The 56,567-nt window shown below is 56.8% G+C and carries 56 protein-coding genes and 4 tRNA genes (1 of these 60 running past the window's edge); 28 read left to right on the top strand and 32 right to left on the bottom strand.

Translation table 11 applies throughout. The annotated features are described in order from the left end of the window. The 3 genes in view from amiB to nnr are tightly spaced (at most 16 nt apart) and all read right to left on the bottom strand, a layout consistent with a single transcriptional unit that may run on beyond the window. On the bottom strand, window positions 1-1,105 hold the 5' portion of the coding sequence (gene amiB, locus HII27_RS20520) for an N-acetylmuramoyl-L-alanine amidase AmiB (protein ID WP_185669310.1). It extends 281 nt beyond the left edge of the window; only the first 1,105 of its 1,386 coding nucleotides appear in the window; it begins with the start codon at window positions 1,103-1,105; the stop codon falls past the left edge of the window. Between the two features lie 16 nt (window positions 1,106-1,121). Continuing rightward, window positions 1,122-1,583, bottom strand: coding sequence for a tRNA (adenosine(37)-N6)-threonylcarbamoyltransferase complex ATPase subunit type 1 TsaE (gene tsaE / locus HII27_RS20515; RefSeq protein WP_123651147.1), 462 nt, complete (start codon window positions 1,581-1,583; stop codon window positions 1,122-1,124). Beyond that, window positions 1,576-3,102 carry a bifunctional ADP-dependent NAD(P)H-hydrate dehydratase/NAD(P)H-hydrate epimerase gene (gene nnr / locus HII27_RS20510; protein ID WP_185669309.1) on the bottom strand — a complete coding sequence of 509 codons (1,527 nt, stop codon included), beginning with the start codon at window positions 3,100-3,102 and terminating at the stop codon, window positions 1,576-1,578. The genes tsaE and nnr overlap by 8 nt, the downstream gene beginning before the upstream one ends. Here nnr and queG point away from each other — a divergent pair. Then, window positions 3,101-4,240 carry a tRNA epoxyqueuosine(34) reductase QueG gene (gene queG / locus HII27_RS20505; RefSeq protein ID WP_185669308.1) on the top strand — a complete coding sequence of 380 codons (1,140 nt, stop codon included), beginning with the start codon at window positions 3,101-3,103 and terminating at the stop codon, window positions 4,238-4,240. The two genes, nnr and queG, sit on opposite strands and share 2 nt — an antisense overlap. 269 nt (window positions 4,241-4,509) lie before the next feature. Here the strand turns inward: queG and HII27_RS20500 are convergent. The 4 genes from HII27_RS20500 to orn all read right to left on the bottom strand — a co-directional run bounded on the left by HII27_RS20500 (window position 4,510) and on the right by orn (window position 5,530). Next, a tRNA-Gly gene (locus tag HII27_RS20500) sits at window positions 4,510-4,585 on the bottom strand. 33 nt (window positions 4,586-4,618) lie between these two features. Then, window positions 4,619-4,694, bottom strand: a tRNA-Gly gene (locus HII27_RS20495). 34 nt (window positions 4,695-4,728) lie between these two features. Next, a tRNA-Gly gene (locus tag HII27_RS20490) sits at window positions 4,729-4,804 on the bottom strand. A gap of 180 nt (window positions 4,805-4,984) precedes the next feature. Further along, entirely contained in the window at window positions 4,985-5,530 is a 546-nt protein-coding gene (gene orn, locus HII27_RS20485; RefSeq protein WP_185669307.1) for an oligoribonuclease, read from the bottom strand. Window positions 5,531-5,637: 107 nt separating this feature from the next. Here orn and rsgA point away from each other — a divergent pair, with 107 nt between their 5' ends. The 3 genes from rsgA to mscM all read left to right on the top strand — a co-directional run bounded on the left by rsgA (window position 5,638) and on the right by mscM (window position 11,192). Next, window positions 5,638-6,693, top strand: coding sequence for a small ribosomal subunit biogenesis GTPase RsgA (rsgA, locus tag HII27_RS20480; RefSeq protein WP_185669306.1), 1,056 nt, complete (start codon window positions 5,638-5,640; stop codon window positions 6,691-6,693). A 120-nt stretch (window positions 6,694-6,813) separates the two neighbouring features. After that, window positions 6,814-7,854, top strand: coding sequence for an archaetidylserine decarboxylase (gene asd / locus HII27_RS20475; RefSeq protein ID WP_223883258.1), 1,041 nt, complete (start codon window positions 6,814-6,816; stop codon window positions 7,852-7,854). Between the two features lie 20 nt (window positions 7,855-7,874). Further along, the gene (gene mscM / locus HII27_RS20470; protein WP_185669305.1) at window positions 7,875-11,192 is read left to right on the top strand and encodes a miniconductance mechanosensitive channel MscM; all 3,318 of its coding nucleotides are present in this window, start codon (window positions 7,875-7,877) and stop codon (window positions 11,190-11,192) included. A gap of 84 nt (window positions 11,193-11,276) precedes the next feature. Here mscM and yjeM read toward each other — a convergent pair whose 3' ends face one another. Both yjeM and epmA read right to left on the bottom strand, forming a co-directional pair. Continuing rightward, a complete protein-coding gene (yjeM, locus tag HII27_RS20465; protein WP_185669304.1) occupies window positions 11,277-12,779 on the bottom strand; it encodes a glutamate/gamma-aminobutyrate family transporter YjeM in 1,503 nt (500 codons plus the stop codon). A 214-nt stretch (window positions 12,780-12,993) separates the two neighbouring features. Next, complete coding sequence (gene epmA, locus HII27_RS20460; protein WP_185669303.1) at window positions 12,994-13,971, bottom strand: elongation factor P--(R)-beta-lysine ligase; 978 nt, start codon at window positions 13,969-13,971, stop codon at window positions 12,994-12,996. A 310-nt stretch (window positions 13,972-14,281) separates the two neighbouring features. Between epmA and frdA the strand changes: the two genes are divergently transcribed. Genes frdA through frdD form a run of 4 tightly spaced genes read left to right on the top strand, consistent with a single transcriptional unit; the run spans window position 14,282 to window position 17,575 of the window. Continuing rightward, window positions 14,282-16,072: a fumarate reductase (quinol) flavoprotein subunit gene (gene frdA, locus HII27_RS20455; RefSeq protein WP_185669302.1), complete on the top strand. Its 1,791-nt coding sequence runs from the start codon at window positions 14,282-14,284 to the stop codon at window positions 16,070-16,072. Further along, a complete protein-coding gene (locus tag HII27_RS20450) occupies window positions 16,065-16,799 on the top strand; it encodes a succinate dehydrogenase/fumarate reductase iron-sulfur subunit (protein WP_115074771.1) in 735 nt (244 codons plus the stop codon). The genes frdA and HII27_RS20450 overlap by 8 nt, the downstream gene beginning before the upstream one ends. Window positions 16,800-16,809: 10 nt before the next feature. Further along, on the top strand, window positions 16,810-17,205 hold the full coding sequence (frdC, locus tag HII27_RS20445; RefSeq protein WP_185669325.1) for a fumarate reductase subunit FrdC: 396 nt from the start codon (window positions 16,810-16,812) through the stop codon (window positions 17,203-17,205). A gap of 10 nt (window positions 17,206-17,215) precedes the next feature. After that, entirely contained in the window at window positions 17,216-17,575 is a 360-nt protein-coding gene (gene frdD / locus HII27_RS20440; protein WP_035894225.1) for a fumarate reductase subunit FrdD, read from the top strand. A gap of 70 nt (window positions 17,576-17,645) precedes the next feature. On the opposite strand, the gene sugE is transcribed toward frdD, so the two are convergent. From sugE to efp, 3 genes are all read right to left on the bottom strand, one after another. Next, the gene (gene sugE / locus HII27_RS20435) at window positions 17,646-17,963 is read right to left on the bottom strand and encodes a quaternary ammonium compound efflux SMR transporter SugE (protein ID WP_185669301.1); all 318 of its coding nucleotides are present in this window, start codon (window positions 17,961-17,963) and stop codon (window positions 17,646-17,648) included. 140 nt (window positions 17,964-18,103) lie between these two features. Next, on the bottom strand, window positions 18,104-18,250 hold the full coding sequence (gene ecnB / locus HII27_RS20430; RefSeq protein WP_185669300.1) for a lipoprotein toxin entericidin B: 147 nt from the start codon (window positions 18,248-18,250) through the stop codon (window positions 18,104-18,106). Between the two features lie 182 nt (window positions 18,251-18,432). Beyond that, window positions 18,433-18,999, bottom strand: coding sequence for an elongation factor P (gene efp / locus HII27_RS20425; RefSeq protein ID WP_185669299.1), 567 nt, complete (start codon window positions 18,997-18,999; stop codon window positions 18,433-18,435). A gap of 40 nt (window positions 19,000-19,039) precedes the next feature. Here efp and epmB point away from each other — a divergent pair, with 40 nt between their 5' ends. Both epmB and yjeJ read left to right on the top strand, forming a co-directional pair. Beyond that, window positions 19,040-20,068 (top strand): EF-P beta-lysylation protein EpmB, encoded by a 1,029-nt coding sequence (epmB, locus tag HII27_RS20420; protein WP_185669298.1) that lies wholly within the window; start codon window positions 19,040-19,042, stop codon window positions 20,066-20,068. Window positions 20,069-20,218: 150 nt separating this feature from the next. Then, the gene (yjeJ, locus tag HII27_RS20415; RefSeq protein WP_185669297.1) at window positions 20,219-21,082 is read left to right on the top strand and encodes a YjeJ family protein; all 864 of its coding nucleotides are present in this window, start codon (window positions 20,219-20,221) and stop codon (window positions 21,080-21,082) included. 43 nt (window positions 21,083-21,125) lie between these two features. On the opposite strand, the gene HII27_RS20410 is transcribed toward yjeJ, so the two are convergent. After that, entirely contained in the window at window positions 21,126-21,479 is a 354-nt protein-coding gene (locus tag HII27_RS20410) for a DUF4156 domain-containing protein (protein ID WP_185669296.1), read from the bottom strand. A gap of 236 nt (window positions 21,480-21,715) precedes the next feature. Here HII27_RS20410 and HII27_RS20405 point away from each other — a divergent pair, with 236 nt between their 5' ends. From HII27_RS20405 to iadA, 3 genes are read left to right on the top strand one after another with little or no spacing between them, the layout of a single operon-like run. Continuing rightward, the gene (locus HII27_RS20405) at window positions 21,716-22,378 is read left to right on the top strand and encodes a nucleoside recognition domain-containing protein (protein ID WP_185669295.1); all 663 of its coding nucleotides are present in this window, start codon (window positions 21,716-21,718) and stop codon (window positions 22,376-22,378) included. Further along, a complete protein-coding gene (locus HII27_RS20400) occupies window positions 22,375-22,836 on the top strand; it encodes a YjiG family protein (protein WP_185669294.1) in 462 nt (153 codons plus the stop codon). Before HII27_RS20405 ends, HII27_RS20400 begins: the two co-directional genes overlap by 4 nt. A 9-nt stretch (window positions 22,837-22,845) precedes the next feature. Beyond that, window positions 22,846-24,012 carry a beta-aspartyl-peptidase gene (gene iadA / locus HII27_RS20395; protein WP_185669324.1) on the top strand — a complete coding sequence of 389 codons (1,167 nt, stop codon included), beginning with the start codon at window positions 22,846-22,848 and terminating at the stop codon, window positions 24,010-24,012. A 76-nt stretch (window positions 24,013-24,088) separates the two neighbouring features. Here iadA and groL read toward each other — a convergent pair whose 3' ends face one another. Next, window positions 24,089-25,735, bottom strand: coding sequence for a chaperonin GroEL (groL, locus tag HII27_RS20390; protein WP_185669293.1), 1,647 nt, complete (start codon window positions 25,733-25,735; stop codon window positions 24,089-24,091). Between the two features lie 33 nt (window positions 25,736-25,768). Next, a complete protein-coding gene (locus HII27_RS20385) occupies window positions 25,769-26,062 on the bottom strand; it encodes a co-chaperone GroES (RefSeq protein WP_003855929.1) in 294 nt (97 codons plus the stop codon). A gap of 254 nt (window positions 26,063-26,316) precedes the next feature. On the opposite strand from HII27_RS20385, the gene yjeH reads away from it, so the two are divergent. Beyond that, on the top strand, window positions 26,317-27,552 hold the full coding sequence (gene yjeH, locus HII27_RS20380; protein WP_185669292.1) for an L-methionine/branched-chain amino acid transporter: 1,236 nt from the start codon (window positions 26,317-26,319) through the stop codon (window positions 27,550-27,552). Between the two features lie 139 nt (window positions 27,553-27,691). On the opposite strand, the gene HII27_RS20375 is transcribed toward yjeH, so the two are convergent. Further along, window positions 27,692-28,168: an FxsA family protein gene (locus tag HII27_RS20375; protein ID WP_185669291.1), complete on the bottom strand. Its 477-nt coding sequence runs from the start codon at window positions 28,166-28,168 to the stop codon at window positions 27,692-27,694. Window positions 28,169-28,505: 337 nt separating this feature from the next. Here HII27_RS20375 and aspA point away from each other — a divergent pair, with 337 nt between their 5' ends. The 5 genes from aspA to HII27_RS20350 all read left to right on the top strand — a co-directional run bounded on the left by aspA (window position 28,506) and on the right by HII27_RS20350 (window position 34,080). Continuing rightward, window positions 28,506-29,942, top strand: coding sequence for an aspartate ammonia-lyase (gene aspA / locus HII27_RS20370; protein WP_185669290.1), 1,437 nt, complete (start codon window positions 28,506-28,508; stop codon window positions 29,940-29,942). A gap of 111 nt (window positions 29,943-30,053) precedes the next feature. After that, window positions 30,054-31,355 carry an anaerobic C4-dicarboxylate transporter gene (locus HII27_RS20365; protein ID WP_185669289.1) on the top strand — a complete coding sequence of 434 codons (1,302 nt, stop codon included), beginning with the start codon at window positions 30,054-30,056 and terminating at the stop codon, window positions 31,353-31,355. 113 nt (window positions 31,356-31,468) lie between these two features. Beyond that, on the top strand, window positions 31,469-31,792 hold the full coding sequence (gene cutA / locus HII27_RS20360) for a divalent cation tolerance protein CutA (RefSeq protein WP_185669288.1): 324 nt from the start codon (window positions 31,469-31,471) through the stop codon (window positions 31,790-31,792). Next, window positions 31,768-33,462: a protein-disulfide reductase DsbD gene (locus HII27_RS20355; protein WP_185669287.1), complete on the top strand. Its 1,695-nt coding sequence runs from the start codon at window positions 31,768-31,770 to the stop codon at window positions 33,460-33,462. Before cutA ends, HII27_RS20355 begins: the two co-directional genes overlap by 25 nt. 42 nt (window positions 33,463-33,504) lie before the next feature. Next, entirely contained in the window at window positions 33,505-34,080 is a 576-nt protein-coding gene (locus tag HII27_RS20350; RefSeq protein WP_185669286.1) for a transcriptional regulator, read from the top strand. Here HII27_RS20350 and HII27_RS20345 read toward each other — a convergent pair. Continuing rightward, window positions 34,077-34,667 carry a LysE family translocator gene (locus HII27_RS20345; protein ID WP_185669285.1) on the bottom strand — a complete coding sequence of 197 codons (591 nt, stop codon included), beginning with the start codon at window positions 34,665-34,667 and terminating at the stop codon, window positions 34,077-34,079. The genes HII27_RS20350 and HII27_RS20345 overlap by 4 nt on opposite strands. Before the next feature lie 36 nt (window positions 34,668-34,703). Then, window positions 34,704-35,552, bottom strand: coding sequence for an AraC family transcriptional regulator (locus HII27_RS20340; protein ID WP_185669284.1), 849 nt, complete (start codon window positions 35,550-35,552; stop codon window positions 34,704-34,706). 169 nt (window positions 35,553-35,721) lie between these two features. On the opposite strand from HII27_RS20340, the gene HII27_RS20335 reads away from it, so the two are divergent. Continuing rightward, window positions 35,722-35,797 (top strand) — tRNA-Phe (locus HII27_RS20335). A 49-nt stretch (window positions 35,798-35,846) separates the two neighbouring features. Here the strand turns inward: HII27_RS20335 and HII27_RS20330 are convergent. Next, window positions 35,847-36,146, bottom strand: a complete 300-nt coding sequence (locus HII27_RS20330; protein ID WP_185669283.1) for a SymE family type I addiction module toxin — start codon at window positions 36,144-36,146, stop codon at window positions 35,847-35,849. Between the two features lie 51 nt (window positions 36,147-36,197). After that, a complete protein-coding gene (locus tag HII27_RS20325) occupies window positions 36,198-36,332 on the bottom strand; it encodes an ash family protein (protein WP_223883257.1) in 135 nt (44 codons plus the stop codon). A 234-nt stretch (window positions 36,333-36,566) separates the two neighbouring features. On the opposite strand from HII27_RS20325, the gene HII27_RS20320 reads away from it, so the two are divergent. Further along, a complete protein-coding gene (locus tag HII27_RS20320) occupies window positions 36,567-37,070 on the top strand; it encodes a DUF523 domain-containing protein (protein WP_185669282.1) in 504 nt (167 codons plus the stop codon). 123 nt (window positions 37,071-37,193) lie between these two features. On the opposite strand, the gene HII27_RS20315 is transcribed toward HII27_RS20320, so the two are convergent. From HII27_RS20315 to HII27_RS20270, 10 genes are all read right to left on the bottom strand, one after another. Further along, the gene (locus tag HII27_RS20315; RefSeq protein WP_185669281.1) at window positions 37,194-37,823 is read right to left on the bottom strand and encodes an NrsF family protein; all 630 of its coding nucleotides are present in this window, start codon (window positions 37,821-37,823) and stop codon (window positions 37,194-37,196) included. Beyond that, a complete protein-coding gene (locus tag HII27_RS20310) occupies window positions 37,810-38,367 on the bottom strand; it encodes a sigma-70 family RNA polymerase sigma factor (protein ID WP_185669280.1) in 558 nt (185 codons plus the stop codon). Before HII27_RS20310 ends, HII27_RS20315 begins: the two co-directional genes overlap by 14 nt. Before the next feature lie 20 nt (window positions 38,368-38,387). Then, window positions 38,388-39,620 carry a protein-disulfide reductase DsbD family protein gene (locus tag HII27_RS20305; protein ID WP_185669279.1) on the bottom strand — a complete coding sequence of 411 codons (1,233 nt, stop codon included), beginning with the start codon at window positions 39,618-39,620 and terminating at the stop codon, window positions 38,388-38,390. Between the two features lie 20 nt (window positions 39,621-39,640). Then, on the bottom strand, window positions 39,641-40,192 hold the full coding sequence (locus HII27_RS20300) for a peroxiredoxin (protein ID WP_223883256.1): 552 nt from the start codon (window positions 40,190-40,192) through the stop codon (window positions 39,641-39,643). Window positions 40,193-40,352: 160 nt separating this feature from the next. Beyond that, complete coding sequence (locus tag HII27_RS20295) at window positions 40,353-41,732, bottom strand: amidohydrolase family protein (protein WP_185669277.1); 1,380 nt, start codon at window positions 41,730-41,732, stop codon at window positions 40,353-40,355. A gap of 12 nt (window positions 41,733-41,744) precedes the next feature. Continuing rightward, the gene (locus tag HII27_RS20290) at window positions 41,745-42,692 is read right to left on the bottom strand and encodes a carbamate kinase family protein (protein ID WP_185669276.1); all 948 of its coding nucleotides are present in this window, start codon (window positions 42,690-42,692) and stop codon (window positions 41,745-41,747) included. Window positions 42,693-42,818: 126 nt separating this feature from the next. After that, on the bottom strand, window positions 42,819-44,237 hold the full coding sequence (locus HII27_RS20285; RefSeq protein WP_185669275.1) for a YlbE family protein: 1,419 nt from the start codon (window positions 44,235-44,237) through the stop codon (window positions 42,819-42,821). Next, window positions 44,237-45,784: an acyl-CoA synthetase FdrA gene (gene fdrA / locus HII27_RS20280; RefSeq protein WP_185669274.1), complete on the bottom strand. Its 1,548-nt coding sequence runs from the start codon at window positions 45,782-45,784 to the stop codon at window positions 44,237-44,239. The genes HII27_RS20285 and fdrA overlap by 1 nt, the downstream gene beginning before the upstream one ends. Then, window positions 45,762-46,637, bottom strand: coding sequence for a DUF2877 domain-containing protein (locus HII27_RS20275; protein WP_185669273.1), 876 nt, complete (start codon window positions 46,635-46,637; stop codon window positions 45,762-45,764). Before HII27_RS20275 ends, fdrA begins: the two co-directional genes overlap by 23 nt. Window positions 46,638-46,676: 39 nt before the next feature. Continuing rightward, entirely contained in the window at window positions 46,677-47,282 is a 606-nt protein-coding gene (locus tag HII27_RS20270) for an ankyrin repeat domain-containing protein (protein WP_185669272.1), read from the bottom strand. Between the two features lie 248 nt (window positions 47,283-47,530). Between HII27_RS20270 and HII27_RS20265 the strand changes: the two genes are divergently transcribed. Both HII27_RS20265 and HII27_RS20260 read left to right on the top strand, forming a co-directional pair. After that, on the top strand, window positions 47,531-48,025 hold the full coding sequence (locus HII27_RS20265) for a DUF1097 domain-containing protein (RefSeq protein WP_185669271.1): 495 nt from the start codon (window positions 47,531-47,533) through the stop codon (window positions 48,023-48,025). A gap of 106 nt (window positions 48,026-48,131) precedes the next feature. Further along, window positions 48,132-49,064 (top strand): LysR substrate-binding domain-containing protein, encoded by a 933-nt coding sequence (locus HII27_RS20260; RefSeq protein WP_185669270.1) that lies wholly within the window; start codon window positions 48,132-48,134, stop codon window positions 49,062-49,064. Between the two features lie 24 nt (window positions 49,065-49,088). On the opposite strand, the gene HII27_RS20255 is transcribed toward HII27_RS20260, so the two are convergent. Next, the gene (locus HII27_RS20255) at window positions 49,089-50,507 is read right to left on the bottom strand and encodes a UDP-N-acetylmuramoyl-tripeptide--D-alanyl-D-alanine ligase (protein ID WP_185669269.1); all 1,419 of its coding nucleotides are present in this window, start codon (window positions 50,505-50,507) and stop codon (window positions 49,089-49,091) included. A 176-nt stretch (window positions 50,508-50,683) separates the two neighbouring features. On the opposite strand from HII27_RS20255, the gene HII27_RS20250 reads away from it, so the two are divergent. From HII27_RS20250 to HII27_RS20235, 4 genes are read left to right on the top strand one after another with little or no spacing between them, the layout of a single operon-like run. Continuing rightward, a complete protein-coding gene (locus HII27_RS20250) occupies window positions 50,684-52,348 on the top strand; it encodes a Mur ligase (protein WP_185669268.1) in 1,665 nt (554 codons plus the stop codon). Between the two features lie 25 nt (window positions 52,349-52,373). Then, window positions 52,374-53,060: a cysteine protease LapG gene (gene lapG / locus HII27_RS20245; RefSeq protein ID WP_185669267.1), complete on the top strand. Its 687-nt coding sequence runs from the start codon at window positions 52,374-52,376 to the stop codon at window positions 53,058-53,060. 9 nt (window positions 53,061-53,069) lie between these two features. Further along, entirely contained in the window at window positions 53,070-55,010 is a 1,941-nt protein-coding gene (lapD, locus tag HII27_RS20240) for a cyclic di-GMP receptor LapD (protein WP_185669266.1), read from the top strand. Window positions 55,011-55,027: 17 nt separating this feature from the next. Beyond that, window positions 55,028-55,369, top strand: coding sequence for a tryptophan synthase subunit beta (locus HII27_RS20235; protein ID WP_185669265.1), 342 nt, complete (start codon window positions 55,028-55,030; stop codon window positions 55,367-55,369). A 281-nt stretch (window positions 55,370-55,650) separates the two neighbouring features. Here the strand turns inward: HII27_RS20235 and HII27_RS27370 are convergent, their stop codons facing one another. Continuing rightward, window positions 55,651-55,893: a hypothetical protein gene (locus tag HII27_RS27370; protein WP_263407172.1), complete on the bottom strand. Its 243-nt coding sequence runs from the start codon at window positions 55,891-55,893 to the stop codon at window positions 55,651-55,653. Here HII27_RS27370 and HII27_RS27550 point away from each other — a divergent pair. Further along, on the top strand, window positions 55,777-56,567 hold a 791-nt coding region (locus HII27_RS27550; protein ID WP_396401768.1), incomplete at its 3' end, for a retention module-containing protein. The two genes, HII27_RS27370 and HII27_RS27550, sit on opposite strands and share 117 nt — an antisense overlap.

The following is a 56,567-nucleotide window of genomic DNA, read 5'->3' as shown; positions in this document are numbered from 1 at the left end:
GCTGGCTAATCACGTTGGTCGCGACATCATACCCTACGCGCTGCGAATGGCCGAACTGCAGATCCAGCACCGCCTGGCTCAGGTACGGATCTGCCTGGCTGTTGGCCAGCACGTCACCCGCGCCGCCCAGCAGCTCGGACTGCTTCTCATGCTGTTCGAGCCAGCCCGCCATTTCGCTGTTCGCACGACGGTTAGAGAGCACCCACACGGACGCACCGGTCGCATCGCGGTTCGGCGCAGCATCGGCGTGAATCGACACCAGGAAAGAGGCGTTCTGCTTACGCGCCACGTCGGAACGGCCCATCACCGAAATAAAGTAGTCGCCGTCACGGGTCAGTACGCCCTTAAACATTGGGTCATCGTTTAGCAGCCCACGCAGCTTACGCGCAATGGCAATGGTGACGTTTTTCTCACGCGTACCGCCGGGGCCAATCGCGCCAGGATCCTGGCCGCCGTGACCGGCATCAATGGCAATAATCACTTTATCCCCCGAGACGCTGCGCGCACGGGAAGACGGACGCGGAGTTGGCGTCACGGTGCTGGCAATCGCCGGCTGGCGTTCGCCGCTGAAGCTGCCGCTATCGTTGCCGCTGTTCGTACTGCTGCTGCCATTACGGCTGCCGCTGAACGGGTTACGCCCTGGCTGTACCGGCGCAGGCGTCACAACTGGGGTTTCCACTCGCTTCGCTACAACTGGCGGTGGAGGCGGCGGCGGTGGAACGTCGGCGTTAATGGTGAACACCACGACGTAGTTCGCCCCGTTCTGCTGCTTCACCGCTCGGGTTTTGCCGTTCTCGGTCAGATCGACCACCAGTCGTAAAGTCTGATCGTCTTTCGGCGTACCTGAACGAATAGCTTTCACCAGGTTGTTGCCGCTAAAGCGCAGCGGCAGCCCCTGAATCACGCCGGTTTGTTTGATATCCAGCACGACGCTACGTTTGTCGTCCTGGCTAAAGTTGTACTCTGGATCGCCCATAAAGCTGAACGTGATCCGCGCCTGCGTTTCACTGTTCGCCACCTGAATATCGGATAAACTCGCCGCCATTGCCGGTACACCGACCAGCATCAGCGCGGCCATCAACCACCCTTTTGCGCGAAAAATCATCCTGGGATCCCTTAAATTAACCGGCAAACCGCGCCAGCAGAGACTCACCTAATGAGGAGACCGCGCTGATGCGCGCCTCACGCCCTTGCGCCTGGTAATCTAAGTGTATTTCGATATCCGGCTCGGGCAGAACACCTGCGCCCTGTTGCGGCCATTCCACCAGGCAGATGGCATCGTTAGCAAAGTAATCGCGGATCCCCATAAATTCGAGCTCCTCGGGATCGGCAAGGCGGTACAGATCAAAGTGATAAACCATCAGGTCGGCGAGCTGATATGGCTCAACCAGGGTATAGGTGGGGCTTTTGACGTTGCCGTTATGACCTAACGCCTGCAGGAATCCACGGCTAAAGGTGGTTTTCCCAGCACCCAGATCGCCGTACAGATAGATGACGGTTGCGCCGACGCAGGCTTTCGCCACTCGGTTGCCAAGGTCCAGGGTTGCCTGCTCGTCAGATAAAGGAATCACTCGATTAGTCATGGTTTACGTCAATCACATCCGGGTTAACAACACGCCGTAGCGTGGAAAAGAGGTCTGTCGCGAGCATACCGCGGGTACCATAGTGCGCCGCCAGTTCATCGGCGGCAGCACCGTGGGCGATACACCCTGCGCACGCTGCATCATACGGCGATAATGCCTGCCCCAGCAATGCGCCGATGATGCCCGAAAGCACATCGCCCATTCCGCCGCTGGCCATACCGGCATTTCCCGCATCAATAATTCCGATCGCGCCCTGCTCATCTGCCACGACCGTACCGGCGCCTTTCAGCACCACCGCGCCGCCGTACCGTTTTACCAGACGCTGCGCGGAAAGTAAGCGATCGTTCTCGATGTCGGCCACCCGACAGCTGAGCAGCCGTGCGGCTTCGCCGGGGTGCGGCGTGATCACGCGATTGTGACGTTTATCCGGATTGATTGCCAGCAGGTTCAGCGCATCGGCATCCCAGAGGGTGGGTTTAAGGAAATTGTCGATTTTCCGCAGCGCCTGCTTGCCCCATTCGGCCTGCCCCAAACCGGGGCCAATCACCACCACATCCGCCCACTCCAGCGCTTCATCGAGCGTCTGCGGCGTCAGTTCGTGCACCATCAGTTCAGGCCTGGCGGTAATAATCGGCGCGACGTTTTCAGCGCGGGTCAGCACCCGCACCAGCCCCGCACCGGCTCGTAGTGCCGCCTCACCGGTCATGCGAATCGCCCCGGCGGTACCGTGGTCGCCGCCAATCACCACCAGGCGGCCGTGATCGCCTTTGTGTGAGGTAGGACGACGCGGCGTGAACCACTGCCCTAGCTGCGAAGCATCAAACCGATGAATGTTGGTGTGCTGGGTTGCCAGCCAGGCGTCGAGACCCAGCGCATCGTGATACAGATGCCCGACAACGTCACGCGCCTTGCCGGTCAACAGACCTGGCTTCAGGGCGATAAAGGTGATGGTGTGAGCGGCCTGGATAACCGCGCCGGGCGTCGTGCCGGTTTGGGCGTTCAGCCCGGAGGGAATATCCAGCGCGATAATCGGTGCCGGGAAGGCGTTAGCCCGCTCAATCAGGTTCGCGACGTTCTCGCGCGGCGCGCTTTGTAGTCCGGTGCCGAGCAGGCCGTCAATAATCAGATCGGCATCCTGCGGCCAATCGGCATCCGCTGGGTAAATCTCGCCGCCCACCGCACGCCACGCCTCACGAGCCGCGTGTGCCTCTTCCGGCAGCGACTTATCGCTGGCTATCGCCAACAGCGTCACCTGAATACCGGCAGCCTGCGCCAGACGCGCGACCTCGTAGCCATCACCGCCGTTATTGCCATGACCACAGAGGACAATCCAGCGGCGGCTAGCAGGATACGCGCCACGCGCGAGGTTAAACGCCGCTTCGCCCGCGCGCTGCATTAAGGTGTAAAGGGAGAGGCCGAGGCTCTGTGCCGCCGTTTTTTCAGCGCGACGCAGGTCATCCGCAGGCCAAATGGAGTGTGGTATACTGTGGGGGTTACTCGTCAATGTATGGTCCGTCATGTCACAGCCCCTCGATCTCAATCAATTAGCGCAACAAATCAAACAATGGGGCACCGAACTGGGTTTTCAGCAAGTCGGCATCACCGATACCGATCTCAGCGCCTCCGAGCCCAAACTGCAGGCATGGCTGGATAAACAATATCACGGCGAGATGGAATGGATGGCGCGCCACGGTATGATGCGCGCGCGTCCGCACGAACTACAGCCCGGTACGCTCCGGGTGATTAGCGTTCGCATGAACTATCTTCCCGCCAATGCGGCCTTTGCCAGCACGATGAAAAATCCCGATCTAGGTTACGTCAGCCGTTATGCCCTGGGGCGTGATTATCATAAGCTGTTGCGTAACCGCCTTAAAAAGCTCGGTGAAATGATTCAGGAACAGTGCGTCTCGCTGAATTTTAGACCGTTTGTCGACTCTGCGCCTATTCTTGAGCGTCCGCTAGCGGAAAAAGCCGGAATTGGCTGGACGGGTAAGCACTCGCTTATCCTCAACCGCGACGCCGGATCGTTCTTTTTCCTCGGCGAACTGCTGGTTGATATTCCTCTGCCCATCGATCAACCGGTGGCCGAAGAGTGCGGGCGCTGCGTGGCCTGCATGACCATCTGCCCCACCGGCGCAATCGTCGAGCCCTACACCGTCGATGCTCGCCGCTGTATCTCTTACCTGACCATCGAGCTCGAAGGCGCCATCCCGGAAGAATTTCGTCCACTATTGGGTAATCGTATTTACGGTTGCGATGACTGCCAGCTCATCTGCCCGTGGAACCGCTTCTCACAGCTGACTGATGAAGCCGACTTTAGTCCGCGCAAAGCGCTACATGCGCCAGAGCTTATCGAGCTGTTTGCCTGGACCGAAGCCCATTTCCTGAAGGTAACGGAAGGTTCGGCCATTCGCCGTATCGGCCACCTGCGCTGGCTGCGCAATATCGCCGTTGCGCTGGGGAACGCCCCGTGGAGCGATGCTACGCTAAACGCGCTGGAGAGCCGCCGAGGTGAGCACCCACTACTCGATGAACACATTAAATGGGCGGTAGCGCAGCAAATTGCGCGTCGAAATGAGAACGTGGTTGAGGTGCAACTGCCGAAGAAACAGCGTCTGGTGAGAGTGGTGGAAAAAGGGCTACCGCGCGATGCGTGATATATTCACAGCCTGTGAGTAAAAATAAAAAGACATTGCGTTTCAACACGCCAAAGTTCGTCAAGCGATCTCGCTAACATTTTGAAATGATATATCTCGTTATAATTCAATAAGTTAATAAAAACTGTAAAAATCCAGAAAACATTAGCGCGCGAAGAACGTGATAACAGCCTGTGGATAACTCTGTTTACAAGAGTATTTCAGAAACGAAAAAAACAACCTCAATGGCTTAACGCATTGTGGAAGTATTTTTGTTTTGGAAGAAAATTTGGAGCGGGAAACGAGACTCGAACTCGCGACCCCGACCTTGGCAAGGTCGTGCTCTACCAACTGAGCTATTCCCGCTTGGGTGTGTCTACTGCGACTACTTTCAAATTTTGGAGCGGGAAACGAGACTCGAACTCGCGACCCCGACCTTGGCAAGGTCGTGCTCTACCAACTGAGCTATTCCCGCTTGGGTGTGTCTACTGCGACTGCTTTCAAATTTTTGGAGCGGGAAACGAGACTCGAACTCGCGACCCCGACCTTGGCAAGGTCGTGCTCTACCAACTGAGCTATTCCCGCAAAATCTGGCAATTTTTGTTGCTGTCGTAATTCGCATTTCTGCTTCGTTACGGGAGGCGCATTATACGAGAATTCTTTCCCCCTGCAACCCCCCTTGAAGCGTTTTTTTTAAAAAATCGTTCAAGTGCTGGATAAATCGGCAAGTTGACTATTTTAGCGCCAATTCATCCCTTTAGCACGTTAAAGCTGAATAAAATGTTCGCGGTAGTAGGCCAGTTCCGCCACCGACTCACGAATGTCGTCCATCGCCTGGTGAGTGCCCTGCTTTTTAAAGCCCGGCAGAATTTCCGGCTTCCAGCGACGCGCCAGCTCTTTCAGGGTGCTGACATCCAGATAGCGATAGTGGAAGTAGGATTCCAGCTCCGGCATGTATTTAAACAGGAAGCGACGATCCTGGCCGATACTGTTGCCGCAAATTGGTGATTTGCCTTCAGGCACCCATTGCTTTAAGAATTCCAGCGTCGCCAGCTCCGCTTCACGGTCACCCATGGTGCTCGCCTTCACGCGTTCCACCAGACCGCTGCCGGTGTGGGTACGCACGTTCCAGTCATCCATCAGCGCCAGCTGGGCGTCAGATTGGTGAACGGCAATGGTCGGCCCTTCCGCCAGAATATTCAGCTGTGCATCGGTCACCAGCGTGGCGATTTCAATAATGCGATCGCGCTCGGGATCCAGACCTGTCATCTCCAGATCGATCCAAATGAGGTTGTTTTCATCTGCACTCATGCTATTTTCCACCCTTCTTGTCTAACCTGCCGCTGCGGGTTAACTAGTATTAATTAGCGTGTATCATAGAGGTTTTGCCCGATATGGGCGACCAGGAGTCAGCACGATTGAGTAAAAATAAACTCTCCAAAGGTCAGCAGCGCCGCGTTAAGGCGAACCACCAGCGCCGCCTCACAACTGCCGCGGAGAAGCCAGATTACGACGACAACCTGTTTGGCGAAGCCGCCGAAGGGGTAGTCATCAGCCGCTTTGGCATGCATGCCGACGTGGAATCCGCCGACGGTGAAACCCACCGCTGCAACATCCGCCGCACCATCCGTTCACTGGTCACCGGTGACCGCGTCGTATGGCGTCCGGGTAAAACCGCTGCCGAAGGGGTGAACGTTAAAGGTATCGTTGAAGCGGTGCACGAGCGCACCTCGGTACTGACGCGCCCTGACTTTTACGACGGCGTGAAGCCCATTGCCGCCAACATCGATCAGATAGTCATTGTTTCTGCCATTTTGCCCGAGCTGTCGCTGAATATTATCGACCGTTATCTCGTCGCCTGCGAAACATTGAGCGTTGAGCCGCTGCTGGTACTGAACAAAATCGACCTGCTGGACGATGAAGGCATGGCGTTCGTCAACGAGCAGATGGATATCTACCGCAACATTGGCTACACCGTTCTGATGGCCTCCAGCCACACCCAGGACGGCTTAAAGCCGCTGGAAGCCGCGCTGACCAACCGCATCAGCATCTTTGCCGGGCAGTCTGGCGTCGGGAAATCCAGCCTGTTGAACGCCCTGTTGGGGCTTAACGACGACCGTATTCTGACCAACGACGTTTCCGATGTCTCTGGTCTCGGCCAGCACACCACCACCGCTGCGCGTCTGTACCACTTCCCGCACGGCGGCGATGTGATCGACTCACCGGGGGTGCGTGAATTTGGCCTGTGGCACCTTGAGCCGGAACAAATTACCAATGGTTTTGTCGAATTCCACGACTACCTTGGGCACTGTAAGTATCGCGACTGTAAACATGATACTGACCCAGGCTGTGCTATCCGCGCAGCCGTAGAGGAAGGGAAGATTGCCGAGACCCGTTTCGAAAATTATCACCGCATTCTGGAAACCATGGCGCAGGTAAAAACGCGTAAAAACTTTTCAGACATAGATAATTGAGAACTATGATTTTGCCGACTGACATTTTCGTCAACAGTCGCTAGAATCGGCCGCTTTTCTTTTTAAGATCCGACGCCCGTCGTCGGATCAGGATCGACACATAATGGCCTGGAGGCTACCTTGTTAAACTCGTTTAAACTTTCACTGCAATACATTCTGCCTAAACTGTGGCTTACGCGTCTCGCAGGCTGGGGTGCGAGCAAACGAGCGGGATGGCTGACTAAACTGGTTATCGATCTGTTCGTGAAGTTCTACAAGGTCGATATGAAAGAAGCGCAGAAGCCGGATACCGCCAGCTACCGTACTTTCAACGATTTCTTCGTTCGTCCGCTGCGTGAAGATGCCCGTCCGGTGAACACCGATCCAAGCGTGCTGGTGATGCCGGCCGACGGCGTGATTAGCCAGCTTGGTGCGATTGAAGACGACAAAATTCTGCAGGCCAAAGGCCATAGCTACTCGCTGGAAGCGCTGCTCGCGGGTAACTACATCATGGCTGACCTGTTCCGTAACGGCAGCTTCGCGACCACCTACCTGTCGCCGCGCGACTACCACCGCGTGCATATGCCATGCAACGGTATCCTGCGTGAAATGATTTACGTGCCGGGCGATCTCTTCTCCGTGAACCACCTGACCGCGCAGAACGTCCCGAATCTGTTTGCCCGTAACGAACGCGTTATTTGCCTGTTCGATACTGAATTTGGCCCAATGGCGCAGATTCTGGTCGGTGCGACTATCGTGGGTAGCATCGAAACCGTCTGGGCAGGTACCGTGACACCGCCGCGCGAAGGCGTGATTAAACGCTGGACCTACCCAGCGGGCGATCAGGAAGGTTCCGTAGCGCTGCTGAAAGGCCAGGAAATGGGCCGCTTCAAGCTGGGCTCGACGGTTATCAACCTGTTTGCGCCGGGTAAAGTCACACTGATGGAACAGCTGAAAAATCTGTCCGTCACTAAGCTTGGCGAGCCGCTGGCTATCTCCACCGAAGCGGTGGTTGAAGCTGAGGCCGCACCGGTTGTTGAACCTGTCGTTGAGCCCGTTGTTACCCCTGCGGCCGAAGCAGTAGTCGAGCCGGTTGTTGAACCCGTTACTGAACCTACGGTTGAACCGGTTACAGAGCAGGATGTCGCCCCGAAGGCAGACAACGCGCAAGAAAAAAGCTAATCACACAATAAGGGTCTGACGTGCGCCTGATTATCACTTTACTGATGGCCTGGTGCCTCAGCCAGGGGGCGTACGCAGCGACGGCCCCCAACGCTCGACAAATCGCCCAGGAACTGGAACAGGCAAAGGCGGCAAAGCCTGCCCAGCCTGAAACCGTCGAGGCGTTACAAAATGCCCTGACCGCGCTCGAGGAGCAGAAAAGCTCTCTTGAGCGCGCTGCGCAGTACCAGCAGGTTATCGACAACTTCCCCAAACTCTCCCAGACGCTACGTAATCAGCTCAACAACCTGCGCGACGATCCGCGTCAGGTGCCGGAAGGCATGAGTACCGATGCGCTGAATCAGGAGATTTTGCAGGTCAGCAGTCAACTGCTGGAAAAAAGCCGCCTTGCCCAACAGGAGCAGGAGCGCGCCCGCGATATCGCCGACTCTCTGAACCAGCTTCCCCAACAGCAGACCGACGCGCGCCGCCAGCTCAACGATGTAGAACGTCGCATCGGGACGCAGGCCGGTAATACGCCGCTGGCACAGGCACAAAGCCTCAACCTGCAGGCTGATTCCAGCAAGCTAAAAGCGCTGGTCGATGAACTCGAACTGGCGCAACTCTCCGCCAATAACCGCCAGGAGCTGGCGCGAATGCGCTCGGATCTGGCACAGAAGCAAAGTGAGCAGTTGGATGCCTATCTGCAAGCGCTGCGCAACCAGCTTAACAGCCAGCGTCAGCGCGAAGCCGAACGGGCGCTGGAAAGCACCGAACTGCTGGCGGAAAACAGCGAAAACCTGCCGACGGGTATCGTTGACCAGTTCAAAATTAACCGCGAGCTTTCTCAGGCGCTGAACCAGCAGGCCCAGCGTATGGATCTGGTGGCTTCACAACAGCGCCAGGCCGCCAATCAGACGCTGCAGGTGCGTCAGGCCCTGAACACGCTGCGCGAGCAGTCGCAGTGGCTGGGCTCGTCTAACCTGCTCGGTGAAGCCCTACGCGCACAGGTCGCCCGTCTGCCAGAAATGCCAAAACCGCAGCAGCTTGATACCGAAATGGCCCAGCTGCGCGTGCATCGTCTGCGCTATGAAGATTTGCTGAACAAGCAGCCGCAGCTGCGCCAGATTCGTCAGGCCGACGGCCAGCCGTTGACCAGCGAAGAGAACCGCATTCTTGAAGCCCAGCTGCGCACCCAGCGCGAATTACTCAACTCCCTGCTGCAGGGCGGCGACACGCTAATTCTCGAGCTGACCAAGCTGAAAGTCTCCAACAGCCAGCTGGAAGACGCGCTAAAAGAGGTCAACGAAGCGACCCACCGCTATCTGTTCTGGACCTCCGACGTACGGCCTATCGATTTCAGTTGGCCGATTGAAATCGCGCAGGACCTGCGCCGCCTGATCTCGCTCGACACCTTTAGCCAGCTTGGCAAAGCCAGCATGATGATGCTCACCAGCCGCCAGACGCTGTTCCCGCTGTTTGGCGCCCTGCTGCTGGTTGGCTTCAGCATCAGCTCGCGTAAACACTTCACGCGTTTTCTGGAACGTTCCAGCGCCCGTGTGGGCAAAGTTACCCAGGACCACTTCTGGCTGACCATGCGCACGGTCTTCTGGTCGATTCTGGTGGCCTCGCCGCTGCCGGTGCTATGGGCAACGCTTGGCTATGGTTTGCAGGAGGCATGGCCCTTCCCGCTCGCGGTGGCCGTCGGCGATGGCGTCACCGCCACCGTACCGCTGTTATGGGTAGTGATGATCTGCGCGGCGTTTGCCCGCACCAACGGCCTGTTTATCGTCCACTTTGGCTGGCCGCAGCACCGCGTGGCCCGCGCCATGCGCTACTACCTGATGAGCATCGGGCTTATCGTGCCGCTGATTATGGCGCTGATCATGTTCGATAATCTCAACGATCGTGAGTTCTCCGCGTCGCTTGGCAGACTCTGCTTTATCCTGATCTGCGGCGCGCTGGCGATGGTAACGTTGAGCCTGAAACGCGCCGGGATCCCGCTGTATCTCGATAAAAGCGGCAGTGGTGAAAACCGGGTTAACCTGCTGCTGTGGAACCTGATGATTGGCGCGCCTCTGCTGGCGATTTTCACCGCAGCGGTGGGCTACCTTGCCACCTCGCAGGCGCTGCTGGCGCGTCTGGAAACCTCAGTCGCTATCTGGTTCTTGCTGCTGGTGATTTACCACGTCATCCGCCGCTGGATGCTGATTCAGCGCCGTCGTCTGGCCTTTGACCGCGCCAAACACAAGCGCGCGGAAATGCTGGCGCACCGCGCCCGTGGCGAAGAAGAAGCGCACGCCACCAGTCTGGAAGGGTCGGCCGAGCAGGAGGTGAGCGAAGTCAACCTCGATACCATCAGCGAGCAGTCGCTGCGCCTGGTGCGTTCGATTCTGATGCTGATTGCACTGGTGTCGGTGATTATCCTGTGGTCGGAAATCCACTCGGCGTTTGGCTTCCTCGAAAACATTTCGCTGTGGGACGTCACCTCAACGGTACAGGGCGTTGAAAGCATCGAGCCGATTACCCTCGGTGCCGTGTTGATCGCGATTCTGGTGCTGATCATCACCACCCAACTGGTACGTAACCTTCCCGCGCTGCTGGAACTGGCTATTCTGCAACACCTGGATTTAACGCCGGGCACCGGCTATGCCATTACCACCATCACCAAATATCTGCTGCTGTTGATAGGCGGGCTGGTTGGGTTCTCGATGGTTGGTATTGAATGGTCGAAGCTGCAGTGGCTAGTCGCCGCGCTCGGTGTCGGTCTCGGCTTTGGTTTGCAGGAGATTTTCGCCAACTTCATCTCCGGCCTGATTATTCTGTTTGAGAAGCCGATCCGTATCGGCGATACGGTCACCATTCGAGACCTGACCGGCAGCGTGACCAAAATCAACACCCGCGCCACCACCATCAGCGACTGGGACCGCAAAGAGATTATCGTGCCGAACAAGGCGTTTATCACCGAGCAGTTCATCAACTGGTCGCTGTCGGATTCGGTTACGCGCGTGGTGTTAAGTATTCCCGCGCCGTCGGACGCCAACAGTGAAGAGGTGGCGCAAATCCTGCTGACCGCTGCCCACCGCTGTTCGCTGGTGATTGATAACCCGGCGCCGGAAGCGTTTCTTGTGGATTTACAGCAGGGGATTCAGATTTTCGAACTGCGCATCTACGCCGCCGAGATGGGTCACCGTATGCCGCTGCGTCACGAGCTGCACCAGCTGATTCTGGCCGGGTTCCGCCAGCACGGTATCGATATGCCGTTCCCACCGTTCCAGATGCGTCTGGAGACCCTGGATGGCCGGAAAACGGGAAGAACGCTGACCTCCGCAGGCAAACGTCAGCCAGGAAGTCTGTAATACATGGGTAGCCCGGACGAGGTGCGTAAGCACCGACTCCGGGGAAATCCCGGCGTCACTACGTTCGGCCGGGCTACCACTGATTTACTCTGCCACCAGAACCGGCTGACGGTTAATACGGCGATGATAGTTCTCATAAATCGCCATCGCCAGCAGCGAGAAGAAGATTGGCCCACCGACCATCCACAGCGCGCTACTCCAGTCCCCTGCTTCAATCACCGGCTGAATAATGGTGAAGATGTTCGCGAAGGTCACGATCAGCACCACCACGCTGGTTGCCAGCAGGGTTGAGCCTTTGTTTTTGAAAATCACAAACGGACGTTCGAGATCCATTTTGGCCTTAAAGAACGGGAAGGCCAGCGCCAGGAACAGGTACGGCAGGGTCATCGACACGTTCGCCATCAGCGTCAGTTTGTTATAGAACGCCGACGCGGTATCACCACCAAACGACACCAGCAGAATAAACGCGCTGACCAGCAGGCACTGCATCCACATCGCGGTGGACGGCATACCGTTGGCGTTCAGGCGGGTCATCGACGCTGGCCACAGCGCTTTTGGCGTACCCTGAATAATCGCCTTCAGCGGCGAGTAACTCAGGGTGAAGAATGCCCCGGTGTAGGCGAGGAACATCGACAGACCGGTGATGCGCGCAAACCACACGCCCACGGTTGCCGCCACGTCCGGCGATAGGTGCATGGCGTTGCCAAGCGTTGAGCCCAGGCTAGTCATCAGCACGTAGGTAATGTTGCCGAGGTTCACCGAACGGTCGCTCAGAATCTGCTGCCAGTTGGTGCTCACTCCCCACAGGAAGATCGCCAGCGAATAACCGATAGAAATAACAATCGCCGCAAAAACAATTCCTTTAGCGAAGTTCTTTTCCGGTTTCTCGGTTTTATCCACCAGACCGCCAACGGCTTCAATACCGCCGTAAGCAAAAATAGCGAATACCACAAACGATAATACCGCCAGACCGGATTGATAACCGGGGTTAGGCGAGGCGGTGAAATTAAGTGGCTGGGCGAAGTGGCCGCCATTTAATAACAAAATGGCAATACTCACTAACAATAAAACTAAATTCAGACACATTACGGAAATACCGCCAACGGCAGTAATGCGGGCAATCTTATTAATACCTTTCGATGCTACCGTCGTCACCAGCACCATCCAGAGCACCGCCAGCAGACCAACAACCTGCGTCGATTGCAGCCCCGCCACGCTCCAGTGCTGCGTCATGTCTGCGCCGAACACGAAGGTAGAGAACGGCACCCACACCTTGGCAGAGGTACTGACCATCCAGACAACGTAGGATGAGAACCACATAAAGGTGCCAATAAACGCATAGCGTGGGCCAACGCTGTTATTCATCCAGGAATAGATCCCGCCCTCTTCTTTACGATAGGCCGAGCCCATTTCCGCCATCATTAAGGCGAAGGGGATAAAGAATAAAAGCGCGGAAAATATATACCAGGTAATTGCGCTATAGCCCATCAGATAAAAGGCGGAGGGGCTATTAGCAAAGCCAAAGACTGACGTAAATATCATAAGGATGAGTCCTATCAGGCTCATCTTTTTAATTGATTGGGTCATGTGACCATCCCTTATTTTGGATCATTTTTTTTACACATCGACAGGGCACCGCGCTGCATGCTTGCGAAAGCAAGGCAACGGAAAATCGACGCGAGAAATTGCTGGCTGGATGATAGCAAATAACCAGACTAATCTTGTGACCTTAAGAGGGAATTTGAAAATATATCACTAAGAATGGCGCAAAAAGCGCCATTTTATCTTTCAGGATAGCGGGTTATGCGCGATCGACGCTAAAGGCCAGCACCTCAGCCAGCGTTTCCGTCCCCAGCGCCAGCATGATCAGGCGGTCAACGCCCAGCGCCACGCCGGAACAGTCCGGCAGGCCGGCGGCCAGCGCGTCCAGCAAGTTTTGATCGATAGGCTGCTGCGGCAGGCCGCGCGCCGCGCGCTTACGGTTATCCTGCTCAAAGCGCTGCTGCTGTTCACGAGCATCGGTCAGCTCGTGGAAACCATTCGCCAGCTCAATACCCTTGAAGTAAACCTCAAAGCGTTCGGCCACGCGATGGTCTTCAGCACTGATCTGCGCCAGCGATGCCTGGCTTGCCGGGAAGTGATAAACGAAGGTTGGGCGGTCTTTACCGATGTGCGGCTCTACGCCGAAGGCAAACAGCAGCTGCAACAGCGTGTCACGGTCTTCTTCGGTATCAGCCACGTTGCTCAGGTCGAGCTTCGCCGCCACTTCGCGCAGCTGCGTTTTGTCGGCAGACAGCGGGTCAATCTCCAGATGGCGCTGGAATGCCTGCTGATAGGAGAGGCTTTCTGCCGGCTGGGTTTCCAGCACCTGCTGCAGCAGATCGTCCACTTCGTTGATCAGGCGATACATATCAAAGTGCGGACGATACCACTCCAGCATGGTGAATTCCGGGTTATGGTGGCGCCCCATCTCTTCGTTGCGGAAGCTACGGCAAAGCTGGAACACCGGGCCACACCCCGCCGCCAGCAGGCGCTTCATGTGGTATTCCGGGCTGGTCATCAGATACAGGTTCATCCCCTGGGAATGGCCTGGGCCAACAAAGCGAGTCTCAAACGGAACCAGATGAATGTCAGTTACCGTTGCCTGGCTCATACAAGGCGTCTCCACCTCCAGTACTCCACGGTCGGCAAAGAAACGGCGGATTTCCGCCATCAGTGCCGCACGCTTTAACAGGTTAGGGATGGATGCGCTCGGCTGCCAGGTTGCCGTCTCGCTCATGTTTTTTTCTCCGATTTCAGACAAGGGCACGAAGTCTACCCGCAAGTGATACACGACACAAATATTGCTCAATCATTTCCCCTATGGCCGGGGGCAACATTTCCCTAATTAATTCCGCAATGTAATTCATCAGCTACAGTGATAAATAGCCGCACATAACGACAAAAAAATCGAACACATCAAATTTCCCCCACAACCCTACGGGTATACTGCTTTACCCATAAAGGAGCAGTGGAAACGTTTTTGCGCAGGCCACGTGATATCCCCCAACGCAGCCTGTTGTGAAATAACAAAAATCTGGAGGAATGTCGTGCAAACCTTTCAAGCCGATCTAGCCATTATTGGCGCAGGCGGGGCCGGGCTACGTGCTGCTATCGCAGCCGCTCAGGCCAACCCAAAAGCCAAAATCGCGTTGATCTCAAAAGTTTATCCTATGCGCAGCCACACGGTGGCCGCTGAAGGTGGCTCCGCCGCCGTCGCACAGGACCATGATAGCTTCGAATACCATTTTCACGACACCGTCGCCGGTGGCGACTGGCTTTGCGAGCAGGATGTCGTCGATTACTTCGTCCATCATTGCCCAACCGAAATGACCCAGCTCGAACAGTGGGGCTGCCCGTGGAGTCGTCGTCCTGACGGCAGCGTCAACGTTCGCCGCTTCGGCGGAATGAAGATTGAACGCACCTGGTTTGCCGCCGATAAGACCGGCTTCCATATGCTGCATACCCTGTTCCAGACCTCCCTTCAATTCCCGCAAATCCAACGCTTTGATGAGCACTTCGTCCTCGATATTCTGGTCGATGATGGTCAGGCTCGCGGCCTGGTGGCGATGAACATGATGGAAGGCACGATGGTGCAAATTCGCGCCAACGCGGTGGTGATGGCCACCGGCGGCGCAGGCCGCGTCTATCGCTACAACACCAACGGCGGCATCGTCACCGGTGATGGCATGGGCATGGCGCTGGGCCACGGCGTTCCGCTGCGCGACATGGAGTTCGTCCAGTATCACCCGACCGGCCTGCCGGGCTCGGGCATCCTGATGACCGAAGGCTGCCGCGGTGAAGGCGGTATTCTGATCAACAAAAATGGCTATCGCTACCTGCAGGATTACGGCATGGGCCCGGAAACCCCGCTGGGCGAGCCGAAAAACAAATATATGGAGCTGGGTCCACGCGACAAAGTCTCCCAGGCCTTCTGGCACGAATGGCGCAAAGGCAACACCGTGCCTACCCCGCGCGGCGACGTGGTCTACCTCGACCTGCGTCACCTTGGCGAGAAAAAGCTGCTGGAGCGTCTGCCGTTCATCTGCGAACTGGCAAAAGCCTACGTTGGCGTCGACCCGGTGAAAGAGCCTATTCCAGTTCGCCCAACCGCGCACTACACCATGGGCGGTATCGAAACCGACCAGCAGTGTGAAACCCGCATTAAAGGGCTGTTTGCCGTCGGCGAATGTTCTTCCGTCGGCCTGCACGGCGCCAACCGTCTGGGCTCCAACTCGCTGGCAGAACTGGTGGTCTTTGGCCGCATGGCCGGTGAGCAGGCGATGGCCCGTGCGGCAACCGCCGGTGAAGCCAACGGCAGCGCGCTGGACGCGCAGGTCAGCGACATCGAAAACCGCCTGAAAGCGCTGGTGAATCAGGAAGGCAGCGAAAGCTGGTCGAAGATCCGCGACGAGATGGGCCTGTCGATGGAAGAAGGCTGCGGTATTTACCGTACGCCGGAACTGATGCAGAAAACCATCGATAAGCTGGCGGAACTGCAGGAGCGCTTCAAGCGCGTCCGCATTACCGATACCTCCAGCGTCTTCAACACCGACCTGCTCTATACCATCGAGCTGGGCCATGGTCTGAACGTGGCTGAATGTATGGCGCACTCCGCCATGGCGCGTAAAGAGTCTCGCGGCGCACACCAGCGTCTGGACGAAGGCTGTACCGAACGTGACGACGTCAACTTCCTCAAGCATACCCTCGCCTTCCGCGACGCCGACGGCACTACGCGCCTCGACTACAGCGATGTGAAGATAACGACCCTGCCACCGGCAAAACGCGTCTATGGCGCCGAAGCCGAAGCGGCCGAGAAGAAGGAGACGGCGAATGGCTGAGATGCAGAATTTAAAAATTGAGATTGTGCGCTACAACCCGGAAGTGGACAGCGCACCGCACAGCGCCTTCTATGAGGTGCCTTACGATGAGCAGACTTCACTGCTGGATGCCCTGGGCTACATCAAAGATAACCTCGCGCCGGACCTGAGCTACCGCTGGTCCTGCCGTATGGCTATCTGTGGTTCTTGCGGCATGATGGTCAACAAGGTGCCGAAGCTCGCCTGTAAAACCTTCCTGCGTGAATACACCAAAGGCATCAAGGTTGAGGCGCTGGCAAACTTCCCTATCGAGCGCGATCTGGTGGTCGATATGACCCACTTTATCGAGAGCCTGGAAGCGATTAAGCCGTATATCATCGGCAACCCGCGCACGCCGGATCAAGGGCCAAACACCCAAACCCCGGCGCAGATGGCGAAGTACCACCAGTTCTCCGGCTGCATCAACTGCGGCCTGTGCTATGCCGCCTGCCCGCAGTTTGGCCTGAACCCAGAGTTCATCGGCCCGGCGGCGATTACCCTGGCGCATCGCTACAACGAAGACAGCCGCGACCACGGTAAGAAAGAGCGCATGGCGCAGCTGAACGGCCAGAACGGCGTCTGGACCTGTACGTTTGTGGGCTACTGCTCCGAAGTGTGTCCGAAACACGTCGACCCGGCAGCCGCCATTCAGCAGGGCAAAGTGGAAAGCTCGAAAGACTTTCTTATCGCTACCCTGAAACCACGCTAAGGAGTGCATGATGACGACTAAACGCAAACCCTATGTACGGCCAATGCCGTCCACCTGGTGGAGAAAGCTGCCGTTTTATCGCTTCTATATGCTGCGTGAAGGGACGGCGGTGCCAACGGTATGGTTCAGCATCGTGCTGATTTACGGTCTGTTTGCGCTGAAGCACGGTGCAGAAAGCTGGGCGGGATACGTTGGTTTCCTGCAAAACCCGGTGGTGGTGGTGCTGAACCTGATTACCCTGGCCGCCGCGCTGCTGCATACCAAAACCTGGTTTGAGCTGGCGCCAAAGGCTGCCAACATCATCGTTAAAAGCGAAAAAATGGGGCCAGAGCCGATTATCAAAGGGCTTTGGGTGGTTACCGCGCTAGTCAGCGTGGTGATTCTGTTTGTCGCGCTGTTCTGGTAAGGAGACTGGTATGATTAACCCGAACCCAAAACGTTCCGATGAACCGGTATTCTGGGGTCTGTTTGGCGCAGGCGGCATGTGGGGCGCGATTATTGCACCGGTCATCGTGCTGCTGGTTGGCGTACTGCTGCCGTTAGGCCTGGCACCGGCCGATGCTTTCAGCTACGAACGCGTGCTGGGCTTTGCCCACAGCCTGATTGGCCGCGCATTTATCTTCCTGATGATCGTTCTGCCGCTGTGGTGTGGTCTGCACCGTATTCACCATGCGATGCATGATCTGAAGATCCACGTCCCGAACGGGAAATGGGTGTTCTACGGTCTGGCAGCGATTCTGACGGTGGTCACACTGGTCGGCGTGCTGTTTATTTAACGCCGTGCCGCTTCCCGGCGGCGCTACGCCTGGCCGGGCTACGACATCACACGTAGCCCGGCCGAGGCTATTAATGCGCGCTCATCTTTAAGCCAATAATTCCCATCACAATCAGCGCCAGGCTGGCGATGCGCATCGGGCTTGCTGACTCACCCAGCAGCAGAATGCCGGTAATCGCCGCGCCAACCGCGCCAATCCCCGTCCATACCGCATAGGCCGTTCCTACCGGCAGACTTTTCATCGCCCACGACAGCAGCGCCATGCTGGCAATCATCGCCACAATGGTAATCACGCTCGGCACCAGGCGGCTAAAACCGTGGGTGTATTTCAGGCCGACAGCCCAGACGACTTCGAGCAGGCCAGCAATAAAGAGAATTAACCAGGACATTTCAGGCTCCATAACGATGGGGCCGTCCCCGGTTGAGATACGCTTACGGGTCGTCCCGCAAGGTGTTGGAAAGTATAACGGGGGGATTATAGGCGTTGAAAAACGACGGTACAACCGTACGTCGTACCGTCAGACTCGATTTATTGCTGCGCCTTGGTTGCGGCCCCAGAAATAGCGCTACCACCGTCGGAAATATCCTCGCCAAGTCCTCGCGTGGTGTTACAGGCCGTGAGCACAGAGGAGAGAACCAGAACCGTAAAAAATGCTGCGATCGCTTTTTTCACCATAATGTCATCCTTAAGAGCCAGTTATCGTTATCTTGCTTCATAAGCATAGACAACTTCACTCAGGATGTTGGATGTCAGCGTTTTTTTTCGGAAGAAGACGAAGCGGGAAAGACAGAAGATTGGATCGAACGGGGAAAAGGCTGGCGCAGCATCACTGCTGCGCCGGGCGATCAAAGCATGAATTACTTCACGCGAGATACGTATTCGCCGGAGCGGGTATCCACTTTGATCACTTCGCCAATCTGGACGAACAGTGGAACTTTAACCACTGCGCCAGTGGACAGGGTAGCTGGTTTGCCGCCAGTACCTGCGGTATCGCCTTTCAGACCTGGATCGGTTTCAATGATTTCCAGTTCAACGAAGTTCGGCGGAGTCACGGAGATAGGCTGACCGTTCCACAGGGTCACGATGCATTCAGCCTGATCCAGCAGCCATTTCGCGTTTTCGCCAACGGCTTTCTCATCGGCAGCCAGCTGCTCGAAGGTTTCGTTGTTCATGAAGTGCCAGAATTCACCGTCGGTGTACAGGAAGGTGAGGTTCATGTCGGCAACGTCTGCGCCTTCAGCGGAGTCGGTAGACTTGAAGGTTTTCTCTACGCGAGTACCGGTCAGCAGGCGGCGCAGCTTAACGCGCGCGAATGCCTGACCTTTACCCGGCTTAACGAATTCACTGGCTTCAACCGCGTACGGTTCGCCGTCCATCATGATTTTAAGACCAGCACGAAAATCGTTGCTATAGTAAGTCGCCATAAGGCCCTCTGAAATTGTTAAATGGTAGCTAAGCCACAAAATGGCGCATATTGTAACCCTAAATACCCCATCCAGAGAAGATTGGTTGATGCAACTTGCCGATGTTCTCACCGATCCGGATGAACTATTACGTCTTCTGAATATAGACGCTGATGAAAATCTGCTCGCTGGCCGTGAGGCTAAGCGCCTGTTTGCCCTGCGCGTTCCGCGCGCATTTGTGGCGCGCATGGAGAAAGGCAACCCGAACGATCCGCTTTTACGTCAGGTACTTACCTCGCAGGAAGAGTTTATCGCCGCCCCTGGTTTTTCCACCGATCCGCTGGAAGAACAGCACAGCGTGGTGCCTGGCCTGCTGCATAAGTACCATAACCGTGCGTTATTGCTGGTAAAAGGCGGCTGCGCGGTAAATTGCCGTTATTGCTTCCGTCGTCACTTCCCGTACGCCGAGAACCAGGGTAATAAGCGAAACTGGCAGGCTGCGCTGGACTATGTCAGTGCGCATCCGGAACTCGACGAAATCATTTTCTCCGGCGGCGATCCGCTGATGGCAAAAGATCACGAACTGGACTGGCTACTCACCCAACTGGAAGCCATCCCGCACATCAAGCGCCTGCGTATTCATAGCCGCTTGCCGATCGTCATTCCGGCTCGCATTACCGACACGCTGGTTAGCCGCTTTGCGAATTCATCGCTGCAGATCCTGCTGGTTAACCATATCAACCACGCCAACGAGATTGACGATGCCTTCCGCCATGCCATGGGGCAACTGCGCCGCGTGGGCGTAACGCTGCTCAACCAGAGCGTGCTGCTGCGCGGCGTGAACGATAATGCACAAACCCTGGCCAATCTCAGCAATGCGCTGTTTGATGCTGGCGTGATGCCATATTACCTGCACGTGCTGGATAAAGTTCAGGGCGCGGCCCACTTCCTCGTCAGCGATGACGAAGCGCGCGAAATTATGCGCGAGCTGCTCACGCTTATCTCCGGTTATATGGTGCCGAAACTGGCGCGAGAAATTGGCGGCGAGCCAAGTAAAACGCCGCTGGATCTCCAGCTACGTCAGCGATAAACGAAATAAATCGGCAGACTTCGGTCTGCCTGTTTTTTTGGACATCATAACGGTCTGTGTTATTTTAACGATTCATATCGCCATTAAAAATAAACCAAATCAATAAGTTAAATAAATACATTTAACTAAAAAATGGTTAAGGAGAACCGTTTGTCTATTTCCATCAAAGGCATTAACGCAGGCGTCATTCGTCAGGAAAATAATTTCATTGCGCTGGCCCTGAAAATTAAAGAGCCGCGTAAAAAAGAGTCGCTCTTTTTCCTGCCCGCTATCGCCCTGAAAGACCTGTTTATCGCCCTCGAATACCGCCTCGCGCAGCTTCCTCTGCTCAGCGCGGACGAGCGCAGCCGCTACGAAAAAGCGCGCGATAAAGCCGCGCAGAAAATGCACCAGAATATCCCGGCGCTTCAGCGTGAAGCGCTGGAGCATGCTGACGTCAATCTGCGCGTCAACGCCATCTCGCTCACCAACGATGACAATGAAAGCCAGACGTTCACTCTGACGCTGCACTCCGGTAAAAAGGTCGAGCTGGTTGTTGATCTGCTGCAAATCGAGCTGCTGGTGACCGTAATGGTCCATGCCATCAATAACGCGGGGATGAACGAACTGTCGCTGCGTATCTCTTCCATGCTGGATTTCCTGCCGCTGTACGACGTGGACTACAAGGCAGGCGGCAACCTGGAGTATGACTCCTACGACCATCCAGCCTGGAAACGAAACCTGTTCGTTCACCATCTGGCGGTTGTCTATCGTTATACCGATAGCGAAGGGAACACGCAGTTTAGCGGGACGGCGATCAAAACGCGCAGCAAGCCGGGCACCAAAGACGTCGAGGCTGTCACCCGTCGACTGTTAGATTGCAGCCCAAGGCTGCAGAAACTCGCGGGCTTACCGTGCCAGGTTTTTGTCAGAGCGCTCTCTTCTGACAAACGTAAAACCTTCACGGCGGATGCCTATATGCAGGCGCTGTATCAGCTACAGCAAAGCGTAGAAAAAAACGCAGAGAAAGCCTGAAGCACTACGCCCCCGGAATACTAGCGGGGGCGCTACGCATGAATCAGTTCGGGCACTTATAGACCTGGCCGTTCATTTCGCTGTCGGTCGGTACGAAGCTGGAGAGCATGCCTTGCGTTGGGCTGCTCACGCCATAAATCACGTTTCCGCCCATTTCAGCGGCATGGTTACGCAGCGCATTTGCCGCACCGCGCATAGAGCCGCCTTCCGCGCCCTGCTGCCCTGACAGCCAGTTACCCTGCGCCCCAGTCGCCGTACCCAGCAACTGACACTCCGCGCTCGGCTTCTCTTCTACAAAGCGCACGTTCTGGCCGCCAGAGGTCAGTTCCGTGGTTGAGCTACAGCCGGCCAGCAGCAGCGCCGCACCAACGATCCCTGCCAAATATTTTACCTGCATGTTATTCCCCATAATCAATGAGCTGGACGCAAGTCGTCCGTGTGTAAACCTTATACTAAAAAGATGACCAAAAGAGAATTCCCCGTGCGTTTTTACAACGGGCATGACAACTCCTTGATCCCTCCCATCTAAATGTATTCCGATAATCGCCTAAGGATATCGTCATTAACCTCGATATGGTTTTAGTGTTGCCAGGTGCAACGTGATGCACGGCATTAAAAAACCAAGGAGGCAACATGAGTAAAACATCCTCAGGAGAGGACAAGGTGACGTGGGTAGGTTATTTCGTTTTCCTGCTGACCATTATATTTTTCTCAGGCTGCTTTGCGAAAAGCACCGAATGGTGGCGCGTTTTTGACTTTACGGTTCTGAATGGCAGTTTTGGGCAGGTGAATACGGCGGGAGAAAACGCGTTATCTTTCCGTGGGGTGGGTGGGGTAGGAGCGAAAGATGGCTTCCTGTTTGCCCTTGAGCTTGCCCCATCCGTCATTTTATCACTGGGGATCATCTCGGTTACTGAAGGGCTGGGTGGGCTTCGCGCCGCACAACAGCTGATGACCCCCATTCTGCGTCCTATACTGGGCATCCCCGGCATCTGCTCGCTGGCGCTTATCGCAAATCTACAAAACACCGATGCGGCGGCAGGCATGACCAAAGAGCTTGCCGACGAAGGAGCTATCAGCGATCAAGAACGCGCAATTTTCGCCACCTTCCAGACCAGCGGAAGCGCCATTATCACCAACTACTTCTCTTCCGGCGCAGCGCTGTTTACGGTCATCAGCGTCCCGGTGATTACCCCCCTGGTTGTCATTCTGGTGTTTAAGTTTATCGGTGCCAATTTCTTGCGCTTGTGGATCGCGCACTGTGAAAACCGCACACAGCAGGAGGCAAAAGAATGACGACGTTGCCGCGCAAAAATATCATGGATTTATTTATCGACGGCGCTCGCCGCGGGTTTACCATCGCCACAACCAGCCTATTGCCCAACGTGGTGATGGCATTCGTCATCATCCAGGCGCTTAAGGTCACCGGACTACTGGATATCGTTGGCAAGGTCTGCGAGCCCGTGATGGCATTGTGGGGGCTACCCGGCGTGGCCGCCACGGTGTTGCTCGCGTCGGTGATGAGCATGGGCGGAGGCGTCGGCGTATGCGCAAGCCTGGTGGTTGCCGGCACGCTCAGCGGTCATGATGCCACCGTGCTTTTGCCCGCCATTTATCTGATGGGTAACCCGGTTCAGAATACCGGCCGCTGTCTGGGCACCGCAGGCGTGAATCCGAAGTATTATCCCCATATCATCGTTATCTGTATCGCCAACGCCCTGCTCTCCATGTGGGTGATGCAGATACTTTTCTAAGGAAGAATGATGAATTTCTCTTTGCTGGAGCCACACTTATTTCGCAATGCGCACCTCTTCGCACCTGAAGAGCGCGGTATGTGCGATCTCCTCGTCGCCGGAGGAAAAATTATCGCCATTGAACAGGCTGGCGCAGACATCGCCCTCCCGGACTGCCCAATAAGCGACCTTAACGGGGCGACCGTGTGCCCTGGCTTTATCGACCAGCACGTGCATCTGATTGGCGGCGGCGGCGAGGCAGGTCCTCATACGCGGACCCCGGAAGTACGCCTGTCGAAACTTGTCGCTGCCGGGATCACCTCGGTCGTTGGCTTACTCGGCACCGACGGCGTGACACGTCATCCTGAGTCGTTACTGGCCAAAACCCGCGCGCTGGAGTACGAAGGGATAAGCGCCTGGATGCTGACCGGCGCTTATGGGCTTCCGTCGCCCACGCTAACCGGCAGCGTCGAAAAAGACGTTGCGCTTATTGATAAAGTCATTGGCGTCAAATGTGCGATTTCCGACCACCGCTCATCGGCACCGACGTCCGCGCAACTCGCCACGATGGCGGCACAATCACGGGTTGGCGGCCTGTTGGGAACCAAAGCCGGGATTTCCGTTTTTCATATGGGCAACAGCCCACGTGAACTGGAACCCGTCTATGACATATTGCATCATGCCGATGTTCCGATAACCAAGCTGCTTCCCACCCACGTTAATCGCGCTCAGTCGCTGTTTCTTGCCGCCCTGCGCTTTGCCCGGGAAGGTGGATACATCGATATCACCAGCAGCATCGACGAGCCTATCGACCCCGCAAGCGCCATTATGACGGCCCGGGAAGGCGATGTTCCCTCATCAAGAGTAACACTGAGTTCAGACGGTAACGGAAGCCAACCGCATTTTGACGCCAACGGTAACCTGATAGGCATCGGCGTCGCCGGGTTCGAATCGCTGTTGGAAACGGTACAGAAGTTAGTGAAACAGCATCATCTTCCGCTGGAAGAGGCGCTGTTGCCGCTCACCCGTAACGTGGCGGAATTTCTTGGGTTTGGTCATAAGGGACGACTGTCGCCGGGCTGTGATGCCGACTTTATCGTTCTGGATGAGGAACTGCGTATTCAGGAAGTATGGGCGAAGGGAAAGCAGATGGTGCGCGACGGTAAAGCCTGCGTTAAAGGCACTTTCGAGGAATAACACCCCAGCACATAAAGAAAAACCCCCGAGCATTTCTGCTCGGGGGTTTCTTGATGCTATGGGGTATAGCGCACGATTACATCATGCCGCCCATACCGCCCATGCCACCCATGCCGCCAGCTGCGCCTAAATCAGGAGCATCGCCTTTTGGCAGGTCGGTCACCATGCACTCGGTGGTGATCATCAGGCCCGCAACGGATGCCGCGTACTGCAGAGCAGAACGGGTCACTTTAGTTGGGTCCAGGATACCGAAGTCGATCATGTTGCCGTATTCTTCAGTTGCGGCGTTGTAACCGTAGTTACCTTCGCCCGCTTTCACGTTGTTCGCAACAACAGATGGCTCTTCACCGGCGTTGGAAACGATCTGACGCAGTGGCGCTTCCATTGCGCGCAGCGCAACCTTGATACCGACGTTCTGATCTTCGTTCTGAGCAGCCAGGCCAGCCAGTTTAGCGGCTACGCGAACCAGCGCTACACCACCACCAGCAACCACGCCTTCTTCTACCGCAGCACGGGTCGCGTGCAGGGCATCGTCAACGCGCGCTTTTTTCTCTTTCATTTCAACTTCGGTAGCCGCACCGACTTTGATTACCGCAACGCCGCCAGCCAGTTTTGCTACGCGTTCCTGCAGTTTCTCACGGTCGTAGTCAGAAGTTGCTTCTTCAATCTGTTTGCGGATCTGAGCAACGCGGCCCTGGATCGCAGCTTCTTCACCCACGCCATCGATGATGGTGGTGGTGTCTTTGTTGATCACAACGCGTTTAGCCTGACCCAGGTCTTCCAGGGTGGCTTTTTCCAGCTCCATACCGATCTCTTCAGAGATAACGGTACCGCCGGTCAGGGTTGCGATATCTTGCAGCATCGCTTTACGACGGTCGCCGAAGCCAGGTGCTTTAACAGCAGCGACTTTCACGATACCGCGCATGGTGTTAACCACCAGAGTAGCGAGCGCTTCGCCTTCAACATCTTCAGCGATGATAACCAGTGGTTTGCCGGCTTTCGCAACGGCTTCCAGAACTGGCAGCATTTCGCGGATGTTGGATACTTTTTTGTCAGCCAGCAGGATGAACGGGCTTTCCAGCTCAACAGCACCAGTCTCTGGTTTGTTGATGAAGTATGGGGACAGGTAGCCACGGTCGAACTGCATACCTTCAACTACGTCCAGTTCGTCTTCCAGACCGGTACCGTCTTCAACGGTGATCACGCCTTCTTTACCAACTTTATCCATCGCTTCAGCGATCAGTTTACCTACGGTTTCGTCGGAGTTAGCGGAGATGGTACCAACCTGAGCAATCGCTTTAGAGTCGGAGCAAGGAACGGACAGTGCTTTCAGCTCTTCAACCGCAGCAACGACAGCTTTGTCGATACCACGTTTCAGGTCCATTGGGTTCATGCCCGCAGCAACGGCTTTCAGACCTTCTGCGATGATAGCCTGAGCCAGTACGGTCGCGGTGGTGGTACCGTCGCCTGCAGCGTCGTTCGCTTTAGAGGCAACTTCTTTCACCATCTGAGCACCCATGTTTTCGAACTTGTCTTCCAGTTCGATTTCACGTGCTACAGAAACACCATCTTTGGTGATGGTTGGTGCGCCGAAGGATTTGTCCAGAACAACGTTACGGCCTTTAGGGCCCAGGGTAACTTTAACTGCGTCTGCCAGTACGTTAACGCCGCGCAGCATTTTTACACGAGCGTCGTTACCAAATTTTACGTCTTTAGCTGCCATTTCTTCTATTCCTCAAATTCGTTCGCGCGTTGCTTACGCTTCAACAATTGCCAGGATGTCGCTTTCAGACATGATCAACACTTCTTCATTGTCGATCTTCTCAGATTTCACGCCGTAGCCATCGTTGAAAATCACGATGTCACCAACTTTAACGTCCAGCGGCTGCACGGTCCCGTTTTCCAGGATGCGGCCCTTACCGACAGCGATGATTTCGCCACGAGTTGATTTTGCTGCCGCAGAACCGGTCAGAACGATGCCGCCAGCAGATTTGGTTTCAACTTCTTTGCGTTTGACGATCACACGATCATGTAACGGACGAATACTCATTGATAGCTCTCCTTTGAGAAAGTCATTATCAGTTATGGGTGATGCCGGGCCGTAAGCGGTTTTCCGGCTAGTGCCTGAGAGATGGGGATGGTTATTTTGCCCTTCAAGGGGGCACCCTAAAAAAAATTTCATCCGGCTGCGCAATCGCGATAAATCGCTGTATTGCCAGCGTAGAACAGCACAATGACGCGGGGCTGCCGGGAGAGGGGATGTGGTAACATTTTGCTCTTTTTGTAAAAGTGTGGACGAGGGACATGGCGGGACTTAAACAGGAGCTCGGGTTAGTTCAGGGAGTAGGATTACTATCGACGTCGCTGCTCGGCACCGGGGTCTTTGCCGTTCCGGCGCTGGGCGCGCTGGTTGCCGGTGACAACAGCCTGTGGGCCTGGCCCGCGTTAATCGTGCTGGTCTTTCCTGTCGCTATCGTCTTTGCCCTCCTCGGCCGACACTTCCCTAGCGCAGGCGGCGTAGCGCACTTCGTCGAAATGGCCTTTGGCCCTCGCCTCGCTCGCGTTACCGGCTGGCTGTTTCTCTCGGTTATCCCGGTTGGCCTGCCCGCCGCGCTGCATATTGCCTCCGGCTTTACCCAGGCGCTGTTCGGCTGGCACGGTTGGCAGTTGCTGATGGCGGAGGTCGCCACGCTGGCGATCGTCTGGTGGCTGGGCTCACGCGGCGCCAGTTCCAGCGCTAATTTGCAGACGCTGGTCGCCATTTTAATTGTTGCCCTGCTGGCCGCTATTTGGGTCTACGGCGATATCTCAGTAAAAGCGATCCCTTTCCCGGCCCTGCCTGATATCGACAGTTCACAGCTTTTCGCCGCGCTGTCGGTGATGTTCTGGTGCTTCGTCGGCCTGGAGGCATTTGCCCATATGGCTTCGGAGTTCCGCAACCCGGAGCGCGACTTCCCGCGCGCGCTGATTATCGGCCTGCTGCTGGCAGGCGTGGTCTACTGGGCCTGTACCGTACTGGTGCTGCACTTCCACGCCTACGGTGCTGCCAATACTGCCGCGGCTTCGCTGCCGACCATCGTGGTACAACTGTTCGGCGTGAAGGCGCTGTGGGTGGCGAGCGTCGTCGGTTTCCTCGCCTGCTTCGCTAGCCTCAATATCTACATCCAGAGCTTCGCCCGGCTGGTGTGGTCGCAGGCTCAGTCTAAACCGGATAGCTATCTGGCGCGCCTCTCACCGGGGCTGGTACCGCGTAATGCGCTGAGCGTGGTGATTGGCAGCTGCATGGTGAGCACGCTTGCCAGCTACTGGCTGAACATCAACCTCGATGCGCTGATCGTCTACGCCAACGGCATCTTTATTATGATTTACCTGCTATGCATGCTAGCGGGATGCCGGTTGTTAAGCGGGCGCTACCGCGCATTATCCGTCGTGGGCGTGGCGCTGTGCGTGCTGCTGCTGTCGATGGTGGGATGGAAGAGCCTGTACGCGATCGTGATGCTGGCGGCGCTGTGGGTGTTGCTGCCGAAAAGAAAGGTCTGAGCATTCCCGGCGTCGCTGCGCTCGGCCGGGCTACGTGTCAAATTGTAGCCCGGCCGAGCGCAGCGACGCCGGGACCGCACCAACGCCATAAAAAAAGCCGGAGGCACAACGCGCTCCGGCTTTTTATCATCGCCACGGCTTATGGGCGATTATCGTCTTTATGATCCAACTGGTCAGGACGTTCGTCCTTACGCTGATACTCACCGTCAAAAGTCTGCCCGCTCGTGGTACCGCCCGCAAAACCGCCGCCCGGCATCCGATTAAAGTGCAGATACGGCATCAGTTTCACGGTGAGGTGTTTCTGCACCGGCGGCAGCAACAGCACCAGACCCAAGAAGTCGGTGAAGAACCCTGGCAACAGCAGCAGCAAACCGGCGAGGATCAGCGAAACGCTTTTGATCATCTCGGCCGCCGGGCTTTCGCCCGCCTGCATTTTTTCCTGCATCAGCATCAGGTTTTTGAAGCCCTGATTGCGCACCAGCGACATGCCGATGACGGAGGTAAAAATAACCAGTACTAACGTCAGCAGGACGCCAAACACATGGGCGACCTGGATAAAAATCGATATCTCAATGTAAACATAGAGAAAAATGGCAATTAACGGTATCCAGCGCACTGGCATCTCCTGTTCGAAAAATCACGCGGTTCGCGCGTTTGCAGCGATTCACGGCCCGCTGCACTACTTTTAAATGGTGGTGATTCGCCGCATTTCAATCAGCGCGCATCCATATTTTTGTCAACAATGGTCAAGCGGTGACTCATTTCACAAATCAATAATTCTTATCCGTTCCGTCTGATAATAAGTGATCCAGATTACTGCAATCCGCTATTATCAGCATATGATCATAGACACTGGGCCGATTAAGGAAATAATCTGCGGTCATAAAACGCATAACCATTCAGATTATGCGTATTTGGTGAAATCATTGGCAGCTCGCAAATAGAAGGTTCACATGCTAAACAACATTCGTATCGAAGAAGATCTGTTGGGTACCAGGGAAGTTCCGGCTGACGCTTACTACGGCGTTCATACTCTGAGAGCGATTGAAAACTTTTACATCAGCAATAGCAAAATCAGCGACATCCCGGAATTTGTTCGTGGGATGGTGATGGTGAAAAAAGCAGCGGCCCTGGCGAACAAAGAGCTTCAGACGATCCCTAAAGGCGTAGCAAATGCCATTATTGCTGCCTGTGATGAAGTTCTGAATAACGGCAAATGCATGGACCAGTTCCCGGTAGACGTTTACCAGGGCGGTGCAGGCACCTCCGTTAACATGAACACCAACGAGGTACTGGCGAACATCGGCCTGGAGCTGATGGGCCACCAGAAAGGGGAATACCAGTACCTGAACCCGAACGACCACGTCAACAAATGCCAGTCCACCAACGATGCCTACCCAACCGGCTTCCGCATCGCGGTGTACACCTCTATTCTGAAGCTGATTGACGCGATTAATCAGCTGGGCGAAGGCTTCCAGCGTAAAGCAGCGGAATTCCAGGACGTCCTGAAGATGGGTCGAACCCAGCTGCAGGATGCGGTACCAATGACCCTGGGCCAGGAATTCCACGCATTCAACGTGCTGCTGACCGAAGAGACCAAAAACCTGCTGCGCACCGCAGAACTGCTGCTGGAAGTGAACCTCGGCGCGACCGCTATCGGTACTCGCCTGAACACCCCGGACGGCTACCAACAGCTGGCGGTACAGAAGCTGGCGGAAGTCAGTAATCTGGCGGTTGTCCCGGCGGAAGACCTGATTGAAGCGACTTCCGACTGCGGCGCCTACGTCATGGTACACAGCTCGCTGAAACGCCTGGCGGTGAAAATGTCGAAGATCTGTAACGACCTTCGCCTGCTCTCCTCCGGCCCACGCGCTGGCCTGAACGAAATCAACCTGCCGGAACTGCAGGCGGGCTCATCCATCATGCCAGCCAAAGTGAACCCGGTGGTGCCAGAAGTGGTGAACCAGGTGTGCTTCAAAGTCATCGGCAACGACACCACCGTCACCATGGCTTCTGAAGCCGGTCAGCTGCAGTTGAACGTGATGGAGCCGGTGATTGGACAGGCGCTGTTTGAGTCTATCCACATCCTGACCAACGCCTGCTACAACCTGCTGGAAAAATGCATCGACGGCATCACCGCGAACAAAGAAGTGTGCGAAAGCTACGTCTATAACTCCATCGGTATCGTCACCTACCTCAACCCGTTCATCGGCCACCATAACGGCGACATCGTCGGTAAAATTTGTGCCGAAACCGGTAAGAGCGTACGTGAAGTGGTGTTGGAGCGCGGCCTGCTGACGGAAGCGGAGCTGGACGATATCTTCTCCCCGCAGAACCTGATGCATCCGGCCTATAAAGCGAAGCGCTATACCGATGAAAGCGAACAGTAAGCTTCCCGAATAACGCACAAAGGCATGTCATCGTGACATGCCTTTTTTGTATCTATAGTTTACCAAAACACAACAATTACATATCAATCTAGCAATACAAGGAAGGCTAATATGTTTGGAGCAGAACTGGTCATTGTGCTTCTTGCCATTTATCTGGGGGCAAGACTTGGGGGTATCGGCATCGGCTTCGCTGGCGGTTTCGGCGTGCTGGTGCTGACGCTCATCTTTCAAATTAAACCCGGCGCTATCCCCTTTGACGTTATTGAAATCATCATGGCGGTCATCGCCGCGATTGCCGCGATGCAAATCGCTGGCGGGATGGATTATCTCGTCAGCCTGGCTGAGCGACTGCTCCGCCGTCACCCTAAATACATCACCTTCTTAGCGCCGCTAGTCACCTGGTTTATGACCATTCTGGCAGGCACCGGGCACACCGCGTTCTCCACGCTGCCGGTGATTACCGAAGTGGCTAAAGAGCAGGGTATTCGCCCTTCTCGTCCGCTCTCTATCGCCGTGGTCGCCTCGCAGATTGCGATTACCGCCTCGCCGATTTCCGCCGCGGTGGTGTTCTTCGCGGGCATTCTGGAACCGATGGGCGTGAGCTACCTGACACTGCTCTCCATCTGCATTCCGGTCACGCTGATTGCCGTACTGCTGACCTCCCTCGTCTGTAACTTCCTCGGCTGCGAGCTAAAAGACGATCCGGTGTATCAGGAGCGTCTGGCCAAAGGCGAAGTGCGCCTGCGCGGCAGCAAAGTGTTTGAGCTGAAACCCCATGCGAAGCGCTCCGTATTGCTGTTCCTGATTGGTATCGTGGCCGTGATGTTCTACGCCACCGCCATCAGCGACACCGTCGGGCTGATTCAGAACCCGGTACTGCCGCGCAACGAAGCGATTGTGGTGTTCATGCTGACCATCGCCACGCTGATTTGCATCACCTGTAAAGTCGATACCGGTGAGATCCTCAACGCCAGCACCTTTAAATCCGGCATGAGCGCCTGCGTGTGCGTACTAGGCGTCGCGTGGTTGGGTGATACTTTCGTCAAAGCCCATATTGCCGACATCCAGGCCATCGCGGGCGATCTGCTGAACAACTACCCGTGGCTGCTGGCGGTGGTGCTGTTCTTTGCTGCTACCCTGCTGTACTCCCAGGCGGCGACCACTAAAGCACTGATGCCTGCAGCGCTGATGCTGGGCGTTACCCCGTTGACGGCCATTGCGTCCTTCGCTGCGGTTTCCGCGCTGTTCGTGCTGCCAACCTACCCTACGCTGCTGGCAGCGGTAGAAATGGATGACACCGGCTCTACCCGTATCGGCAAATACGTGTTTAACCATGCGTTCCTGGTGCCGGGCGTGATTGCTATCGCTTTGTGCGTGATCCTCGGTTTTATCTTCGGCGGGCTGATGCTCTAGCCCTGTGACGCCATGTAAAAATCGTTAAAGTCGGGCCGCTCTGCGGCCCGATTCACTCAACCCCTTTTTCCCGCCGTGCTATAGTGCCTCTTTTCATCGATACGAGGTTTGCAATGAGTATTCCCGACGCTGTTGTGGTTCTCTGTACTGCTCCTGATGAAGCTACCGCCCAGGATCTGGCGGCGAAAGTGCTGGCGGAAAAGCTGGCGGCCTGCGCCACGCTACTTCCCGGCGCAACATCGCTCTACTACTGGGAGGGGAAACTCGAACAGGAGTATGAAGTGCAGATGCTGCTGAAAACCGACCACGCGCACCAGCAAGCGCTGCTCGACTGTCTGAAGGCTCACCACCCGTATCAAACGCCCGAACTTCTGGTTTTACCCGTTACTCACGCAGACACTGATTACCTCTCATGGCTCAACGCTTCCTTACGCTGATTCTGCTGCTGTGCAGCACCTCGGCCTTTGCCGGGCTGTTTGACGCGCCCGGCCGCACCAATTTTGTTCCTGCCGATCAGGCTTTTGCCTTCGATTTTCAACAAAATCAGCATGATGTGAACCTCACCTGGCAGGTGAAAGACGGCTACTACCTCTACCGCAAGCAGGTGCAGGTGACCCCGGCTAACGCCAGCATCGCTCCGCTCCAGTTGCCCAACGGCGAGTGGCATAGCGACGAGTTCTACGGCAAAAGCGAGATCTATCGCCACAGCCTGACCGTGCCGGTGACGCTAACCCAGGCGAACGCAGGTGCGACGCTCACCGTCACCTACCAGGGCTGCGCCGACGCGGGCTTCTGCTACCCGCCAGAGACCAAAACCGTACCATTGAGTGCGGTCGAAGCCCTTCCCCCTCTCTCCACCGGGGAGAGGGCCGGGGTGAGGGGCAACCCTAGCGCGGACTTACCGTTCTCCGCCCTCTGGGCCCTATTAATCGGCATCGGCATCGCCTTCACCCCCTGCGTCCTGCCGATGTACCCGCTGATCTCCGGCATCGTCCTCGGCGGTAAACAGCGCCTCTCCACCGCCCGCGCGCTGCTGCTGGCCTTTATCTACGTGCAGGGCATGGCGCTTACCTACACCGCGCTCGGCCTGGTGGTGGCCGCCGCTGGAATGCAGTTCCAGGCCGCCCTTCAACACCCGTACGTGCTGATTGGCCTGTCGGCGGTGTTTATCCTGCTGGCGCTGTCGATGTTTGGCGCTTTCTCGCTGCAATTGCCATCGTCGCTGCAAACCCGTCTCACCCTGTTGAGCAACCGCCAGCAGGGCGGCTCGATGGGCGGCGTATTTGCGATGGGCGCGATTGCCGGGCTTATCTGCTCACCGTGCACCACTGCCCCGCTGAGCGCCATTCTGCTGTACATCGCCCAGAGCGGTAATCTGTGGCTCGGCGGCGGTACGCTGTACCTTTACGCGCTGGGCATGGGGCTGCCGCTGATTCTGGTGACGGTATTCGGCAACCGCCTGCTACCGAAAAGCGGGCCGTGGATGGCGCACGTCAAAACCGCCTTTGGCTTTGTGATCCTCGCCCTGCCGGTGTTCCTGCTGGAACGTATTATTGGCGACGTCTGGGGGCTACGGCTGTGGTCAATGCTCGGCGTGGCGTTCTTCGGCTGGGCATTTATCACCAGCCTGGGTTTGCAAAAACCGTGGCAGCGCATTGGACAAATTCTTCTGCTGGCCGCCGCGCTGATCAGCGTGCGCCCGCTTCAGGATTGGGCCTTTGGCACCTCCGTCACGCAGAGCCAATCGCACCTCAACTTTACCCGCATCAATAACGTTGAGACGCTGAACGCGGCGCTCGCCAGCGCTCAGGGCAAGCCGGTGATGCTCGACCTTTACGCCGACTGGTGCGTGGCCTGCAAAGAGTTTGAGAAGTACACCTTCAGCGACCCGCAGGTACAGCAGGCGCTGCAAAACACCGTACTGCTCCAGGCAGACGTGACCGCCAACAGCGCCGAGGACGTGGCGCTGCTAAAACATTTACAGGTTCTGGGCCTGCCGACCATTCTCTTCTTTGATGAGAACGGCAACGAGCAGCCCGCACTACGGGTCACCGGCTTCAAAGATGCCGCCGCGTTTCGCGCACATTTGCGCGATCGCCAACCGTAGACAACACTTTTAGACGGATAGCCGTCAACGGAGGAGAGACACGTGCAACGCGAAGACGTACTGGGAGAAGCCCTACAGCTCCTTGAGCAAGAAGGGATTGCGAGCACCACGCTGGAGATGGTTGCCGAACGCGTAGACCGCCCGCTGGACGAACTGCGCCGTTTCTGGCCGGACAGCGAAGCGCTGCTGTATGACGCGCTGCGTTACCTGAGCCAGCAGGTGGAGACCTGGCGTCGCCAGTTGATGCTTAACGAAGAACTGACCCCCGAACAAAAACTGCTGGCCCGCTACACCGCGCTGACCGAGTGCGTGACGAAAAATCGCTACCCCGGCTGCCTGTTTATCGCCGCTTGTACCTTCTACCCGGAGGCAGACCACCCGATTCACCAGCTCGCCGAGCAGCAGAAGCAGGCCGCCTATGCGTACAGCCATGAGCTGCTGACCCAGCTGGAAGTGGACGACCCGGCAATGGTCGCCAAACAGATGCAGCTGGTGCTGGAAGGCTGCCTGAGCCGTATGCTGGTTAGCCGCAGCCAGGCCGACGTGGACACCGCGCACCGTCTTGCCGAAGACATTCTGCGCTTTGCCCAGTGCCGCCAGAACGGCGCGCTGACCTAAGCCAGCATCCCCGCCCACGCGGAGACCAGCAGGCACAGCGCCATCAGCCGCTGAAACCGCACCATCGCCACGGTGGTGCGGAACACTCGATTCACCGCCTTCCCCAGCCACGCCCAACACATCAGACACGCCACCGAGATCAGTAAAAACCATAGCGCCATCAGCGCCACCTCGCGCAGCGCGTGCTCACCCGCCGGAGCAAACAGGCTGACAACCGCCAGCGCCATCATCCAGGTTTTCGGGTTTACCACCTGCAACAGCGCTGCCGCTTTGGCGGTAAAGCGCTGCCTCTCCTTTCCGGCGATATTCGCCGCTGGCGCGCAGAACAGCTGCCAGCTCATCCAGGTCAGCCACAGCACGCCCGCCCAGCTCATCACCTGCCGCACCAGCGGATATTGGCGCAGTACTTCCCCCGCGCCCGCACCGGAAACCAGCACAATCAAACTTGCCGCCACGCAGCCGCTCACCAGCGCCGGAATGGTCGCCCGCACGCCAAAGTGTTGGCTGTTGTTGAGAATGAGGATATTGGTCGGCCCCGGCGTAATCGACGCAACGAAGGCAAACAGCAGGAACGGCATGATATTCACAGGTGACTCCTTATTATTAGAGTCCCGACTGTGCCGTTATTTATTGGAAACGTCTGGAAGGTTTGTGCACAACCGACGGTAGTGGGCTGGCGAGATACGATACGCCCGCTGGAACCAGCGACCGAGGTGGCTCTGGTCAGCAAAACCGAGCGACGCCGCCACGTCCACCGGCTGCTCGCCCAGCGACAGCAGCTGACGCGCTTTCGCCAGCCGCAGCTGAATCAGCCAGGCGTGCGGTGCCAGGTTGAACTCGCGTTTAAAGCTGCGCGTGAGGGTAAAACGGTCGGTGCCCGTCTCCCGCGCTAAATCAGAGAGCCCAATATTGTCGCCCATATGCGCATGCAGATAGTCCCGCGCCCGATGGGCAATCGCCGAACTTTGAATGGCCGACGGCAGCCGCTTGCGCCACTGGCAGTGCGCGGTCAGCTGCGCCAGCAGGCCGTCCATGCTGCTCTGCTGCACAATGCGCATCTCATCGGTATGCAGCGTGCTGAACGTCTCGCCAATCGCCCGCACCAGCTGCGGTTCGCGGGTGAGCGTTTGGTTAAAGTGCAGCGAGTAGCTATCCGGCGTGGCGTCATACAGCCCGCGCAGGGTGTTGGTCAGCCAGCGTTCGTCGAGGTAAAAGGTGAGATAGGTAAAACCACCGGCCACCGGCGCTTCACCGTCGTGAATTTCCCCCGGCTCCAGCAGAAAGGCATCGCCCGGCACGCTATGGTGACGCTCGCGACGGCAGTGAAACTGCTGGGTGCCAGACAGCGTGATCCCCACCAGATAGCTATCATGCCAGTGCGGGTCGAACGCATACCCTTCAAAGTGCGCTTTGATTGTCTCAATGCCCGTATCGGCATGCTGTCGCAGCTCAAGCCAGTCTTTCGTTGCCATACCGCCCCCCTTTCGCCGCCAGCATTGCCCGATTGCCGCGCCAATGTCTGGAAGATTTGTGCAATCACCCGGCGCAAATACGTAGATTGCCGCAATAGTAAGCAGTTGAACAGCTTTTCGGTGAATTTGGTTGACGTGAGGGAGCGACTACGGTTTAATGCGCCTCGTTGCCCGGATAGCTCAGTCGGTAGAGCAGGGGATTGAAAATCCCCGTGTCCTTGGTTCGATTCCGAGTCCGGGCACCAATTCTTCAGAAAACCCAGCCTATGGCTGGGTTTTTGCTTTTCAGGGATATCACAACGCGTTCAATACCCCCTCCTTCACCGCGTTTACCATTTTCTTCATCTGCTTAATCTCTTCACGCAGCGTTTTCATTTCATCGTTATCCGGAATCAGCACAATGCAGCCTCCGGCAATCTTCACCGTGACGCCTGTTCCCGTGTCGAAACCAACCTCTTTTAGCCATTTTCCGCTGAGATTCAGAGAGGGCGTGCTGGTATTGCCTTGCTGAGGAACGTAGCTGACGGTGTAGCGGCGCTCGGTTTTAGCCGTTTTTTCGGATAATGGGTGAGTCTGGGTAGGGGTCGTTGCCATGTGGGCATCCTCCTGTAACGGGTTAAACGTCCGCCGCAGGAGAGGTCAATCTCACGGGTGGCGGAACCAGACGGGGTTGACCTTACCGGCGTTACAGGGAACCGGCGCGTCTTGCGACGCCCCCGCCTGGCCCACCATTGAGGTGTAGCCGTGCGTACGACATATTTTACGACGTTGGCACGTCATATGTCGCCCGTAACATTCTATCAGAGAGGTCAATCCCGACACCTGATTTTGCAGGTGCGTGTAGAAAGTACTCCTATCGCTAACGCGCCGCAATCCGCCCCCGGACTTCCTGAAAACACGATGGTTATTCTGGAATCCCCCTCGCAAAACCCTCTGCAACCTCGCCCGTTTTCCATTACCCTATAACCGCAGGCATCGCGACAACCGCCTTGCCACGCATCCTCAAGGTTCCCCATGACCGTCAAACACAAAATCCTCCTCAGCGCCTGCCTCGCCGGGCATCCCGTGCGCTACAACGGCACCGATAAATCCTGCACCGCAAACCTACTACAACAGTGGCGCGATGAAGGTCGCCTGGTCCCCCATTGCCCGGAGCTGGCGGCGGGGCTTGAGACGCCGCGTCTGTCGGCAGAGATGGTTAACGGTCAGGGTATCGAGGTGTTGAGAGGACGGGCGCAGGTAGTGGAAAGCGACGGACGCGATGTGACGCAACCCTACGTGCTGGCGGCGTGGCTGGCGTTAAAAGCCGCGCAGAGTCACGGCTGTCGGTTTGCGATTTTGACCGACGGTAGCCCAACCTGCGGCAGCCAGAACGTGTATGACGGCGCGTTTAGCGGAGTGAAGGTGCCGGGCGAAGGGGTCGCGGCGGCGCTGTTGCGCCAGCATGGGGTTGAGGTGTTTAGCGAGTTTCAGTTGGAGGCGTTGAAACGGCGGTTGGATGAGGTTGAAGAGGGATAGATCGAGCCGCCCCGGCGTCGGCGCGTTGCGCCTCGGCCGGGCTACAAGGATAAATGCATCGTTATCAAACAACGCATGTAGGCCGGATAAGCGCAGCGCCATCCGGCAATACCGCCGCACTTATCACCCAATCCTCACCCACCGCCACCCGGCCGCCATCATCACCAGCACAATCGTCACCCCCGCCGCCATATGCAGCAGGAAATCCAGCGGATGCACCTCCACCGGGTGGCAAAACGACAGCATCGTCAGCGCCATACAGGCAATGCCCGCCCCTGACGTCGCCAGCGTGCGCAGCGGGTATAGAGCTCGTGTGCGGCGCAGGTAGCCGATCATAATGACCATCATCGGCGTGCTCACCGCCATCATAAACGCGTAGCAGTTCACCTCATCGGGATGACTTTCCGGCGCGTGTGTCGTGCCGAGGCTAAAGATAACGCCGCCCAGCCAGAGCGCAATCAATGGTGCAAACCAGCGCCAGCCCAGCGGTTTTCGTCCGGCAATGCTCAGCAGGAAGGCGTTGCGTATCGCCAGTATGCCCATCACAAAAGCTACGGTCAGCTGTAGCGCCGCCAGCAGCGCACCGGACTGCGTCCAGTCGGTTGCCACCCGGTGAAACACCAGGCTGCTGAGCCAGCCACACGGCAGCGCCATCAGCAGCCAGGCGGCGACCCGCCGGTTGCTGGCCCAGGGGCGGCGTATCGGCCCGGCGTCGCGGCTTAGCTGGGCAATAAGAAGATCATGATCGGTCATGGTTCGCTCCCATCCGGCGAAGGTTGGTTAGTGCTCTGTGTAATAGCGATTTCACCGCCGAAACGCTTAAATTATGGCGGGCAGCGGCCTCGGCGAGGCTCATCTCCTGCAGGTGGATATGCTCCACAATTTGCCGCTGGCGCGAGGGAAGCTGGTCTAAGATCAGCGCCAGCGTTTCTTCTCGTTCATCCTCTTCCGGGATGTGTTCAGCAGCAGGCTCAACGGCCTCTTCCTCATCGGCTTCACGCCGCCAGTGGCGGCCACGTTTGCGCAGCGCGTCAACGGTGCGGGCCTGGGTGATGGCCATCAGCCAGGGTAAAAACGGACAGGCGGGATCGTAGGTGTGGCGCACCCGATGGACAGCCAGCAGAACGTCCTGGATGACGTCGTCAACCAGCACGCTGTCGGTAATCTGCTTACGGACTATCGCCCGAATCACCGGCACAATGGCCCGCAGCAGTTGGGTATAGGCATCGCGATCCCCCGCCTGCGCACTTGCCATCAGCGCAGGCCATGCTTCACGCGGCGCTAAACCGTTATCCATATTCCGCCATGCCCGTTACCTCATGCTTTTTTACCGGATGCCTGATTCAGGGCGTCGACCACAATCGTCGGGGTCAGCACCTGCGGCAGCACTTTCGGCGCGCTACCGTCCGCCGGGTAGACCACGTAGAGCGGCAAACCACCTTGCCCGAACGCGGTCATCGCGTCATCAATATCGGCGTTAAATTTGGTGGAGTCCGCCACCATGTAGATCGTGTTCGTGCTCGCCAGCGCCTGCTTCACCGCCGTTGTTGAGAGCGACGTGCGCTCGTTCACCTGGCAGGTAATGCACCATGAAGCGGTGAAATCGACAAAGATAGCTTTGCCATGCCCGCGCATCTCCGCCACCGTCTGCGGCGACCACTTCACGTGGGTAATGTTTTCTACACGCGCGAGTTCCGGCTGCGACGGCTGGACGTGCATCACGCCCGGCAGCGGGCTGACCGCAGCGATAAACAGCACCACCGTGACCGCCAGCAGCGCTTTATAGGATTGGCCGATATAGCGTCGGCGCTGGGCCATGCCGTACAGCCACGCGGCAAAGCTTACCACCACCGCACAAACCAGCATCGCTAACAGCGCGGTCGTCCCCGCCTGCTGCGTCAGCACCCACACCAGCCAGGCAAACGCCCCGAGCATCGGGAACGCCAGGCCGCGCTTAAGGATATCCATCCATGCGCCCGGTCGCGGTAGGCGTTTGGCGATAGCCGGGAACAGCGAGACCAGGGTAAACGGCGCGGCAAAGCCTATCGCCAGCGACAGGAAAATCGCCAGCGCGGCCATCGGCGGCTGCACCAGCGCGTAGCCTACCGCGCCTGCCATAAAGGGTGCCGAGCAGGGTGTCGCCACCACAATCGCCAACGCGCCGGTTAGCGCCGAGCGTACAAAAGCTCCGCTGCCTACCGAAATCTCCCCGGCTCGCTGTAACGACAAGCCGACTTCAAACACGCCGAGCAGGTTCAGCGACGCGCCCAGGATAATCAGCGCCAGTACGGCAATCACCATCGGCGACTGAAGCTGGAACCCCCAGCCGACGGCGGTGCCACCGGCACGCAGCGCCAGCAGTATGCCCGCCAGCACCAGCATGGTAAAAATCACGCCGAGCAAAAAGCCCAACCCTTCGGTACGCGCGCTTTTGGCATCGCCCTCATGGCGCAGAATGCCCAGCGCCTTCAGTGAAATGACCGGGAACACGCAGGGCATCAGGTTGAGGATAATGCCGCCGACAAAGGCGGCCAGAATGGCAGTTAACATAGCGTACCCCGGCGGCTAAATTACGAGTGCGATTGCGCGTACTGCTTCACGGCATCCATCGCTTTCTGGATGTGCTCATCAGGGTTGCGGTCGGTGTAGCTCATCAGGATTTTGCCGTCCGGGGCGATCACAAACGAGGTGCGGTCGGACAGCGTTTTGCCGTTCATCTGCATCAGCGTCTGGTACTGTGCCGCCACTTTCGCGCCTGGGTCTGCCGCCACGGCAAATTTATCCCGGCACTCCAGTTTTGAGAATTCATCCACCTGGTCGACGTTCCCGGCGGTCACGCCCACCACGGTTGCGCCGAGTTTTTTGAAATCATCGGTGGCTTCAGCAAAGGCGTGCGCCTCGAGGGTACAGCCTTTGGTGAACGCGGCCGGGAAGAAATAGAGCACCACCGGCCCTTTCTGCAACGCCTGTTGCAAGGAGAAGGTCAGCGGCTTGCCGCCGAGCGCGCCTTGCAGGCTGAAGTCCGGGGCTTTTGCACCCGGTTCAAGGGCGGCGTTCGCATTCACGGCGAAGAGAGAAAGGCTGAGTACGGCGGCGGCTGATAAGGCTTTTAAACGATTCATGGTCGACTCCATCAGGGGGATAAAGGTGCTCTGTACATAATAGTTCGCACGCTAAGGCCTGAAGGTTTCGGTCGGGGTAAAAAAATTTTGGGATCGAGCGGCCCCGGAGTCGGCGCGATGCGCCTCGTCCGGGCTACGGGTGTGCCCTCCGGCAATAGCGTTACGCCACGCTGCCCCACACCAGTAGTCCTTTATGGAATGTGGCACTACGCGGAGAGATCCGCGCCACGGCTTCCGCCGAGCACGAGGCGTCCACCAGCACAAAGCTGGCCTCATCCTGCGCCTTCGGCCACACGCGCTCGCCTTTGTCGTTCAGCGGCAGCACGTCGCCGGTGGCGAGGAACAGCGAGCGGGAGAGGTTCTGCTCGTTCGGGCGGATATAGAGCTGGGCGTAGAGGTTGGCTTTTTCGAACATGTCGCCCAGGCCGTACGGCGACCAGTGGTCGATCACGCTGTCGGTGCCGGTCATCAGCGTTACGCCTTTGTCGCGCAGCTGTTTGAGCGGCATATGCAGCGTGCCGATAGGTACCGTTGAAGCGATGGAGATCTGCTGCGCGGCCATGCGCGTGGCGATTTCATCCACCTGCCCTTCGTTCATCGTCGCCAGCGCGAAGGCGTGGCTGATGGTCAGCTTGCCCTTCAGCTCCGGCGTTTTCTCTACGGTTTCCACCATGTATTTCACCGCCGCCACGCCCGCGGGGCTGGTTTCGTGCAGGTGAATGTCCACTCCTTTGTGGTAGTCGATGGCAATCTGGAACATGGTGTCGAGGGACTTCTCCATCGCGCCGTCAACGTTAGTCGGATCCAGCCCGCCGACGTAGTGCGCCCCAGCCTGCATTGCTTCGCGCATCAGCGGTTCAGATTTCGATAACAGCAGGCCGTGCTGCGGGAAGGCAACGATTTCGCAGTCGAAACCGGCTTTGCGCCGTGCCAGCACCGCCTGCAGGTTTTCGAGGTTTTTCAGCCCCGAGACCGGCTCGATATTGCAGTGGCTGCGGGCGATGGTGGTGCCTTTTGATTGCAGCAGGTCAATCAGCTTTTCCGCGCGCTCCTGCGTGTACGGCTGGAGTTCAGGCAGCAGCTTTTGCTCGAGCTTGATCATATCCTGAATCGTGGTGCCTGCCGGGCGGTTGAGCGAGCGCCACGGGCCACCGTAGAAGGTTTTATCAAGGTGGATATGCATGTCGCGGGTGGTCGGCAGCATCAGCTTGCCGCCCGCGTCGTAGTGCGGCAACGTGGCGTCCGGGTGGCTTTTGTTGTCGCGCAGGGCCACGATTTTGCCGTCCTGAATTTCCACGGTCTGTTGCGCGGTGCGGGTATGCACGACGACCGCGCCCTCGTACTCAAAGCCCGTTTCAAGCAGCACGTTATCCAGATAGTAATGGCGGTCGGTAATGTTCATGGTTCCCTTCGTCTCGCAGACGGCAGCGCCAGAAGTCGCCGCATAGGCCATCGGTGCGGTTGCGCCAAACAGCGCGGCGGCGGTGACCATTTTGCCGCTATTGCTTAAAAACGCACGGCGACTGTTATTCTCTTTCATCGTCGTTCCTTATCAATGGACGATATGGGTGCCCGTTTCGCCGCGCAGGGCGGCAGGCAGGCATTCCGGCGTGGTGATAATCACCCTTTTCCCGCCGTGTTGTAAAAATTGCAGGCTGGCGACAATCTTCGGCAGCATACTGCCCGCCGGGAAGTGGCCTTCGTGCAGGTAGCGGGTCATGGTGGCGATATCCACCTGCCCCAGCGCCTGCTGTTCCGGTTTACCGAAGTGGATGCAGACCTTCTCTACGCCAGTGGTGATCACCAGAATGTCGGCGGCGATCTCGCGCGCCAGCAACGCGGTGGAGAGATCTTTGTCGATCACCGCATCAACGCTGTGGTAATCACCCTCTTCCCCCAGCACCACCGGAATGCCGCCGCCGCCCGCACCAATCACCAGGAAGCCTTTCTGCGCCAGCGCCTGAATAGCTTCAGACTCGACGATGCGTTTCGGCTCCGGGGAGGCCACCACGCGGCGATAGCCGCGCCCGGCATCTTCGACAAAGCGCCAGGTCGGGTTAGCGTTTAACAGTTCGTCACGCTGCTCGGCGCTGAAGAACGCGCCGATAGGTTTGGTCGGGTTGGCGAAGCCGGGATCGTTTTTATCCACTTCCACCTGGGTCACCACCGTCACCGCTTTTTGTTCGCCGCGTTTCGCCAGCCGGTTATTCAGCGCCTGCTGAATAAGGTAGCCGATACCGCCCTGGGTGTCGGCTACACAGTTGGCGAGCGGGGTCAGCGGTAGCCCTTCGCGCTCGTGGGCAATCTCCGCGCGACGCAGATCCAGCCCCACCTGCGGGCCGTTGCCGTGGGTCAGTACGATGTTGTAATCCGATGCCAGCATCTCCAGCACCGTGTCCGCGACCGCTTTCACCGCCTCTGCCTGATGTTCAATCGACTGGCTGGCGTTGTCTTTGATTATGCTGTTGCCGCCAATGGCAACGACCACAAGTTCTTTCATCGTGTAGGTTCCAGTGCAGAAGGTGATGTGATTATTGTTGTTAGGGTGGCCGTTGTAGCCCGGCCAAGCGAAGCGCCGCCGGGAGAACCCCGGGGTCGGCGTAAACGCCTCGCCCGGGCTACAACGTCAGGCGCAGTAACGTTCGCACCAGCTCAGAATCGCTTTTTCGAAGCAGGCGAACGGTGGATGCACAATCCCGGCGCCAATCATGCCGATGCCCGCATCTTTATGGGCAATGGCGGTGTTGATCACCGGCAGAATGCCGCTGCTGCCGACGCGGGTGATGTCGATAGCCGTTGGCACGCCCATAAAGCCGAGCAGCGGAATGGTGACGTTCGGGTTCTCGCCGAGGGTGATTTCGCGCATCTGGCGGGAGAAGTCGATAGCCTCTTCCACCGTGCCGCCCACCAGCGCCACAATTGCCGGGGCCGTGGCCATCGCAAAACCGCCGATGCCGTAGGTTTCGGTAATCGCGCTATCGCCGATATCCAGCCCTGAGTCTTCCGGCTTGTAGCCCGCGAACATTGGGCCGATAACCTGCTGCGCCGGGCCGGTGAACCACTGCCCCGGCAGGCCGCTGACCCGCAGGCCGAACTCGACGCCGTTACGCGCCATGGTGGTGACTACGGTGCTGTATTCGATGCCGTGCGCCGCGTCCATCGCCGCTTTACACATCGCCATCCACGTCGGGCCGGAGAAGTAGTCGCTGCTGGCGACAAACTCGAACACTTCGCGCTGCTGCTCAACCGAGTAACCGGCTTGAATAATCCCCGGCGTCAGCGCCTGAATCAGCAGCGTGGTGCCCGCGTTGTTGCGGTTGTGGCACTCGTCGCCCATGTGCAGCGCCTGCGCCAGCATTAAACGCAGATCAATCTCGCCGATGATCTTCATTGCATCACGCAGCATCGGGCCCTGCACGTCGCGCATCCAGTTCAGACGGTCGATCACGCTCTGGTCGTTAGCCCCCATGCGCAGGATCTTCGCCATCTGCTCGCTCATATTGGTATAAGCGATGTTGCCGTAGGTTTTATTCTCGACGATGTGCATAAACATCGACGCTGAGGTCACACCTGCCATCGAACCGACGCAGTCGTGCTCGTGGCACGGCGAGAAGGTGATTTCGCCGGAAGCCGCGAGCACCGCCGCTTCATCGATATCCTTCGCCAGCCCTTCAAACACCAGCGCCCCGGTCACCGCACCTTTCATCGCACCACACATTTTCTCCCAGGTGACCGGCGGGCCCGCGTGGAGGATAGTTTTCGGCGTCATGCCCGGCACCACGTTGATGGCCTGGTCAAAGCCAATCAGCACCGGGTGAGACTGAATAATGCGCTCCAGCGCCTGCTGGTTGGCGGCGGCGATTTTCTCCGCCAGTGGGGAATCGGCGATGCTGTCCAGCGCCTTCACCACCTGCATATTGCCCTGCCCCGGCGGCGTCCAGTCGAGCTGGGTGACGGCAACGTGCTGCTTTTTCAGGTCATCGCTGAACATGGCGATGCCGACGTTAATGACGTTCAGCGGTTGGGTAAACAGTGACTGGCTCATCAGGCTTCCTCCCCTTTGCAGATAAATTCACGCGCCAGCAAACCGGTATTAGTACTGCTACTGGCGAGGACAACGCCCGCGTCGGTCAGCATCTGGCGCTGTTTTTCCAGCGACGGCGTGTCAAGATCGGTGCCCAGCACGTAGGCAAGGATCACCAGCTCTCGGCCATCGGCGGCGGCGATCGCTTTCGCCTCCTTGATCGCCTCGATCGTTGAACCGACCGGATCTTCATGCGATCCAAAGCCCAGCACGAAATCCATCACGATCACGCCCACCTGCGGATCGCGCGCTTCCTGAATCAGGCGGCTGATGCGGTTGGTCGGGTCAATCATCGGGTGCGGCTTGCCGTTGGTGAAGTCGTCATCGCCGAAGTCGAGGAAGGTATGCTTCACGCTGCGGTTGATGTCCGCCAGGCGGAAGGCCGGGTCAGGTTGGATGTTGCTGTAGACGTCGCCGTGTTTTTCCATCACTGCGAACATGGTTTCATCGCACAGCGTGCCGCCGCAGAACAGGCCACGAATGTACTTCTGCTGCGGGGTCAGGCGTGAACGCACATCAGCAATCAGCGCCTGGTTCAGCGGATGCAGCTCTAACGATTCTTGCTTCACGCCGCTCAGCAGCACCGCTTTCAGCGCCGCCTCTTTGGTGCCGCGAGCGAACTGTAAGCCCTGCTCGTCAGCCGGTGGCTCAGCGCGGCCGAGGAAGCAGACCACCACCGGTTTGCGGCAGGCGCGAGCACGTTCCAGCACTTTGCGCGCCACGGCCGTAGCCGGTGGCTTGGAGACCAGCGCGATAATCTCGGTTTGCGGATCGTTTTCCAGCATGCCGATGGCGTCGAGCATCATCAGCCCGCCAATCTTCTCGCTGAGGTCACGCCCGCCGGTACCGATAAGCTGCGAAATACCGCCGCCAAAGTCATGAATACGAACGCTCAGCTCCTGGCTGCCGGTACCGGAGGCGCCAACAATACCGATATTGCCGCGACGCACCGCGTTGCCAAAGCACAGCGCCGCGCCGTTGATGATCGCGGTGCCGCAGTCCGGCCCCATCATCAACAGCCCTTTTTCGTGCGCCAGCTGTTTCAGCGCCAGTTCGTCTTCAATAGTGACGTTGTCGGAGAACAGCATTACGTTGAGGTCGTTTTGCAGCGCCTGACGCGCTTCGCGGGCGGCAAACAGACCGTTGACCGAAATCACCGCCAGGTTGCTGTCCGCCACGTGTTTTTTGGCGCTGGCAAGCGTGGCGTAGCGCGCTTCGTGCGAGCCGCTTTCCGCTTTTTTAGTGAACAACTCTTCAATGGCCGCCAGCGTCTGCTCGTTGTCCGCGCCGTCTTTGCCGTTGATGACGATCATCAGGTCGCCGTTTTTCGCATCATCCAGCTCAGTGGTTAACAGCCCGAGATTTTTCAGCACGCCCTTGTTCATCTCGGTGGCCATGGCCACGAACGCCTGCTCAACGCCGTCGAGCTTGTTGGCACGCGTGGAAATCGACATCAGCGAGACCGAATCAAAATACGTATTCTTCTTAATCACTATTTTGACTGACATAACTCCCTCCATAGGCTTGGCTCAGCGCGCAGGCATCCGCCATGCCATAAAGCATGTCGCAGCCGGAACTGGAGCCAATATTTTTAATACTGGCGATAGTCTGGGTAGAAATATGTTGCGGTTCATTAACCATGCCGTTAATAAACTCAAAAATCGTTTCGCGATAGCGCTGGGAAAAAGCCGCTTCCAGCGTAATAGCGCTTAATAAGGTGGTATTGTCACGCGCCACCGTGAGCGCGGAATAAAATGCATCACGATATTTATTTGCCGGGTGACCGTCGATAAATAAAACGGTGCTTAACCCCACTAAATAATCATCCGCCGACGGCGTCAGGCCAATACCTAGCCCCACTATATTGGCCACCGCCGAGGTTATTTCCCGGCCCTGTAATAACGCATTAAATAATGTTTTTCGCCGCTGCTGTAATGCCTCGGAGATAGCCTGATAAAACGGGTTATCCCCGCGCCACAGAAACAGCGTCTGGTTATCCTGTAATTGTTGATGAATCTCGTCGTGCCACCGCAGCCAGGGAATCTGCCGGAATCGTTCGGCGTTAAGCTGCGGTATCGTTGGCTGCCAGCGCTGGCAAGAAACGGTGTCCAGCCATTTATCCTCGCCAACCGTTATCCCTGTTGGGTGAAACTGAACCGTCTCACCGGGCCGGAACAAACCATCAAAGTGAGTGAGTGCTAACCTACAGCTGTTCGGGGCGTTGTCGTACGCGTCGCACAACAGCGTCAGCAACCGCTGCTGCGCCGGGAGATAAAGGTTTACCGCCCGGGAAAAGACCTGTTCGACCCGACCAGAGCCACGCTCCGAAAGAAAGTGCTCGTCCGCAGTTAGCGCTTGCACACACCGCCGTATTGGGGTGTCGATAGCGCGTCTCCTCTGTTACGCTCCGGCGGCTATCAGCAGCTGGGCAATTTCTTCGTAACCCTTCTCCCGCGCCAGTTCCAGCGGGGTTTTGCCGTATTTGTCGGTCATGTGCGGGCTGGCGCCGTGTTCCAGCAGCAGGCCGACAATCGTCTGCTGAGTTTCACCGCCGTCGTTGAGCACGATGGCCTCCAGCAGCGGTGTCCAGCCAACAAAGTTGGTGTGGTTGACGTTGATGTGGGTGCGATGCAATAGCTCTTTGACGATTTCAAGGTGCTCTTTTTCGCAGGCGGGCGTCAGCCCCACACCGCCAAAACGGGTTAAGCGATTTAAATCCGGGCGGGCCGGTAACAGTAAACGCAGCAGCGTTAAATCATTATTCAGACAGCTAATTAAAAAAGGGTTTAAACAGGTCTGGTCTTGTTTATTAATATCCGCACCGGCATCCAGCAAAGCCACCACGCAATCATATTTTTTATTCAGACTCGCCAGCGTAATGGCGGTTTGCCCCTGACGATTACAGGCATTAATATCGACGCCCTGATGCAGGCAGGATTTTAATTTCGTCAGTTCGCCTTGTTGCGCAGCCAATAGATAGTCAGCAATCAGATTGTTGTTGGTCATGTCAAATCCCCTGATTTTTGTGGCTGTTTTCGATGAAATGAGAATAGCAACGAAATAACTGGAAAAGAACCCGCTTAAATTTTATTCGCCATAACCTGCTTGATTAGTGAATTTAATTTAATAATCGATACAGACTGTGCGGTAGTGCACCGTTTATTTCTTTACCGCTATGCCCCTTAACTCAATCGGGTTTTCTTTCTATATAGTTTCAGTGCGTAACCACTACCACTACATGAGAGGAAACAACGATGAACGGACTCACCGCTACGGGCATTACCGTTGGAGTGTGTGCAGGTCTCTGGCAGATGGTGTCCTCGCAGGTTGGGCTGGCCCCAGGCTGGGAATTATTAGGTACGATTGGCTTTGTGGCGTTCTGCAGTTTTTATGCGGCGGGCGGCGGCAAGGCAGGTTTTGTGAAGAGCCTTTTTGTCAATTACTCCGGCGCCGTTTGGGCATTTCTCGCGGCAGCGGCCTCCGGCTGGCTGGCGTCAGTGAGCGGCCTGTCGCCCTTCTGGGCGGGCGTGGTCATGACGGTGCCGTTCTCCGCCGTGGTGGTCTGGCAGGGGCGATTCTGGCTCACCTCGTTTATCCCCGGCGGCTTTCTCGGCATGACGCTGTTTTTCGCCACCGGAATGAACTGGTGGGTCACGCTGCTGGGCTTTCTGGCGGGAAACTGCGTCGGGATTATCTCCGAATATACCGGGCGCAAGCTGAGCGAAGCCACCTCGAAAGAGGCCGCGTAGGCGGGTTTTAAAAGTTATTCAAAAATGGTTGCCCAATAATCACCTCAACCAATACATTCATCTCATTAAAGAGGCCCGATAAATAGCTGAACCGAGGAGCAGGTGAATGAACTCAATTTTTACGGAAGAGAATCTGCTGGCGTTCACCACCGCCGCGCGGTTTGGCAGCTTCAGTAAGGCGGCGGAGGAGCTGGGCCTCACTACCTCCGCCATCAGCTATACCATCAAGCGCATGGAGACGGGCCTCGACGTGGTGCTGTTTACCCGCAGCACCCGCAGCATTGAGCTGACCGAATCCGGGCGCTACTTCTTTCGCAAAGCCAGTGACCTGCTCAATGATTTCCACGCCATCAAGCGCAGCATCGACACAATCTCTCAGGGCATTGAAGCGCGGGTACGCATCTGCATTAACCAGCTACTCTATACGCCAAAGCATACCGCCCGGCTGCTGCAGGTGCTGAAAAAGCAGTTCCCCACCTGCCAGATAACCGTCACCACCGAGGTCTACAACGGCGTCTGGGATTCGATTATCAATAATCAGGCCAGCATCGCCATCGGCGCGCCGGATACCCTGCTCGACGGCGGCGGTATTGATTACACCGAAATTGGCGCGATCCGCTGGGCCTTTGCCATCGCCCCGTCCCACCCGCTGGCATTTATGCCGGAACCCATTGCCGAAAGCCAGTTGCGCCTCTACCCCAACATCATGGTGGAGGACACTGCGCACACCATTAATAAAAAGGTTGGCTGGCTGCTGCACGGGCAGGAATCCATTCTGGTGCCGGACTTCAACACCAAGTGCGAGTGCCAGATCCTCGGCGAAGGGATTGGTTTTCTGCCAGATTACATGGTGCGCGACGCAGAAGCACAGTCGCTGCTGGTCACCCGGAAAATCAACAACCCACGCCAGGACTCCCGCATGCTGCTGGCGACCCAGCACTCGGCCAACGGGCAGGTCACGCAGTGGATCAAACGGGAGTTTGGGCCTCAGGGGGTGTTAACCGGGATTTATGCGGATTTACTGCATCGGGAAGGATAGTCACCCTGCCCACGTGCGCAGGGTCTAGCGAGCGGCCAACAGCTTCAACCAGCTCACTAATTTCCATACCTGTGCGGAATGCGAGCCTTTAAATAAAACAATATCGCTATCCTGAATATCCTTAAGGTAAACTTTTTTAAATGCATCAACGTCATCCAGCAATATATATCGCTTATTTTCAGCCATCATGCTGGCATAGGACTGATATGTATTGCCAATAAGGTAAATCGCATCAATCTGGCTGTGATTAATATTCGCAATCAACGCACGATAATATTGTTGGTACTCATCGCCTAACTCAGCCATTTCGCCCAGCACCAGCACTTTTCTTCCCGGCAGGACTGATTCGCTCAGTTGTGCAACCGCCATCATCATGGAGCCTGGATTAGCGTTATAGGCATCATCAATAACCGTTAGCGGATGGGTCGCCACCGTCAGATGATTGACTTCGCCTCTACCCGGCAGCGCCTGGAAGCGGGTTAGCCTCGGCAGCGCCGCCTCGGGGGAATAGCCTAGCGAAGAGACGACGGCAAGCGTGGCGACGCTATTGAGCGCCATATGTAGGCCTTCCGCCTGCATCGTATAGTCGAGGCGCTGGCCAAAAATCTCTGCCGTCACGCTGAGAGTAACCGGGTCATAGGCTATCAGGCGGCAGTCGCACCCTTCCTGCTGGCCATAGGCCACGATTCGCAAATCCTGCTTCACCGCAGCCGCATAAATACAGTCCCACTCCTGCATCTCACGATTTAGCACCGCAATATCGCCAGGCTTCATGCCGAGAAAAATCATGGCCTTAGTGCGCGCAATATCATGCAGCGACTGGTTCTCCTTCAGATGAACCGCCTGAATATTGGTCACCACTGCCACGGTCGGCCTCACCATGCGCGCGCTGATATCCATGCGGCCAATCGCCATTTCCAGAACTACCTGCGGCGTATCCCAGGGCATAGAGGCGATATTCCACGCGATGCCGCGCGGCAGATTCGCATTTTGCATGCTGCCAAGAGACGGCCCCCACTCGGCAAGCGCGGCGGTAAGCATGGCAACACAGGTGGTTTTTCCCGCGCTCCCCGTCACACCAATCACGTTGCCCTGCATCCGATCGCGGGCATATCGCCCCATACTCAGCAGCGCTTCATTGCGATCGTCAACCAGATACACCGGTACATTGCTGTCGGCTGCCAGTTGGGCATTATCGATAATAAGAGCGGCTGGTGGGTATGGCAGCTTATCGAGTCGCTCTGCGATGACGCCGCCGACTTCGTTTTCCGCACGTACGCAAACCATATTGCCCGGTTGCATGGCCGGCGCAAAAATCGACACCCCTGTAGCCCGCCATCCTTCAGGTAGAGGGGTGAGCCAACGTCCCGGCGCAGCCTGCATTAGGGATTCAGCTGTCCAGCAGGCGTCGTCTAAAAGTCCTTTTTCATTTTGCTGATCCATTCTTTCTCCTGGAAAATGCGGTGCCATTCGCCATCAAATTATTTGCGCCCAATAGGGTTATTTTCTATTTTCAGGGCAATATAGTAAAAATGTAGAATACATAAATCGCAATACGTAATGTTATTTTGATACGATTAATCTCAGACAAGGGCGTCATTCCATGACAAGGAGCTTAAATGTCGCTAAGCCGTTTACTTACGTATGTGCGCCCTGAACTCGACGCATTTCATGCCGCCGCGCAACCGTCCCCCTTTCCAGGCTACATCCTCTTCCTCAGCGCCAGCAATGGCGAGGAACGTGCCTATACCGCCTATGCCTGCGGTCATTCGCTGGATGAAGCCTGGCTGCGCGCGGTAGACAATTTACAGCGCTGGGAGAACCAGCAGTCGCGGCCAGCGATCTGGCTACGTGCCGATCTGGTCAACAAAATTCAGACCCTGCGCTGGGATGAACTGCAGGATAAGCTCAGTAAGACCAAACGTAACTACTTCCGCTTTGGCTTGAGCTTCACACCTGATTTTACGCAACCCATTCTGGAGCAGGAAATTAACGCCAACGCGCTGCTGTATCACGGCAGCGAGGGGGTAGCGACGCCCAATGCCGCCAACCTGGCGCACTACGCACGCTGGCGTTTCGGGAACGCACTGCGCTGGCCGGATAAACCGGAACAGCTTATCTGGCGCTTCAACACCCGCAGCCTGTTCTGTGATGGTGGGAAGGTCTACCCCATCGAATCCAACGGCCGCAACGCTGGCTATCGCCAACTGTCGCACTGGCAGGAAGAGGCGCTGGAGCCGATGATTTTCTCTGCCACCGACTATCTGGCACGCCAGGTAAAAAAATCGGGCCGCTATCATTACGGCTGGTTCCCGTGCTTCGACCGCGCGATCCCAACCTATAACACCCTGCGCCATGCCAGCTCAACCTATGCGCTGCTCGAAGGCTGGGAGGTGACGCAGGATAAAACCCAGTTTGCCGCCATTGAGCGCGCGCTGCATGACCTGTCGACCGAGCTTATTGCCACCCGCACGCTCCCGGACGGCAGCGAAGCTGACTTCCTGACAGATACGGGCGGCGAGATTAAACTGGGCGGTAATGCAGTCTGTATTCTGGCGATGGTTAAGTACACCGAACTGACCGGTGATGAGCGCTATCTCCCGCAGATGCAGCGTCTGGCTAACGGTATCGGTTTTATGCAAAAACCGGATACCGGCGGTTTTAACCACGTTTTGCACGCCGCCGATCTGTCGCTGAAGGCCGAGCACCGCATCATCTATTACGATGGCGAAGCCACCTTCGCATTGATGCGTCTGTATGGCCTGACAAAAGCCCCCCGCTGGCTGACCATCGTTGAGCGCGCCATGGATCACTTTATCGAGCAGAAACACTGGCAGGCCCACGACCACTGGCTAAGCTACTGTGTAAACGAGCTCACGCTGTATCGCCCGCTTGCGCGCTACTATCAGTTCGGCCTGGACAACGTTCGTGATTACCTGGATTTCGTGCTTCAGCGAGTTACCACCTACCCCACGCTGCTGGAATTGATGATGGCGGCCTCGCATATGCTGGCGCGCCTGGCCGAGTCCGAGCACCGGCAACTGCTCGAGGGCTTCGATATGGAGAAATTTAATCTGGCGCTGGAGACGCGAGCGCGCTACCTCGCGAACGGCTTCTTCTGGCCTGAACTGGCCATGTTCTTCAAAAAACCATCCCGTATTGTGGGGAGCTTTTTTATTCGTCACCACAGCTTCCGGGTACGTATCGACGACGTAGAGCACTACCTCTCTGGCTACGTTGCTTACCGCAAACGCTGGCGCAGCCAGCATGGCATTAAGGCGTAATTTCGTGATGCTGAGCGTCCCTTAAATGAGGCTCCCTGACGTATTCTACTGGAAGCGCTGGCTATCGTTATGCCTGGCCCTGCTTCTGTTTGTGCCGCTACAAATTGGTGCGGGCTGGGACTTTAATACCATTAATTCCCGAACCCGGCAGCTTTACGGCCCGGCGACACCGACCGCGCAGCGTAATATCGACGCCTGGGAAATGTTATTGAAGCAGCCGCCGGCTGGCGATATTCATACCACCCTGAACCGCGTAAACCAGTTTTTTAATTCGCGGATCCGCTTTGTTGATGATATGACGGTATGGGGCCAGGAAGATTATTGGGCGACGCCGGTAGAAGCCCTGCGTAAAGGCGCAGGAGATTGTGAAGACTACGCGCTGGCGAAATATTTCACCCTACGCGAATTAGGCGTTCCTGCCAGCCAATTAAGAATTACCTATGTTAAAGCATTACAATTAAATCAGGCACATATGGTCGTCACCTGGTATTCGAGCCCGGATGCAATTCCGCTGGTTCTCGATAACCTCAAACCCGCCATATTGCCCGCCTCCGCCCGTAGCGACCTGCTCCCCGTCTATTCATTTAATGGCGAGGGTTTGTGGATACCACAGGCAAGCGGCAGCAAGCGCGTCGGCGACAGTACAAGACTCTCTCGTTGGCAGGATCTTCTCACCAGGATGCGTGCAGAAGGGTTTGTAATTAATGAATAGGAAGCGGTCATGTCCCTCTATAAACAGCTACTGATTGGCATCTGCCTGTTTACGTTGACGATTTTCTGCGGCAACTTTTTTGCCACGCTGGAAAGTTCGCGTGAACAGTACCACAACCAGCTAAGCGCGCATGCTCAGGATGCCGCCACGGCGCTGGGGCTCTCGCTGACCGCGCATATTGACGACCCGGTGATGACAGAACTGATGGTGAACTCGATTTTTGATAGCGGCTACTTCTACCGCATTCAGGTCGTGGATATCAAAACCGGCAAGCCGATTATTGAACGTCAGAACGTCCCACCTAGCGCCAATGTCCCAGGTTGGTTTGTGCGTATGGTGCATCTGAATCCAGGCCAGGGTGAAGCCGTGGTCATGCGCGGCTGGACGCAGGCCGCACGCGTTGAGGTTATCAGCCACCCCATGTTTGCCCTCGCGCGCCTGTGGGGCACGCTGGTTGCGAGCTTCCTGTGGCTGACGGGCTGTAGCGTGCTGTGCATTCTCGGTGCGATGTTCCTGCTGCGTAACCGTCTGCGCCCGCTGAATTACATCGTCGAGCAGGCGATGGCCATCAGCCGTCGCGAATTCCTGAGCCTACCTGCGCTGCCCAAAACGCCGGAACTGCGCCGAGTGGTTGAAGCCACGAACATGATGGTCACCCAGCTCAAAGCTCTGTTCAGCGAGCAGGCGCAACGCACGGAAACGCTTCGCCAGGAAGCCTACAACGACAGCCTGACCGGCCTGAACAACCGCCGGTCGTTTGATATTAAATTCCAGACGCGCCTGAGCGATGAAGAAAGTGCCGACGGCAACCTGATAGTGCTGCGCGTTCAGGACCTGATGGGCCTGAACCAGCGACTCGGCGGAGCCAATACCGATAAACTACTGCAGGCCGTCGCCGGGATCCTCGACGCTCTCCAGCAGCGCTTTTTCCACAGCGAAGGCTTTGTCGCCCGCGTGCGCGGTGGTGAGTTCGCCCTTATCACCGCACCGGTTCTGCCTAAAGAGATGGACAGCTTCGCCAGCTCACTCAATACCCAGTTGAAGGCGCTGTATGAAACCGGGCTGAGCGACGTCAACCCGGTTGCCCACTTCGCCGCCGTAGCTTTCCACTACGGTGATTCCCCGCAAATGCTGCTGCGCCAGGCGGATCAGATTCTGGTTGCGGCAGAAGCGGATATGCGCACCTTTGCCGACCCAGACCTCGCGGCACAACAGGAGCCGGATGAAGATCACCACGACTGGCACAAGCGCCTGAGCGCGATTCTGGATAAAGAGGCTTTCGAGCTTTATTCACAGCCGGTATATCAGTGCAACAATCAACACGTTGTTCTGCATAGAAAAATACTTGCTCGCATCAAAGATGAAGAGGGTGAAATTATCCCTGCGGGTCGCTTTATTCCCTGGGTGCGTCGCTTGGCTCTGGGCCGTCGAATGGACGTCGTAATGCTCAAACAGACCCTGCGCGCGATGGAACACAGTACCGATGCGTTCGCCCTCAGCATCAGCGGGGAGAGCGTGGCAGACGACGCCAGTCTGAACGCCCTGCTCCAGCCGTTGAAAACCGCACGTCATCTGGCGCCACGGCTCACGCTGGAGCTGGATGAAAACGAACTGCCTGAGCCAGAGCGCGTCAGCATTCTGGTGAAAAAATTGCAGGATCTCGGCTGTGGTCTGGGCATCCAGCACTTTGGCGGCCGCTTCCACCTGATTGGCAACCTGCCGCAGTGGGGGCTTGCCTGGATCAAAGTTGATGGTGGCTACATCCATCACATCAACGAAGAAGAAGATAAAAAACTATTTATCGAGGCCATTTACTGGGCGACACGGCAGATCAATCTGCCGCTCATCGCCGAACGTGTTGAAACGGAAGGTGAGCTGGCGGTGCTGGAGAAAATCGGCCTGTACGGCGCAATGGGCCGTTACTTTAGCGATGCCAGCACATTACATTAACTCTCAGGAGAGAAGCCATGCACTTTATTGAACGTGATGGTGAAGGACGGATCGTTCGGGTTGAGACCGTTGCCTTCGCCGGAATGACCGAGCAGAGCGAAGTGGCCACCGCGGAAATCAGCGAATGGCTAAAAGTAGAAAGCATTCGTGCGGCAACAATACAGCAGTTGCAGCAGAGTGACCTCAACATGATCCGCGTACTGGAAGACCTTATCGAAGTGCTGATGAGCAAGGGAATCATCAGCATTACCGACCTACCGCCTGCCGCGCAAAGCAAACTGCTTAACCGTGCCCAGGCACGTCAAACGCTGAGCGGGCTGGAAGGTCTCATCGGCGATGACGATGAAAGACTGATTTAACGCTCGCTTATCCTCACTATTTCAGGCACATGATTTTGTGCCTGAAATATAATTAGCCTTAAAACCATCATAAAATCCTGTCTATACCTACCAATTCTTTACAAGACATTTCCATTGAAACAACATTAAAATCAAAGAATATTCTTTCCACCAACTTTATTCTCAAATAAGAATAACGCGTACCATTCGTAATACTGTTATTACGATGATGAAAGATAAGAAATATTAATTATATAAGCCAGACGGCCTGGTCCGTAAAGGCGAGTAGTCTTTGTATTCAATCAATATTTGCGTGGTACAGGAATTACCCGTAGAAATGAAGGAGAGCGCGGATGAACGGTATAGCCGGAACCATCAAAACAATCATTGGTCAGGTTTTTGCTATTTCGCCAGATGGCAGCAGACGACTGCTGACTGAAGGCGATCGAATCCTGACTGGCGAACAGATAGAAACTGGCGCAGCCGGCGCCGTTACCATTGCTCTCCCAAATGGAAAAAGCCTGGATCTCGGCCGCGACAGTCACTGGGACAGTGCCCAGAATGCCTTACTTTCCCCAGAGACGGGCGATCAAACCGACATCGCGGCCATACAGCAAGCCATTGCCGATGGCCAGGACCCCACGCAAATACTTGAAGCGACCGCCGCTGGCCCGCAATCTCCTTCCGGCAGCGGTGAACCCGGCGCCGGTGGCGCGCACACGCACGTCATCCTCGATCTGACCGGTGAAAGAGTCGACCCTACAGCCGGATACCCAACTGAAGGTATCGACTTCCCCCATACGCCAATAGAAGAAGAACTCACGGTTCTTGATCGATCTGATGCAGTAGGCGGGGACACAGATTCTGATGCGGATGCGGACGCCGATGCCGATGCAGACACCGATGCTGATGCCGACGCCGATGCGGACGCCGACGCAGATGCCGACGCGGATGCCGACGCCGACGCGGATGCCGACGCCGATGCTGATGCAGACGCCGATGCCGACTCGGATGCTGATGCAGATGCGGATGCCGACGCAGATGCAGACGCCGATGCCGATGCGGATGCCGACGCGGATGCTGATGCAGATGCCGATGCCGACTCGGATGCCGATGCGGATGCTGATGCCGACGCCGATGCTGATGCAGACGCCGATGCCGACTCGGATGCTGATGCAGATGCGGATGCCGACGCAGATGCAGACGCCGATGCCGATGC

The sequence above is a fragment of the Kluyvera sichuanensis genome (assembly GCF_014218705.1).
Taxonomy (GTDB): domain Bacteria; phylum Pseudomonadota; class Gammaproteobacteria; order Enterobacterales; family Enterobacteriaceae; genus Kluyvera; species Kluyvera sichuanensis.
Note: the sequence above shows the minus strand (reverse complement) of the source record. Positions and strands in the feature narration are given on the sequence as shown.

Bases quoted from the DNA above. Each gene is read 5' to 3' on its own strand.
- tsaE (WP_123651147.1), bottom strand. From the start codon at position 1,583: ATGACTAATCGAGTGATTCCTTTATCTGACGAGCAGGCAACCCTGGAC.
- queG (WP_185669308.1), top strand. From the start codon at position 3,101: ATGTCACAGCCCCTCGATCTCAATCAATTAGCGCAACAAATCAAACAA.
- nnr (WP_185669309.1), bottom strand. From the start codon at position 3,102: ATGACGGACCATACATTGACGAGTAACCCCCACAGTATACCACACTCC.
- orn (WP_185669307.1), bottom strand. From the start codon at position 5,530: ATGAGTGCAGATGAAAACAACCTCATTTGGATCGATCTGGAGATGACA.
- yjeM (WP_185669304.1), bottom strand. From the start codon at position 12,779: ATGACCCAATCAATTAAAAAGATGAGCCTGATAGGACTCATCCTTATG.
- epmA (WP_185669303.1), bottom strand. From the start codon at position 13,971: ATGAGCGAGACGGCAACCTGGCAGCCGAGCGCATCCATCCCTAACCTG.
- HII27_RS20450 (WP_115074771.1), top strand. From the start codon at position 16,065: ATGGCTGAGATGCAGAATTTAAAAATTGAGATTGTGCGCTACAACCCG.
- frdC (WP_185669325.1), top strand. From the start codon at position 16,810: ATGACGACTAAACGCAAACCCTATGTACGGCCAATGCCGTCCACCTGG.
- frdD (WP_035894225.1), top strand. From the start codon at position 17,216: ATGATTAACCCGAACCCAAAACGTTCCGATGAACCGGTATTCTGGGGT.
- sugE (WP_185669301.1), bottom strand. From the start codon at position 17,963: ATGTCCTGGTTAATTCTCTTTATTGCTGGCCTGCTCGAAGTCGTCTGG.
- ecnB (WP_185669300.1), bottom strand. From the start codon at position 18,250: ATGGTGAAAAAAGCGATCGCAGCATTTTTTACGGTTCTGGTTCTCTCC.
- efp (WP_185669299.1), bottom strand. From the start codon at position 18,999: ATGGCGACTTACTATAGCAACGATTTTCGTGCTGGTCTTAAAATCATG.
- epmB (WP_185669298.1), top strand. From the start codon at position 19,040: ATGGCGCATATTGTAACCCTAAATACCCCATCCAGAGAAGATTGGTTG.
- HII27_RS20410 (WP_185669296.1), bottom strand. From the start codon at position 21,479: ATGCAGGTAAAATATTTGGCAGGGATCGTTGGTGCGGCGCTGCTGCTG.
- HII27_RS20405 (WP_185669295.1), top strand. From the start codon at position 21,716: ATGAGTAAAACATCCTCAGGAGAGGACAAGGTGACGTGGGTAGGTTAT.
- HII27_RS20400 (WP_185669294.1), top strand. From the start codon at position 22,375: ATGACGACGTTGCCGCGCAAAAATATCATGGATTTATTTATCGACGGC.
- iadA (WP_185669324.1), top strand. From the start codon at position 22,846: ATGAATTTCTCTTTGCTGGAGCCACACTTATTTCGCAATGCGCACCTC.
- groL (WP_185669293.1), bottom strand. From the start codon at position 25,735: ATGGCAGCTAAAGACGTAAAATTTGGTAACGACGCTCGTGTAAAAATG.
- HII27_RS20385 (WP_003855929.1), bottom strand. From the start codon at position 26,062: ATGAGTATTCGTCCGTTACATGATCGTGTGATCGTCAAACGCAAAGAA.
- yjeH (WP_185669292.1), top strand. From the start codon at position 26,317: ATGGCGGGACTTAAACAGGAGCTCGGGTTAGTTCAGGGAGTAGGATTA.
- aspA (WP_185669290.1), top strand. From the start codon at position 28,506: ATGCTAAACAACATTCGTATCGAAGAAGATCTGTTGGGTACCAGGGAA.
- HII27_RS20365 (WP_185669289.1), top strand. From the start codon at position 30,054: ATGTTTGGAGCAGAACTGGTCATTGTGCTTCTTGCCATTTATCTGGGG.
- cutA (WP_185669288.1), top strand. From the start codon at position 31,469: ATGAGTATTCCCGACGCTGTTGTGGTTCTCTGTACTGCTCCTGATGAA.
- HII27_RS20355 (WP_185669287.1), top strand. From the start codon at position 31,768: ATGGCTCAACGCTTCCTTACGCTGATTCTGCTGCTGTGCAGCACCTCG.
- HII27_RS20340 (WP_185669284.1), bottom strand. From the start codon at position 35,552: ATGGCAACGAAAGACTGGCTTGAGCTGCGACAGCATGCCGATACGGGC.
- HII27_RS20330 (WP_185669283.1), bottom strand. From the start codon at position 36,146: ATGGCAACGACCCCTACCCAGACTCACCCATTATCCGAAAAAACGGCT.
- HII27_RS20325 (WP_223883257.1), bottom strand. From the start codon at position 36,332: ATGACGTGCCAACGTCGTAAAATATGTCGTACGCACGGCTACACCTCA.
- HII27_RS20320 (WP_185669282.1), top strand. From the start codon at position 36,567: ATGACCGTCAAACACAAAATCCTCCTCAGCGCCTGCCTCGCCGGGCAT.
- HII27_RS20315 (WP_185669281.1), bottom strand. From the start codon at position 37,823: ATGACCGATCATGATCTTCTTATTGCCCAGCTAAGCCGCGACGCCGGG.
- HII27_RS20310 (WP_185669280.1), bottom strand. From the start codon at position 38,367: ATGGATAACGGTTTAGCGCCGCGTGAAGCATGGCCTGCGCTGATGGCA.
- HII27_RS20305 (WP_185669279.1), bottom strand. From the start codon at position 39,620: ATGTTAACTGCCATTCTGGCCGCCTTTGTCGGCGGCATTATCCTCAAC.
- HII27_RS20300 (WP_223883256.1), bottom strand. From the start codon at position 40,192: ATGAATCGTTTAAAAGCCTTATCAGCCGCCGCCGTACTCAGCCTTTCT.
- HII27_RS20295 (WP_185669277.1), bottom strand. From the start codon at position 41,732: ATGAAAGAGAATAACAGTCGCCGTGCGTTTTTAAGCAATAGCGGCAAA.
- HII27_RS20290 (WP_185669276.1), bottom strand. From the start codon at position 42,692: ATGAAAGAACTTGTGGTCGTTGCCATTGGCGGCAACAGCATAATCAAA.
- HII27_RS20285 (WP_185669275.1), bottom strand. From the start codon at position 44,237: ATGAGCCAGTCACTGTTTACCCAACCGCTGAACGTCATTAACGTCGGC.
- fdrA (WP_185669274.1), bottom strand. From the start codon at position 45,784: ATGTCAGTCAAAATAGTGATTAAGAAGAATACGTATTTTGATTCGGTC.
- HII27_RS20270 (WP_185669272.1), bottom strand. From the start codon at position 47,282: ATGACCAACAACAATCTGATTGCTGACTATCTATTGGCTGCGCAACAA.
- HII27_RS20265 (WP_185669271.1), top strand. From the start codon at position 47,531: ATGAACGGACTCACCGCTACGGGCATTACCGTTGGAGTGTGTGCAGGT.
- HII27_RS20260 (WP_185669270.1), top strand. From the start codon at position 48,132: ATGAACTCAATTTTTACGGAAGAGAATCTGCTGGCGTTCACCACCGCC.
- HII27_RS20255 (WP_185669269.1), bottom strand. From the start codon at position 50,507: ATGGATCAGCAAAATGAAAAAGGACTTTTAGACGACGCCTGCTGGACA.
- HII27_RS20250 (WP_185669268.1), top strand. From the start codon at position 50,684: ATGTCGCTAAGCCGTTTACTTACGTATGTGCGCCCTGAACTCGACGCA.
- lapG (WP_185669267.1), top strand. From the start codon at position 52,374: ATGAGGCTCCCTGACGTATTCTACTGGAAGCGCTGGCTATCGTTATGC.
- lapD (WP_185669266.1), top strand. From the start codon at position 53,070: ATGTCCCTCTATAAACAGCTACTGATTGGCATCTGCCTGTTTACGTTG.
- HII27_RS20235 (WP_185669265.1), top strand. From the start codon at position 55,028: ATGCACTTTATTGAACGTGATGGTGAAGGACGGATCGTTCGGGTTGAG.